This window comes from Gorillibacterium sp. sgz306347, from assembly GCF_059735245.1.
In genome coordinates, this window is the sequence record NZ_JCAPET010000006.1 from 1 (window position 1) to 56,701 (window position 56,701).

Below are 56,701 nucleotides of genomic sequence, written 5' to 3' on the forward strand. Positions count from 1 at the left end.
ACTTTATTTTCATTTTCTGTGGTGCCCGCCAGGGCATGGGTGGCTGACGGGTTTATTGAATATAGCGAAGTCTTCCCTTGCTAACAAGCTCATTTGAATTATACTTAACGATTGGATGAGAAAGTATGGAAGGTGACCTGATATGGAAACCATGGCTTTTTTGGATAAGGCGGTTACCCTTTTTAAAGAAGAGCTTAAGGAAAATTTGCTTGGCATTTACTTGCATGGATCACTGGCAATGGGATGCTTTAATCCCTTAAAAAGCGACATCGATTTGTTACTGGTTGTAAAGGAAAAGCTGACACCCGTTACGAATTCGAGGATTGCAAAAATCGCCTTAACTCTGCATGATGAAATGTCAAATGACCGCGGCATAGAATTCTCCATTATCTTGGAAACTTATCTATCCCCTTTTGTTTACCCAACCCCTTTTGAGTTTCATTATTCCGATTATCACAGGGAGAAATATCGCGCGGACGAGAACTATCTTTGCGGGGGATTTGAAGACGAGGATTTGGCTTCGCAAGTTGTGGTCGCGTATGAAAGAGGAATAGCCCTTTATGGAAAACCGTTAAGGGAGCTTTATGAACCGGTCGATCGCCGGTATTACGTGGCCTCCATTCTGCATGACGTAGAGGGAGGTGCAGAGGAGATCATTAACCATCCTCCCGCGTACCTGACTCCTATGTACCTAACCTTAAATCTCTGCCGGGTTCTTTATTTTCTAAAAGAAGGCAAGGTTGCTTCAAAGCGGGAAGGCGGAGAATGGGGAGTCAACCATTTGCCTCAAGAATTTCAGCCGTTGGTGAAACAATGTCTACAAGAATACACCGAAGAAACCGACCACGGAGAACCGGGTCGTCGGCAGGTGGATGTTCAACATTTTTTAGCATTCATTGAATACATGAGGCAAGAAATAAGGAAAAACCTATAGCTGCCGGGGAACGATGGCGGATTGACAATAGCGGCAGGCTTAGACTTTATTTTCAAGTCTTGGTCTGCCATTCTTTCTTTTTATTTTGAGCTTGCATTTATTTCGTTATATCGTTATATATAGATATATAGTTTTAATAAAAACCAGCAAGCATACTTTCTGTCAGGAGGGGAAGCCGGCATGGACAATCATTTTCAGGCCTATGAGGAAACGGCGGAGCTGCTGAAGGCTCTCGCCCATCCGGTACGGCTGTGCATTGTAAAAGGGCTTTTGCAAAAGGAGTCCTGTAACGTTACGTATATGCAGGATTGCCTGGGGCTGCCGCAATCGACCGTCTCCCAGCACCTTCAAAAGCTGCGGACGGCCGGTATTTTGAAAACCGAGCGCAACGGGCTTGAAGTCAACTACGCGGTCGCGGACGAACGGGTACGCTCGTTGATTGAACTTTTTCTTGGGGGGAACTGAAGAGCATGGGGAAAAAAGTTTTGATTGTCGGCGGAGTCGCCGGAGGAGCTTCGGCTGCCGCCCGGCTGCGCCGTCTGGACGAAGACGCTCATATTGTGCTGTTTGAACGGGATTCGTATATCTCGTTCGCCAACTGTGGCCTCCCTTATTACATCGGAGGCAGCATCAAGGACCGGGAGAAGCTTTTTGTGCAGACGCCGGAGGCGATGAAGGCGCGCTTCAATTTGGACATTCGCACGGAAAGCGAAATAACCGCACTTGATCCGGCGGCCAAGCGCGTAACCGTCCGCAGCAAAGAACGCGGGGAATACACCGAGTCGTACGACGCTCTGATCCTTTCCCCCGGCGCCAAACCTCTCCGTCCCGGACTGGAGGGTATCGACCTGCCCGGCATTTATACCTTGCGGAATATCCCGGATGTGGACCGGATCAAGCAGAAAGCGGCGTCGGGCCAAACCGCGTCGGCCGTTGTCGTCGGGGGCGGGTTCATTGGCGTGGAAATGGCGGAAAACCTGGCGGAGCTTGGCATAAAGGTATCCCTGGTTGAGGGCAGTCCGCAGCTGCTTGCCCCTTTCGATCCCGAGATGACCGCTCCCCTCGCCGCCGAGCTGGAGGATAAGGGCATGGAGCTGCGACTTTCGGCCCGCGTGGCCGGTTTCAGCAAAACGGACAGCGGCATCAAGGTTCAGCTGGAAGACGGAGCATCGGTTACGGGCGAGCTGATCCTTCTTGCGATAGGCGTGGAGCCGGATACCGGCTTTTTGAAAAGCAGCGGACTGGCGCTCGGACCAAAGGGCCATATAGTGGTAAACGACAAAATGGAAACCAATCTGCCTGATGTGTATGCGGTTGGCGACGCTGTTGAAGTCAAGGATTTCGTGAACGGACAAATAACCGCGGTGCCGCTTGCCGGTCCCGCAAACAAGCAGGGCCGTATTGCCGCGGACAACGTCTGCGGTCTTGGCACAACTTATAAGGGAACGCAAGGCACAGCGATTGTCAAGGTGTTCGGCATGACCGGCGCAGCAACCGGCAACAACGAGAAAACGCTGCGGCGGCTGGGAATTCCGTATCACGTCACGTATGTCCATCCTTCTTCCCACGCCTCCTATTACCCGGGCGCGACGCCGCTCAGCATCAAGCTGCTGTTTGGCGAACAAGGGGCCGTCCTTGGCGCACAGGCCGTTGGCAGCGATGGCGTCGACAAGCGCATTGACGATATCGCGACCGTCATCCGGCTGCGCGGCACCGTATCCGATTTGGCCGAGCTGGAGCTGGCTTACGCCCCTCCCTACTCGTCCGCCAAGGACCCGGTCAATATGGCGGGGTATGCCGCCGAAAACATTTTGTCGGGCCGAACCCGCGTCTTTGTTCCCGGCGACCTGGAGAGCCGTCCGGCGGAAGAGACGATACTGGTCGACGTCCGGTCCGGGCTGGAGCATGCCAACGGCCATATTCCCGGCTCGCTGAACATCCCGGTCGACGAGCTTCGGGAGAGGCTGGACGAGCTTGATCCGGCCAAGGAAATCTGGGTTTACTGCCAGGTTGGACTGCGCGGGTACACCGCTTCCCGCATTCTGGCGCAAAAAGGCTATCGGGTCCGGAATCTCGCGGGCGGCTATAAAACCTACCGCATGGCCCACTACCGGCCACGACTCTTGGATGACGCGTCAGGTGCCTCCTCCTCTTCCCGCCCCGGCCCTGCGGGGCCTCGCCGCGAGGATAGCGTTCCGTCTTCTGCGCAGAGGGGAGTTGCAAACGCCAGCCTCCAGCCGGCCGCAGCCTCCCGTTCCCGTGAGAATGAGGTGCTGTTGGACGCCTGCGGACTCTCCTGCCCGGGACCGCTGATCCAGTTGAAACGGAGCATGGATGAGCTGGAGGTCGGGCAAACGCTGCGCATCACGGCTTCCGATCCGGGGTTTTACGAGGATGTCCAGGCTTGGGCGGTTATGGCGAACGTACGGCTTCTGGAGCGCAGCAAGAAAACCGGCGGCCTTATTGAAGCCGTACTGCGCAAGGAAGCCGCGGCGGCGGCAGAGGAAACCGCAGCCGCTTCCGAGGCGCCGGTTTTCCGGCCGAACGCAGCGGCTTCGCCCGAAGGCAGCACGATGGTCGTTTTCAGCGGGGACCTGGACAAAGCCATCGCCTCCTTCATCATCGCCAATGGAGCGGCAGCAAGCGGCAAGAAAGTGACAATGTTCTTCACCTTCTGGGGACTCAGCGTGATTCGCAAGCCTGAAAAAACGAAGGTGCAAAAAAACTTTATGGGCCGCATGTTCGACCGGATGCTGCCCCGGGGAAGCGGAGGGCTTGGCTTGTCCAAGCTGAACATGGCCGGCATGGGTCCCAAGATGATCCGCGGCCTGATGAAAGCCAACAACGTCCCATCTCTGGAAGAGCTGATCCGGACGGCCGCCGATCAGGGCGTGGAGCTGGTCGCCTGCCAGATGTCCATGGATCTGATGGGCATTGCCAAGGAAGAGCTGATGGACGGCATCCGCATCGGCGGTGTCGGCTATTACCTGGGCAAGGCCGACCGGTCGGGCATCAACCTGTTCATCTGACCGGGACCGCTCCCGCGAGAGCGGCATAAAACTGCGCCGCTTGCGCAAACTCTTTGTTTTGCATCCGGTTCAGAACGTCCAGCTTTCGGCGGTCGTCCTTCAGAATTTCACTGAAGGTGCGGCCGCCGATTTCGTTAAAGCCGTACAGCCGCGAGTTGGACGTCATGATGTTGCTGGCATCGGCCTTGAAATACTGCAAATTGCGAGCCAGCAGCTTCTCGTAGGTGGTCCGGTTTTTGATCAGCTCGATGCCGTACTTTTCCGGGAAGCGGCCGATCAGGCTGTTCGGGATGACGAAAAACTCGTTTATCCAGAAGTAGTTGACGGCGTCCCGGTTTTCGGCCAGAAAGCGGCAGGTTTCGGCGAAATCCTCTTCGTATTCGTGCGGCAGCCCGACGATCACCTCGAGATCGGCCCAGATGCCGAGCTCCCGGCACCAGCCGAGCACACGTCTCGCATGCTCCAGGTCGATCTTTTTGTCAATCAGCTCAATGATCTTTCCGCTCCCGCTTTCAAACCCGAAGGTCAGCTTGACGCAGCCCGCCCGTTTCATCAAGGCCAGCCGCTCATAGGTCAGGTTATTGAACCGGCCGCAATCGGACCAATAAATTTCGATGCCGCGCTCGATCACCAGACGGCAGAACTCGTCCGCAAACCGTCCCGAGAAATTAAACGCATTGTTCAGAAAGTAGAAATAATTCGTCTCGTACGTTTCCATCAGTTCGCATAAATCCCGAATGACGGCTTCGGGGTCGCCGCCGATCACCTTGCCCCGGTCGTAGTCGCTTTGCGTGCAGAACGCACAGCTGTACGGACAATTGTAATTAAAGATGTACGGCAAAATCAGCTTCGGCTCAATGTCCGTTCCCCTTTCCCGATGAAAGCGGCTGATCATTTGGCCGGGGCTGCCGGGATACGTATCGGGCCATTTGTAAAAAAAGACGAGGTTGTCCGCCGGCCGGTCCTTTTTCATGTACCGCCGGTAATGCCGCAGGTCCAGCCCGTTCCAGTCGGGTTTGATTACCTGCGGCTTGTTTTCGGGATTGGCGGCGGGTTTGCCGTTTTCCAGCCGCATCAGGCCGTTCGTGCGGAGGAGCTCTTCCAACGGACGGCCGCTTTCCATTCCCTCGATGATCCGGTAGATCGTGTCCTCTCCCGCTCCTTTGATAATCAGCCCAAACTGGCCCAACACCGTCTGCCAAAGCTTTTCGAACACATCGGCAAAGATATGCATAAAGGAAATGTTGTTGCCGCCGATGAACACCGGCTTGCCGTACTTTGTCTTCAGGTACTTGGCGAGCAAAAACCCGAACTGGATTTGCAGAAACGAGAAATCCGCTCCGATGGAGACGCCGAAGTAGGAATAACGCTCATACGGACAGGCGGGCAGTACATCGGCGATGAGCTTTTCCAGCTCGGGATCTTGCCCGGTTTCCAGGTAATCCTCAAACCTTGCGAAATCGTAAATCAGCGCGAGACGTTCGCGCGCTTCCCCGCCAAACGATTCGGCAAGGTTGACGTTCAGGTCGTGCATCACCGTCCGGACGCCTTTCTTTTGCAGGTAGCCGCCGATAACGCCGAGCCCGAGGTTGAGCGGCAGCCGGGTGACCGATTGGGGATACTGGAGGCTGCTTTCCGACGGGGACATGAACAGGCATATTCCGTCTGTCATGCTTCACCTGCTTTCATCGGGAGTGCCGGCTGCCGGCTTTCCAGCCGCTTGCGTAAAATATCGCCCGGCCGGTCCAGGGTGTCCAGCAGCATCCGATACTTTTCCGCCGCCTCACGGGCCCGGAGCCGGACGTCCGGCCCCTGCAACCTCTCCGTTATGCGTTCGCGAACCGTTTCTTCGTCGAAGATTTCCACTTCGGGAACCAGCTCCAGGTAAGGATTCCGATGGAGTGCCGGAGCCAAAAAGCCGTGCCACCCGACCGGATACATCCGGTACGGATAGCAATGGTCGGTCTGTTCCAGAATCGACCGGACGGGACCGGTAAACCGGCCTTCGGGAACCTCGCCTCCGCGAAACCCGAAGGAGTTGATAAGGGCCAGCGAGGGAACGCCGGATAAGGCGAGCCTCGCCAGCGAGGTGGAGGTAATGTTGCGGGTCAGGAACAGATCGCACGCTGCCGCATACCGGTCGAATACGTCCGGCGGAACGCGCTCCAGCCTGCGGACATTCGGCATGCTACCGATTTCCGAATCCGATCCGCCGCCGACGGACACGAGCAAGCCGTTTTGCGCCGCATACGCCAAATGGCGCCGGAACACCTGGTCGGTCCGCTCCACAAATTGCTTCACATGCGGGTACAGCTTATGCGTTTCCTGCCACATGGCCGAGGCAACCAGAATGACCGGACGGTCGGCAGGCAATTCGAGCTCCTCGCGCAGCGCCCTTCTTTTCTCCTCGCCGGTGTCCAAATAGGAAGCCGTCAACGGGTACGGATGCCCGCCTTCCTCCCGCTCGCGGCCCGGATCGACAATCGGACAAGGCAGCAGCCGAAAGCCGTACGGGGAGGCGTCCACGCCGGCCACATTGGCGGCCCGAAAGCCATAGGTATCCATGTCTCTTTTCCGGCAGGTCCAATCAAAATTGTCAAAGGTTCCAATCCGGCCGCTGAACACCGCAAGATCCTCGTAGGTCAAGCCATAATGCCGTTCGCAAAAATGGAAGTTCAAAAAGTCGGACAGCAGCACAAACGCCGGCCGGTGCTTCGCTTCGCAGTCCTGAAGCAATACCCGGTTCAGCCTGCCGGCGCCCGGAATCAGCACCGAATGGGGAATGTTCTCCCGGGCAGCGATTTTCGCATGAGCGGCGGGAAGGAAGAAATAAGGCTCTATCCCCTGCGTACGGGCTTGTTTGGCGAATTCGACGGCAATCAGAAGCTCGCCGTAGGACCAGTAGCTGGTTACGATGTAAACGGCATGCGTCATGAAGCGCCCCTTGTACTGCCGGCCAGGGCGTTGAATTCCTCCGCTCCGTACATTTGCAAATACTCTTTGTAAATGCCGCCGCATTTTTCGGCCATCGCGCATTGGCGGCAGCTGTCCGTCTGCTTGCGTTCCTGCGTCCGCATAAACCGGTCGTAGTTTTCCAGCACCGTCGTCCGGAACAGCAGCTTGAACTGGTTTTGCTCCCAATCGATCGTAAACCGGTCGTACTCGTCCAGAACGCAGTACGGAAAGCCTTCCAGCGTGCAGACTACGTTCTGCCGGACCGCCTCGTCTACCGCGCGTTTTACATCGTCCATGATCTCGCTGTAACGCGGAGTAACGGAATGAAAATTGCGGAATGCCTTGCCGGTCGGGTGCAGGCCGGACAGGTTCACGTGACTTGCGCCCAAACGGATGGCCAGCTGCACGATAGACGTAAGATCATGCCGGTTCTGCTTGGTGATGACGGTGTTGGTCCGTACTTTTTTTCCTGCGGCGACGACATTTTGTATGCCCGCCACGGCTTCGGTGAAGCTCCCCTCGACCTCCGTGAAGAAGTCGTGCTGTGCCGCTTCTTTGCCGTGCAGCGAGATGACAAACAAATCGGCGCCTTTTTCCGCCAGCCGGCCGGTAAACGCCGCATCCTTCAGCAGGCGGGCATTTGTTTGAATCGATACGGTCGGATAATCAAATTCCCGGATGTTCTCCAGAATTTCCTCCAGCTCCGGCACGACAGTCGGTTCCCCGCCGTGCAGGTTGACCGACTCGTATCCTTTTCCCGCATTCTCCCGCAAAAAGTTGTAAATGACCCGCCGGTTTACCCGTTCCTTTGATTCCCGGCTGGAGTTGACCACGCAAAACAGACAGGAATTGTTGCAGCGGTCCGTTAAGTGAATGCTCAGGCTTTTCATTTTGCATTACGCTCCTTGTACCGGTAAATGGTCAATCGCAAACCAGCAGCTCCCGCTCCGTCTGCCCGCGTTCGATAGCCGCTTTGTGCGGCATGAATTTTTCAATGTCGCCCAGATCGCGGCAGCCGCCCTCCGGGAAATAACGGGCGAAGACGCCCATTCCCCGCTCAACCGCCAGATTGAAGACGTCGCTCAGGATCGCTTCCCGTTTGGGATCGGGCAAAAGGCTGTACTGGGCGACATAGTCATGCAAAAGCTCGGTAAACGCCGGCCCCCAGATGATGATGTTCCAGGTGTTGAACAGCTCCGGATTTTTCGGCTTGTCGTACACGCGGATGACCCGGCCGGTGGCTTCGTCGAAGCGAACCGGCGCGAGGCTGCCGGGGGAATCGCAGGGAAAGACGCCGAGCGACAGGTCCGCTTCCCGGTCCCGGTGCTGGCGCAGAAGTTGGGCAAAGCAGTCTTCCGGCTCCACAATGGTATCCGGCATGCCGAGGAGCACCGTCGACCGGCGAATCCAGGCGTACGCCTGATCGATGGCAACCGGCATGCCGTACAGCGGCTTGTCGGTCTGCTGGCAGATGTACGCCATGCTGGCGCCGTATTGGCTTCCGTCGCCGTAAAACTTCATCAGTTCGTTTTTGTGCTCGTTTGTGATCAGGATGAGCTTCTCCGCGCCCGCCCGTCTCATGTTGCCGATCACGTATTCGCCCAGCACTTTTGGAATGGTGACGGGCTTCCCGTTTTTGCTGCCTGTGCGGCAGCCGACGACGGTTAGCTCCTTTTCTCCCCGGAACGGCTTCATCCGGGTGCCGTTGCCCGCCGACGGGATGAGGCCGACCAGCTGGTCATCGTCTTGGCCGAGGTCCATGCGTTTCCTCCTTTTGTGGTTGAACTCCGCGTATGCTGGCGCTCAACACTGCGTATCCGCTAACGCTCTGCTTGCGGCTTCGCCGACGGATAGCTGAGCGCTTGCGCTGCGCCGGGCCTGCGGCGAATGCGGGCTTCCGGCCGCTGTTGGTTTCTGATTTCTTCATTCCAACCCGCTTTTCGNCAACCCGCTTTTCGCGGTTGAAATCCGAAACCAAAGGCGAACGCTGACGCTCCTTCAACCCGCATCCCCTCCGGCCCGGCTCCGCTAACGCTCAACACTGCGTATCCGCTACGCTCTGCTTTGCGGCTTTGCGGTTGGGCCGCGTTAGCCGGCCCGGCTCCACTACGCATTGCTTTCGGCTTCGCCGCGTTCGCCGGCCCGGCTCCGCTCCAACTCAAGCCTGCGGCGCCGCTGAAACGGGCTCGCTGTCCAGCGTAATGCTGCGCTTGATCCGGATGGAGCGCTCATCCTGCACGGCGAGGTAGTCTTCCTCCATCGTTCCCGACACGATGGACCAGTTGCGGATGTCGATGATCAGCGAGCCGGAGTAATAGGAGCTGCCCTCGCGTTCCGCCTGGAGCCACTCGTCCGCCATGCGTACCTTCGACCCGTCGCAGCGGTAATGAAACAGGGCGCAGGAACGCCCTTCATAAAGCGTGTATCCCATGAAGCGGACAAAAAAGGAGCCGTTTCGAAACACAGACGATTCGGAGTAAAACCCCATTCCCAGGCTGCATTCCGAGCCGGAAAGCTTGTCGAGCGGCACCTGCTTGCCGATGGCTTCCGGAGACAGCTCCAGGCCCGTTAAAGAGGAGGAGAAAATCTCGAATGACATGATGTCGAATACCTGCATCAGGAACAGATATACGCTCGGCAGCTTGGGCAGACCGGTGAACAGCTGTTGAAAATCGTCCATCTGCAGCTTGACCTTTTGCCAAAATTCATGCCGGTCGGCCACCTCTTCGTCCCGGTAGTTGTAGCTGGTCAAATAAAAAGGCAGCTTGATCCGCTCGGCAAACGTCCAATGAAGCGGCGTCCGCTTCGCGCTGGAGGAAAACAGCACCGATTCAAAGCCGAATTCGTTGAGCGCATAGGCGCCGGGCTGCGCTTCCGTCGTCTCCCGGGCATAGACCGTCTCCAGCTTCTGCCACTTGGCCACGCGCCCTTTTCCGTTCAAGTATTTGTTGGCCATCACAATCCGGTACCGGCTGCGCTCGCCCGGCAGCAGATTGAGGCAAGGCTTCGCTTCCTCCCCGTACAATTCCTTGATCCGGTTAACCAGAGCCATTTCATCCCCCCGTTTGACGGTTTATCTCATCCATAATTTGTTCGGGCGCGGGCAGCGCTTCGAGCTTGCGGACGTATTCCTTTTGACGGCTGCGCAGCGCTTCGATTGCATCCGTGTCGTACAGGCAGGCGTGCAGCGTGCCGACGGCTTCCTTCAGCTTGAAGAGCGGCGCTTCCGCGTACGTGCCCGTATATTCGTTATCCTGCAAAACCGTTTTGAGCAGGTTGTGCCAGCCGAAGTAGCCGGCCCGAAACGGGAATGCCTCCTTGACCTCGGCGGCCATCTCGGCGTACCAGTCCGGCAGCTCGGCCAGCCGGTCCTTCAGCTTGCGAAAGTCGATGTGCTTCGGATTCTGAAAAAGCAGGCTGGGTACTCCGCCGAAAACGGCCTTGGACAAGGTGACGGAAACCGCGTTGATGGTGAGAAACAAATCGGCCGAAAGCAGCAGACGATCGAATTCGGAGGGCGGCAAATTTCCGAAATGCTTGTACCGCCAAGGCGTTTCCCCTTCCATCGGCTCCCAGGGCTCAGGACCGACATGCACAAAAAGAATGCCGGTGTGCAATTCGCGCATGTAGCGCTGCAAAAGCCTTGGAACCCACTTCATCAGCATGGGAAGAAACGGCGAGTTATGAAAATTGACCGTTTCCCACGAGGAAGAGGCGAAGAAAATTAGCTTTTCCCCTTCCTGCATCTCCAGCCGTCGGCGGACGCCGGCTTTGGAGGCTGCATCCGGCCCGGGCTCTTCCCGATAAAGGCTGAAGCGGAATACCCGTCCCGACGGATGCTCGTCCGGCAGGTTGATCGGGCAGTTGCGAAGAACATAATCGCATTCCTCCAGCAGGGGCGGAAGCTGCTCGAATTGGCCCCCGTAATAATCCGGCGTATACCCGGCGGTCAGATAATCGTATTCGTCCACGCCGATGACGGGGATGCGATATCCTTTGATCGTTTTCATGCCGATCCCGGACCAGGTGCGGGAGTATTCGGTTGTGAACACATCCGACAGCAGAAAATAATCCGGGCGGAACTGTTCCATATAAGCACGGAACCGGGCGAGGTTCACCAGCGGCCCGTCCGCCACATCCAGCAGGAAATAGCGCTCGTTCCGGTCGTCCAGATAGACGGCGAACCGCCGGGGAACGAGAAACCGGACGTCGTACCGGTCTTTCGGCAGCCGGCGTCCGAATTCATAGCCGATCGTCAGTTCGCCGGATGAAATTTCGCTCAGTACCACAATGAGGACACGGATCATAGGCTCGACCTACTTTTTTGCTAGACTGTATGCTGCAACCAACCAGGGACAAAGCCGGGCTGCAAAGCGTTAGCGCTCCGGCAGCAAAACGGCTTGAAGCGCCCGAAGCTCCGAAGCGGTCTCCGCTTCGTGCAGCGCAACGAGCTTGGCGGCCAGGCTGAGAAAAACCGGCTTGAGCACGATGGACAGCCCGTCCGCCTTTCCTTTTTCCAGCTTCCCCGCCTCTGCGACGGTTTCCCTCGCCCGCTCCAGCTCGCCGGAGGCCAGAAACGCCTCCGCCAGCAGCAAATACGGCGCCGCAAAATAGGGCTCGAACGGGCTGCTCTTCTGCGTTTCGATCATTTCGCAAAGCGTTTCCCGGATGCCCGCCGAAGCGCCGCATTGGCCGGGGAGCATAAGCTGGATTCGGCTCAGGCACAGCTTGGACAGCCAATGGTCCGGCCGGACGGCCAGGATGTCCTCAAACGCCCGCATGGCGGCTTCCATATTCGTTTTGCTTTCCAGCACATCGCCTGACGCGGCAGGCGTAAACTGATACAACGCATAAGCCAGCGCGGCTTCGAGATGCTCCGGTTCCTTCTCATACGCCTCGGTCAGAAGCTGGCGAAAACGGCCGTTTTTCATCTTGGCGAACAAAGTGACCGTCCGCAGCAGCTCCATTTCCTCTGGCTTTACCGGACTATATACCACTTCCGTCATCCGCGTGCTCAAAGGTCGTCGTCTCCCGCTTCTTCCATTTCCAGCGTTTCATCCAAATCGGGCGTATACACGGCCGAATCCGCCGAAAAGTACTCCTCCAGGTTTTCCGGCGTCAGCTTTTCGAGATCCTCGGGACGCAAGGACTTGATCAGCAGCTTTTGCACATCCGTAAACGAATACCCTTCCATCGCTTTGTCCGGTTCGGACATCAGCAGCTCCCGAAAGCTTTCATCCTCGACCGCTCTTGCGAAAATATCCTTGATGTTCGACGTTTCCTGGTTTTCCTGTTGGCTCATTTGGGCTTCCTCCTAGAATAGGTATGGGATAAGGCAATCCTCAGGACAGCTGCTCTTTCGTGATGGCTCTTGTCCGGAGTACCGTCAGCAGCAGCGCAGCCAGACCGATCCCGGCAAGAACCGAAAGTGCGGCCCCCGGGCTGAAGTCCGTCGTGCCGTCAAAAGCGTAGCCGAGAAAGGATTGGTTGGCGTGCGTGGCCGGCAAAAGCCTCCCGATCCACTGCAAAGGCTCCGGCAGCATGGATATCGGGAACATAATGCCGCTGATCAGCACGGAAGGCAGAAAAACAAGCTGCGAAAGCATGACGGAAAAGGCATGGTTTTTGGCGGACGTTCCGATCAACAGCCCCAGCATGGTATTGGCAAACAAAAACAGGACGGCAACCGCGGCAAACGAACCGTTATGTACGGGCGCAGCGGAATCGAATAGGAAAGGCGCTGTGAAAAAGATAACAAGGGAAACCACGACGATATGCAAAAAGGCGCTGGTCCCGTGAACCGCCATCACCATGCCGTTGCCAATGCGGTTTACGGACAACGCGCGAAGCATTCCTTTCTCTCTCATCTTGACGATGGAAGCCGGCATTCCGAGAACGGCCCCCATGGTGACGGCGAAAATGATCATGGTGGCGGCGAGCGTCTGCCCCGTTCCGTTGTCGATTCGGCTGAAGACCGAGCCCAGCATAAAGTAGAACACCAGCGGCACGACGTAATAATTCAGCAGCGTTCCTTTTTCCCGCAAGTCGAGCTTTAATTGAAGAATCAGATAGCTTCCAAACAGCCTCACGAAGCTTGCCCCCCTTCCACCATTGCCAGAAAGCTTTCCTCCAGCGAAGGCCGTTCCACGCGCAGGTCCAGCACTTTGTCTCCGGTTTCCTTGATCCGCTCCAGAAGACGGCTTAAAATCTCCGTCGAATCGTCTCCGATCCAGACGCAGTAATCTTCCTTGCCGGTTTGGGCAAGCGCCCCCTCGACCTGATACCCGGCCAGCAGATTCTTGGCGGTGCGGACGGCGATGCGGGTATCGCTGGCGCTGGCTGCGGTCACCTCCTGGGGCGTGCCCGTCACCGCCACCTTTCCCCGGACGACAATGCTGACTCGGTCGCACAGCTTTTCAGCCTCCGCCATGTCATGCGTCGCGAGCAGAATCGTCGTGTTGCGGCTCTTCAGCTTCCGCATTTGATCGTGAAGCTGCGCCCGTCCCTCCACATCCAACCCGGCCGTCGGTTCGTCGAGAATGACCACCCGCGGGTCGCAGACGAGCGCCATCGCCAAATGAAGCCGGCGCTTTTGTCCGGTCGACAGCTGCTGGTACTGCTTTGCCGCCAGGGAGTCCAGACCGAACTCGCCGAGAAGATCATTCCGGACCGGAACGCCGTGGCCCGCACAGACGAGCTTGATTGCCTCCCCTACCCGAATTTGTTCGGGCAAGGAGGACGATTGAAGCTGAACGCCAAGCCGGGAGCGAAGCGCTTTTCGGTCCCGCATCGGGTCGCAGCCGGCGACCCGTACGGTGCCCGCATCAGGCCGGCGGAGCCCTTCCAGGCATTCCAGCGTCGTTGTTTTTCCTGCTCCGTTTGGACCGAGCAGGCCGTGAATCTCGCCTTTTTCTACCTGCAGGTCGATTCCGTTAACGGCTGTGACCGAACCATAACGCTTGACCAGTCCGCTAACAGCTATTTCTATCTCGCTCATCCGTCACTCTCCCGTCTTCCGAAAATGATCAATGTAACCATTATATACCATTAACGTATAGGCCTAGCAATGGTCTATTTTGTAACATTTGTTTAGGTTCGGTGAAGGAAGATTGTGTTAAATAACTCCTGTGCCCCGCATGAGTGGCTTTACTTTATTTACCTGGACTATCATAGAATTAGCAAGCTATACTTAACGGGGTTAATCATAGACAGGAAATGGGGAATGGAAATGAAGTGTGGTCATTGCGGCTATCCCAATCAGGGAGGGAACTTTTGCATTAAGTGCGGCAGCCGCCTGGCGCAACCGGGGACCGAAGAGAGAACGGAATACATAATCCCGCCCACTACGCCTCCTGCACCGCAGGACGCATCAGCCGTCCCGCAAACCGAAGCCGATCCGGTTCAGCCGGCCGCAGCGGAGCCTGCATCATCCGGGGATGCGCCCTCCGCGCAAAATCGGCAGGAGTCTTCGAACGCGAGTTCCATGGCCGCGGTGCAAGATCAAGGGCAGCCTGCGGAACCCGCTTATCCGCCTGCCGCTCAAAGAGAACCCGCAGCCGCGCAAACGACGTACCTCCCGGCTGCGCAGCCGCCTGCCGCTGCCGGATATCCGGCACATGCTCCGCGTCCGGAAGGCGCTTATGCTTCGTCCGCTCAACGAAACGCGGCAGTGCAAAAAGTCAAAGGCTTTTTCGGACGCTTTTTCGGGTTTTGCCAAAACGCGGCCCGGCAGCCTGCCGCCTTCAGCATGCGGGTGAACGGTTCAGATGTTTTCAGCGCCATTCTAACGTTTGTGCTTTTTTCACTGTTTCTTCCGCTTCAAATCTTTTTTGTCTTGAGGCAATCCGCCTTTCCGTTATATGCCAATGTTACCTTTTGGGAAGTCGTCATCGTACCGGCTATTCTCTACTTCATTTTTGTTGCGGTCACCGTGCTCCTTCTGTATGGGTTATTAAAGGCCGGCAAGGTAGAAACGACCGTAACGACCGTTGCAGCAAAAGTTGGGGCACTGCTCGTCCTGCCCATGCTCTTGCTCGCCGCCGGTGTTTTATTCAGTCTGATTGGCGGCTCCTTCTTTGGCAGCCTCACCTTCTGCTTGTGCATCCTTGGCATCTTCGGCTTGGCTACCGCAATCAGCATGGTGGCAGTCGGCTTTAAGCGGCCGGTTTCCGGCGGGCTCGATGCGTTTCACATTGTTCTCCTGACACTTATTGGAATGGGATTGTTGATCTACCTTATGGGAGATAAAATGATCGGTTCCATGTTCGGGATATTTGGCGAAATCTTTATGTAATCTCAACCGGGAGGCTTATTCATGAGCTTTTGCAATCAATGCGGAACCTCCTTGACGGAGGAAATGCTGTATTGTCCCGAATGCGGGACCAAAAACGCGGCGTTGTCCGAAATCGCCGCTCCAGTGCCGGTCACTTCTTTTCCCGGCGCCCCGGAGCCCAAGAAGGGCTGGAGAACCAGGCTCCGTCAAACCTCCAGACGCACTAAGCTGCTCGTCGGCTCAGGCCTTGCGCTTGTCGTTGTCCTGGCCGGGCTCTATTTTCTCGGCCGCTCGTTCACCGGCAGCGAGCGGATGATCAACGCATTCGACGAAGCGCTGGCCGGCGGCAACGCGCAAAAAGTGGAACGTTACTTGACCTCCGCCGATCCGAAGCTGAAGATTGACAAGGCTGCCGCCGAAAGTCTGGTCGCCTGGGCCAAGGAGCATCCGGATGACCGGACTGCGCTGGTCGAGAGCTTGAAGGACGAAGCGAAGCTCCTCGCGAAAGGCGAGGCCAAATCCGCTTCCTTCCTGGAAAATGTCCTCGGCTTAAATGAAACCAACACCCTCCTTCACCTCAAGAAAGAGGGCAAGAAGTGGCTGGTGTACGATAATTACGTATTGGAGTTGCAGCCCTATTACTTGAACGTTACGGTTTCGCTCGAAGGCAGCAAGCTGGAGGTCGACGGCAAGGAGACAGGGGTCGAATCCGTGAACGGCGGAACGAAGCTTGGGCCTCTCCTTCCCGGCAAGCACAAAGTAAAGGCCGTCTACGAAGGGCCTTACTCTACGCTAACGGCGGAAGATGAAATTGAAATGAACGATCCCTACGAGGACTTTTACGCGACCTACCTGGATTTGCAGAACACCAGCGTGGAAATCGAGCTCGGGGATGACGATGCGAAGCTGTTTGTCAACGGCAAAGACACCGGCCTGACCGGAAAGGATTTGACGGTAATCGAACCGGTTCAGCTCGACGGCTCGGTTGTCGCCCATGCAGAAAAAGAATATCCCTGGGGCGTCGTGAAATCCGAGGAGGTTCCGCTAAAGGACTGGTACGTCGATTTGAGCGTTGATCCGCTGACGGACGAAATGAAAGAAGAGCTGATGCAGACCGTCTACGATTATTACAAAAGCCAGGAGCAGGTGCTTGTGGCGCTGGATATTTCCAAACTGACGCATGCAAACGAAACGGTGAAGAACCACGTCCAGAGCATTTTGGACGATTTTAAAGCGAACAAAGCGAAGTATAAAGGCCAGCTGAAAAAGGTCGACTTCGATCCGGACAGCTTTTACCTGGAGCAGGACAGCGAGGGCATTTATTTCGCTGAAATGGAAACGTCCGCGCTTTTCGAAGAAGCGATTTACGTGGACGGTCAAACCCCTCCCGCTTTGGAGGAGAAAGCCTACGACCGGAGGATGTATGTCGATTACGAAAATGGAACATGGGTCGTCTCCTCCTGGAGCAACAGCTACTTTTCTACCGGCGATCCGCTTACCGTCGAGTAGCGATCCATCAAAAAAAACGCCAGCCGGTTCAAACCGGTCTGGCGTTTTTGGGTTCGGCCCCCTTGTCCAGGCCGGCCAAATAGGCTTCAATGGCGGAGACCGCCTCCTCCGGGCTTTGCACCCGAAGGGTAAGCTTCTCCCCTGCCCCGTATTGATCCGCAGTGTGCTCGTAACGGGGATCGTAATAATGCTCTAGCAGCAGCGCAACGGCATCTTCAAACCGGTCCGCCTGGAGGCCGGCTTCGATCTCGGCCGCAACCGGCACGTGAATCCGTTCCTTGATCCGGCGGAAAGCGGCGATGCAGGCGTCCTTGTTCTCGGCGGGACGGTAATCCTCGACGATCTGGCGCACGCGCGCTTCAAGCGGCATCTCCAGCCAAATCTGTGTTCCGTTTTCCTTTTGCCGGGTCAAAAACGGCGGCAGGACGACCTTGCCGATCCGGGGGCTTTCCGCTTCAAAGAGAACATACGGGGCCACCTCCAATGCGATCAGCTGTTCAAGCAGCAGGCTGTCGAACGTTTTCTGATTGACGGCCCGCAGGCCGATGCCGCCGAAGATCGACCCTCTGTGCCCTGCCAAGCCTTCCAAATCGAGCACCGGCTTTCCTTTTTCCCGCAGCTTATGCAGGACGGCGGTTTTACCCGTGCCGGTTTTGCCGTGGAGCACTATGGAACGCGGCTTGAAATCGTAATGCTCCAGCTGCTCCAGCACCCATTTGCGGTAAGCCTTGAACCCGCCGGTCAGCCGGTAGGCGTGGATGTCCATCAGGGACAGCAGGGTCGCGGTGGTGCGGCTGCGCATGCCGCCCCGCCAGCAAAACACCGCTTTGTCGCCTTCAATTTCCCCGAACGCCCGGATAAAGGCGGGCAGCTTGGCCGATACGAGCTCCAGCCCCTTTTCCTTGGCGGCCTGAATGCTCGTCTGTTTGTAAAGCGTACCGACTTCGGCCCGCTCGCGGTCGTCAAACAAAGGAATGTTCAAGCTGCCCGGCAGAGTCGCGTCTTCGTATTCGGAGGGCGACCGGACGTCGATCACGGTTATTTTCTTCCGGTTTTGGAGCGCCCTGAGTTCTTCCAGCGTGATGTCCTGAAACAAATGACTCTCTCCTTCTGTCGCTCTGGGAGGGATGCGGCCGGCGGCGCGTCAGACACGTCCGCTCAGAACGGTAATTTGCCCGGGATGCGCATCCGTCACTTCGCCGATCAGGGCCGCTTCCACGCCGGCCGCTTTCAGCTCGGCCAGCAGCGCTGCGCTGTCTTCGGGCGAGGCGGCCATCAGCAGCCCGCCAGACGTCACGGCGTCGCAAAGCAGGTACCGGCCGATCTGGTCCATGTCCTCGGGATACCGGACGGAGCCTTCGAGATGGGCGTAATTGTTTTTGGTTCCGCCGGGCACAAAGCCTTCCTCCGCCAGCTCGCGCACGCGCGGCAGGAACGGCACGGCTTCCGCATGGATGACAAGCCCGGCTCCGCTGCCCTTCGCCATTTCCGAAGCGTGGCCGAGCAATCCGAAGCCGGTCACGTCCGTGCAGGAATGGACTTCGTAACGCCCCATGATTTCCGCCGCCGTTTTGTTCAGCGTGGACATGACAGCGGTCAAACGCTGGGTTTCCTCCGCCGTAAGCCGGTCTTTCTTGATGGAGGTCGTGAGAACGCCGACGCCGATCGGCTTGGTCAAAATCAGCTTGTCGCCGGGCCGGGCGGCTGCGTTCGTTTTTACCTGCTCCGGATGGACAAGCCCTGTCACCGCCAATCCGAACTTCGGCTCTTTATCATCTATGGAATGTCCGCCGACCAGTGTAGCTCCGGCTTCCTTGACTTTATCGGCGGCGCCGAGCAGGATGTCGGCGAGGATCGCTTTGTCCAGCGTCGAAATCGGAAACGCCACGATGTTCAGTACGGTCAGCGGCTTTCCGCCCATGGCGTAAATGTCGCTGAGCGCATTAGCGGCGGCGATCTGGCCAAACGAATACGGGTCGTCCACAATGGGGGTAAAAAAATCGACCGTTTGCACCAGCGCAAGGTCGTCCGTCAGGCGGTATACGCCCGCGTCGTCGCTGGTGTCAAGCCCGACGAGCAAATCGGGATTCGGCACCGACGGCGGCATGCTGCGGAGAACCTGCATGAGATCGGCCGGGCCGATCTTGCAGCCGCAGCCTCCTTTCGAAGAAAGCGAGGTCAGCTTTATCGGTTCAGCTTGTGACATAATGGCACAGCTCCTTCTTCCATAAACTGAATAACAAGATTTATCTTACACGAAACCGCCGAATTTGTACAAAATGCACAGCTTCCTTTCCTCTTGTCCATGCTATAATAAGAGCCTTGACATTTTTATTCCATTGGAGGTCCTTGCATTGCCAACCCATCAACATTCCCCTTCGGCTGGGAGCGGCCGCTCCGGCGGCTACAAACCGCTGGTTTTCGCTTTGCTGTTTCTCCTGGTTGCCGTCGGCGGTTTAACGTATGTCAAATGGTGGCCTTATTATTGGAAGGCACTGAAAGCGGCGGCCGAGCATACGATCGGCTCTTCCATCCTGACCGGAGACAACGGCGTCGCGCCGGACCCTTCCTGGCAGGCGGCCTGGGATTACGCGGTCGTGTATTTCAAGTCCGTCTGGAAAGCGGCGCTGCTCGGCATTTTGCTCGGCTCGCTCGTACAGGTGCTGCTCCCGACACGCTGGCTGCTGAAGGTGCTCGGGAACACCAGCTTTAAAAGCACCGTCTACGGCGGCGCCGCCTCCCTCCCGGGCATGATGTGCTCCTGCTGCGCCGCCCCGATCGCCGTCGGCCTGCGGAAGAAAAACGTCTCCGTCGGCGCGAGCCTGGCTTTCTGGCTCGGGAACCCGGCGCTTAATCCGGCGACGCTCATTTTCATGACGTTCGTGCTTTCCTGGAAGTTTACGCTGCTGCGCGTGGCGCTCGGTCTGATCCTGACCTTCGGCGTCAGCCATCTGGCCAATCGGCTCGCCGGAGGCAAAGCCGATCCGGCCTTTGCCGAAGAGGCTGCGGGCGCGGAGGCTGCAGAGCCGAAGGGGCCGCTGCTGGTCCGCTGGCTGAAAAGCATGGGGACGATGCTCTTGACCATCGTGCCGGCTTATCTGCTGACCGTACTGCTTCTCGGCGCGGCACGGGCCTGGCTGTTCCCGTCCCTCGGAGAAGGAGCGTTGAACGGTCTGCTGGCGGTCATCCTTTTCGCCGTGGCGGGAACGCTTTTCGTGATTCCGACGGCGGCGGAAATCCCGATCATCGGCACCTTTCTAGCCTACGGCTTCGGCACCGGCGTGGCGGGCGCGCTGCTCGTAACGCTGCCTTCGATCAGCCTGCCTTCGCTGCTGATGGTGTACCGTTCGTTTCCGCGCCGGGTCGTCTGGTTTGTTTTCCTGTCGGTCGTGGGGCTCGGGCTTGTCGGCGGGGCGCTAGGCGCTATGTTTCTGTAACTGCGGCATGGGCATACGCATACCTTCCATAAAACCAAAGAGCCTCCTGTACCCGCCTTAACGTGCGGATACGGAGGCTTCTTTTTCCATTTAAGCCGAAGGAGTAACGTTTCATTTTGACCTATACATCATTCTAGGAAACGATCGCTTTGCAGCACCGCTTTTCTTGTGGAGCAAGCCGTCCAACGCGGTAGACAAGAGGGACTTCATTTCCCACTTGCTATCAGTTGCATTTGGGAGCAGGAAGTGCAGAAAAGCAACGAAAGCGGCCGTTATCCTTTATTTTGACCGAGTAAATGCAAAACGTTGCTTATTTCTTCCACTTTCTCTTCGTTTCGGTTGTTTCTTATAAAACAAGTGCGTGTACGGCACAATTTAGAGTTAGAGCCGAAATTCGAAGAGAATAGGTTTCGTGCTGCACCTATTCGCATCGACGTTCCCTGGTACTGCCTCTTTACCGGACCCAACCCTCCCTCTCTTCGCCAAGTACCTTTTCAGCCAGTTTTTTTTCGTTCGGCATAATCGTAACATTCGGGCGGCTACAAGAGGCTCGTCCTTTCCATTCCCTTTCGGCTCGTCAAACGGAACACCGATTTTTTACAGCGATGAAAGACTGACCAAACCTGTCAGGCATGGTCCTGTATACTGCGGGAGAAGCAAAAGAATCCCGAACAGAATCCGAACGGAGGAACGGAACATGTATACCCGACTGGAAGATTTCATTGCCGAATGGGAGCAGGAAGCTTTGCTGACGGAGCGGGTGCTGGACGCGCTGACGGACGCCTCGCTTGCGCAGCCTGTTGACGAAAAACGCCGGACGCTTGGCCAAATTGCCTGGCATTTGGTCATCTCGATCCCCTACTTTACTTATCTGGGGCTTACGTTTGAAGGGCCGGACGGCGGCGACCTCGCGCCGTCGTCCGCCGAAATTATCGCACGGGAGTACCGGAAAATCAGCGGCCGGTTTCTAGCCGCCATTCGGACGCAGTGGAACGACGATACGCTGGCCGAAGAGACCCCTATGGGAGATTCTTATTGGAAGAAGAGCGCATCCTTGCACTTTGGCCTCATGCACCAAGCGCATCACCGCGGGCAAATGACCGTCCTGATGCGTCAGGCCGGCTTGCGTCCGCCGGTTGTGTACGGCGAAACCTATGATTCCTGGGTGGACAAAGGTGTAGCGCCTTACGTTTGATTCCGCTAAAATGAGGGCATCATCCAGGTTTTACTCTGCCTGGCGGAAAGGTTGTTGACGATGCCCAGAGCCGACACCATGCTTTCCATCTTATGGCTTCTGCGCACAGGGCGGCGCATGACGGCGCAGCAGCTTGCCGAAGAGCTGGAGATTCATGTACGTACCGTTTACCGATGCATTGATTCGCTGTGCGCGAGCGGCGTGCCCGTCATCGCCGAGCTTGGACCGAACGGCGGCTACCGGCTGCTGGACCGGTTTGTCGATTCCCCGCTTGTTTTTGATGCGGACGAGCAGAAAGCGCTTATGCACGCCTCCTCCTTCGCGGCGGAGGCCGGCTATCCGTTCGCCGATGCGCTGAGCCGGGCGATCGGCAAGCTGAAGCAGTATACAAATGATGAGCAGCGCGAACGGATGGAGCGTCACAGCGGCGGAGTTTCCATGCTGACCCCTCCGGCTGATGAACGGCTGAAACCCGTGCTTCAGGTGCTGGAGGTCGCTGCGGCCGAAGGGCGCACGGTCGCACTGGAGCATACGGGCGGCAAAAGCGGAGCGCTGCTCCGCCGGGAGTTTGACCCTTACGGCATCGTGCATTGGAAGGGCCACTGGTATGCCGTCGGCTTTTGCCGGCTGCGCGGGGCGGAACGCAGCTTCCGCGTCGACCGGATCAGCGGCGTTTCGCACACGGAGAGCCGGTTTAAGCGGCCGTCCGGTTTCTCTCCCAAAGAGTTTTTGATCGGTAGCCTTCTTCCCCGCTCCGTCGAAGATCCGGCCAATGTAACGGTTGTCATCCGCGGTTCCGAAAGGGCGCTCGACGAGCTGTGCCGGCATTGGCTGTTCAGCCATTCGCTGACGGGCCGCAGCAGCGGCGAGGCGTCCTTTTTGCTGGGAGGCGAGTCGCTGTATACGTATGCCCCTTACTTCCTGCTCCCCTACGGAAGGGCGCTGACCATTGTCGAGCCGCAAGCGCTTGTCGCACGGATGGCGGAGGCGAGCGCCGCTGTTGCCGCCCATTATGCCGCGATGCACCGGCCCGAATCCTAGGACGGGGCTGTGCTGGTCTTCGCTGCTTCGCCGGAGGTGATCAGCTTATCGCATCTCGTGTACCCTTTTCGTCCCATATCTCGCCCCGGGAGGGCCGCCGTTTTACCGGCGGTCCTCTCTTTTTTGGACTCTAGCAAGGTTTCTCCGCGAGTTTTAGAGAATATTCCCCCCTTTTCAGATTATTTTCCCCCTGTTCAAAATTGGTAATTAAATGGAAAATAAAAGTACATCCAGCACCGGCATAAGGTTATCGGCGGACGTCTTATGAAGCGGGAGGTGATTGCACACCAGCAGAACCTGTCGGCGGAAGACCAGCAAGGTATCCTGAAAGGAGGCGGATGGAATGAACATGTCCAAAAAAAGCAAACCTTTTGCCGCGGCTTTGGCCGCTGCTCTCCTGCTCACGCTTTTGTCGCCCCTCGTCCCCGCGGGCAAGCAGGCGCAAGCCGCGACCGACTACAAGAAAATCGGTTACTATGCCAGTTGGGCGGCCTATGGCCGGCAGTACAACGTCAGCGACATCGACCCCGCGAAACTGAATGTGATCAATTACGCCTTTGCGGACATTTGCTGGGACGGACGGCACGGCAATCCCGATCCGACCGGCCCCAATCCGGTGACCTGGACCTGTCAAAACGAACAGGGACAAGCCATCAACGTGCCCAACGGAACCATTGTCCTCGGCGATCCCTGGATCGACGCGCAAAAAAGCTTCGGGGACGACCGCTGGGACGACCCGATCAAAGGCAACCTCAAGCAGCTGTGGAAGCTCAAGGAACGCAACCCGAACCTCAAAACGATTATTTCCGTCGGCGGCTGGACCTGGTCGAACCGCTTCTCCGATGTGGCCGCTTCCGCGGCGACCCGGGAAGTCTTCGCAAACTCTGCGGTTGATTTTATCCGCAAGTACAAGCTGGACGGCGTCGACCTCGACTGGGAGTATCCGGTCAGCGGCGGACTCGCCGGGAACAGCGTCCGGCCCGAGGACAAGCAAAATTATGTGCTCCTGCTGCAAAAGGTGCGGGAGAAGCTGAACGCGGCGGGCTCGGCGGACGGCAAAACCTATCTGCTCACCATCGCATCCGGCGCCAGTCCTACGTACGTCCAGAACAACAATCTGGCCGGGATCGCATCCACGGTCGATTGGATCAACATCATGACCTACGATTTCAACGGCAGCTGGAACCCGGTGACCGGCCACAACGCCCCGCTTTATTACGATCCCGCCGCGGCCGGAAGCGGACTTTCCGATCCCGCTTCGTTTAACGTGGACAAAGCCGTAACAACCTATCTGCAAAACGGCGTTCCCGCAAACAAACTCGTGCTGGGCCTTCCCTTCTATGGTCGCGGCTACGGCGGAGCGCCGTCCGCCGGCAACGGGCAGTATAAGGTATCCGCCGGCCTGTCCTCGACCGGAACCTGGGAGAGAGGCGTCTACGATTTTTATGACCTGGAAGCGAACTACATCAACAAGAACGGTTATACCCGCTACTGGAATGACGCCGCCAAAGTGCCTTATCTCTACAATCCCTCCAACCAAACGTTTATTACCTACGACGATGCGCAATCCATCGGACACAAAGTCAGCTACCTGAAAGCTAAGGGACTTGCCGGCGCCATGTTCTGGGAAACCAGCGGCGACCGCAACCATACGCTGCTCAACAAATTGAACGCCGAGCTTGGCGGCAATCAGCCCACACCGACGCCGACGGCAACCCCTACCGCGACACCGACAGCGACGCCAACGCCGACGGCAACTCCTACTGCAACACCAACGGCGACACCGACGCCGACGGCAACTCCTACCGCCACGCCGACAGCGACACCGACGCCAACCGTCACGCCGGGCGCTCCCGCCTGGTCGGCTTACACGGCTTACTCGGTAGGCAGCAAAGTCACCTACGGCGGCCGCATTTACGTCTGCAGGCAAGCCCATACCGCCCTGCCCGACTGGACCCCGGACGTAGTTCCGGCCCTGTGGCTGCTGCAGTAGCCTGACCTCTCGCTTCCTCGAAAAGATTCGCCGTCTGCCTCACCGGCAGTCCGGCGAATCTTTTTTACGGCGCGCTTGCCATGGAGTAAACTCCAGCCTGTATGCTGGTTATAGCCGCGACTCGCCAGCCGGTTATGGTCGCTGAACGAAGATTGGACAGGCATCCGGTTCGTATAACCGACTGAAAAACGGGACGAAAAACAGGCCGGTTTCGCCAAGGCGAACCGGCCGGTCTTTTTTCCGAAAGCTAGAGAGACATCGAGATATATTTCACTTCCAAAAACTCTTCCAGGCCCCAGCGGCCGCCTTCCCGGCCAAGCCCGCTTTCCTTCATCCCGCCAAAAGGCGCTTGAGCCGTCGCCGGGAGCCCGTCGTTCAGGCCGACAATGCCGTACTCCAGCCCTTCGGATAAGGCAAACGCTTCTTTCAGATCCTGCGTAAACACATACGCAGCAAGACCGTAGCGCGACCGGTTGGCGCGCTCCAGCACTTCTTCGGTCGTCCGGTAAACGGCGACCGGGACGACCGGGCCGAAGGTTTCCTCCTGCATGCAGAGCATGTCGTCGCTTACGTCCGCCAGCACGGCGGGCGAAACAAAGTAGCCCGTTCCATCGGCGGCAGCCCGGGGCGTCTCCAGCGTCGCCCCTTTGGCGACCGCGTCGTCCAGGTGGGCGTTTACCTTGTCAACCGCCTGCTGGTTGATCAGCGGACCAACCGTCACGCCTTCCTCCAGCCCGTTCCCGACCTTGAGCCGCCGAACCTCCTCCGTCAACCGGGCCAGAAAATCATCCCGGATCGATTCATGGACATACACCCGATTCGGACAAACGCAGGTTTGGCCGGAATTTCGGAATTTGGGAATGACCAGATTCCGCATGGCCAGATCCAGATCGGCGTTTGGCGTTACGATAAACGGAGCGTGGCCGCCAAGCTCCAGCGAAACGTTTTTGACCGTATCGGCGGCCTGGCGCATAAGAAGCTTGCCGACGCGGGTCGAGCCGGTGAAGGAGATTTTGCGCACCCGCTCATCCGCCATCCAGGCTTCCCCAATCTCTTGGTCGTTCCCTGTTACAATGTTGAGCACGCCGGCGGGAAGGCCCGCCTCCTGTGCAAGCTCCGCCAGCTTGTAGGCGGTCAGCGGCGTCAGCTCCGACGGTTTCACCACGACTGTACAGCCGGCGGCAATAGCCGGCCCCACCTTGCGCGTAATCATCGCGGCCGGAAAATTCCAGGGTGTAATGGCCGCGACCACGCCGACCGGCTGATTGAGCACCAAGATGCGTTTGTCCGGAGCGGACGCCGGAACGGTTTGCCCGTACACCCGCTTGCCCTCTTCCGCAAACCAGGCAAGAAAGCTGTTGGCGTACTGGACTTCTCCCAATGCTTCGGCAAGCGGTTTTCCCTGCTCGAGCGTCATGATCCGGGCAATCGCTTCCTTGTCCCGTTCTATCAGCTGATGCCAACGCAGGATGAGACCGGCCCGTTCGTTGGCCGTTTTGCTTCTCCACGCGGGAAGCGCCGCTTCCGCCGCCGCGACCGCGCGCAGCGCTTCCGCTTTTCCGGCGTAAGCCACCGTGCCCGCTGCCTCCCGCGTAGCCGGGTTTTCGACCTCAAGCCGCCGCTCCGTTTCGACCCACTCGCCATTGATGTACAAATGGTAATTGATCATCTTCGAACCTCCTCAGGCTGTAACCGAGATGTCGAGAAAATAAGGCCCGTCTGCCTGCAACCCCCTGCGGAGGGCAGCCGGCAGCGCTTCAAGCTGCGTAATCCGCTCGGAAGGCACCCCGAACGCTTCCGCCATCGGAGCCAAGTCGAGCGGACCGTCCAGATTGAGGCAATCCAGCCGTTTGGGTTCGCCAAGCGGGGCGCCCATTGCCTGCATTCCGGTTTTTAACACGTGATAGGCTTTGTTATTGACAACAAGAAACAGCACGCGGGCATTTGTTTTCACCGCGCTGTAAAGGATTTGCGGGTAATACAGAAAGGTGCCGTCCCCGAGCAGGCTGACGACCGTCCGTCCCGGGTCGGCAATCGCGGCCCCGACGGCTTGGGCGGACCCGTGGCCGAGCCCGCCGCCTTTGCCTGCCGTATACTGCTTCGGTTCCCAAAGCGGCAGATGATCGATAAACGGCATGGCGTTGGAAACCGCTTCGTTTACGATCGTAAAAGCGCCGTCCGCCGGCAGCAGAGCCGCCAGCTCTCCGGCGACAAGGCGGGCGGTAAGCACGCCCTTTTCACGATCATCCTGCAGCTGGGCGTCCAGGCGCTCCCGTCTCTCCTTTGCTTTGCTTGCCGCTTCCAGCGCACGCCGCCCTATCGGACCGTCGTCGGTTTTGCTTTTTGTTTGCGCAATCGCGAGCAAGGCGCGAAGGCTCGTTTTCAGCTCGCCCCACGCGCCGATTCCGCCGCCCTTGTTTTTGCCGATTTCCCACGGATCGTCCGATAAATAAACCACCTTCGCGCCGGGCGGCACCAGGCTTCCTCCGTTGTCATACAGCGCAACCGGCGCTTGCGCGCCGACGCCGATGTAAAACAGCAGATCGTGCTCCCCGAACGTTTGCCGGATTTGCCGGGCGTTCATCGGCAGCGTTCCGTGAAAATAGGCGTGGCGGTTGTCGGCATTTTGCCGGGTCGGCATCCCCTCTGCGACGATTCCGATGCCAAGCGCTTCGGCAAGCTGCTGCACCTCCAGATGGGCTTGGCTGTCCCCCACACCGTCTCCCGCGACGATTAGCGGCCGCTTCGCCCGCATAAGCTCCTCCGCGATCGTTTCCAAAATCGCCGGTTCCGCGCAAAATCCCGTTCCGATCCGGGTGCGCGGCTCCATCCGATCCACCGCAGCCGGTGCCAGGGCGATGTCATAAGGCACAGACAGCATGACAGGCCCGTGCGGAGGGGTCATCGCCGTCTGGAAAGCCCGGTGCAGCGCGAGCGGAAGTTCATCCGCGTGCCGGACCTCATGCGCCCATTTGGTCATGCTGCGCACCTGTCCGACGTGATCGCCCATCAGGATCGGCTCCTCCAGCAGCATCCGGGTGTGATGCTGCCCCGCGATCACCACAAGCGGAATTCCCGCCCGGTAAGCATTGTAGAGATTGCCCATCCCGTTCGCAAGTCCGGGCGCGACATGCAGAATGACCACGCCCGGCTTCCCCGATTGACGGGCATAGCCCATCGCCATGCCGACCGCGTTCGCCTCGTGCAGCGCCGTCACGTATTCGATTCCTTCGTGCTCCGGGAACCCGTCGATAAACGGCAGCTCGCTTGTGCCGGGGTTGCCGAACACATGCTTTACCTCATACTGGTCCAGCACCTGAAACAACAAGTCTCTTCCCAACGTTTGGGCCATTTGACCGGCTCCTTCCTCGCTCGTTCTTCCGCTTTTTGCTTCCTCCGTCCAGACGGTCCGTTATTCCAGCACAAACCCCTGCTCCTTCAGAAAAGGAACCAGCTCCCGGCGGAAATCGTTGCCGCGCGCCATGCGCCGGGCGGTATGCTCGATCCAGCCGTAATGCCCCGTATCGGCATCCGGATCCGGCGTAACGCCGGGAATCCGCACCCGCCGTCCCCGGTAAATATCGGTTTGCGCCATCCGCTTGTCATAGGCGTCCAGCCCTTCCTCCAAAGCGGCCGTCGAATAGCTTTCCTCATGCACGACAACCGATTGCGGAAGCCGCGGCTTGACGTGATTGGGCCGTGCCGCGTACCCCACGGCCAGCCCTATGGTCGCAAATACGCCGCCGGGAAGCTGGAGCAGCTCGGCAACCTCGCGCGCCCGGTTGCGGATGGCCCCGACCATGCAGCAGCCGAGCCCGATGCTTTCCGCGGCAAGCGCGGCATTTTGCGCCGCCAGGGCGCTGTCGATGACGGAAACAAGCAGCAGCTCCAGATAATCGGAGCCGAACCGGTAGCCCTGCCGGGCCGTCACGTGCCGGTGCCGGTAGGTGTCCGCGCAAAAAACAAGAAACAAAGGAGCCTCTCCGATGAACCCTTGATTGTCGCAAAGCTCCTGAAGGCGGCTTTTCCGCTCGGCGTCGCGAACCACAATCACGCTCCACGATTGAAAATTGGAGGAGGTCGGGGCACTTTGCGCCGAGGCGGCCAGCATCTCAACCGTTCCCTCGGGCAACGGACGGGCGGTATCAAAGCCGCGGATCGACGAGTGGCGGACCATCTGGTCGATGACCGGGTTGCGCAGCGTTTCGTATACCGGGGCTTGATCAACGGTAAACCGGTCCATCAGTGTCCTCCTTGTACGGCCATATCGGGAATGAGGATTTTTTTCATAAAAATAGTGATGTGTCCTCTGCCGAGATCCTTCGAGCCTTGGATTTCATACTGACGCCTTTTATACATGTCGATCAGCCAGGGATGCTTGTCCGCCGTTCCCAAAGAGACGGCCGGCGACTTGAGCGTATCCCGGATCATTGTTTCCTCGCACCAGGTAATCATTTCGCGGCCGACGCCTTTGCGCCCCGCCTCCGGGTCGCTGGCAAACCACCAAAGATGAGGTACGCCGAACGGGCCAGGCGTCGGTCCCCACGGCATACGGGCCGAAATGGTGGACACGATCTTACCCTGTTCTTCCATCACGAAGCACAGGTTGTTGCGGATGTTCTTCTCCACCAGGGCCAAGTCCGCCGTTGCGGCTGCAAAGTTGATGCCGAGCTTGCGGATCGGCTCATAAGCGCGAAGGGACAAATCCAGCAGGGCCGGGGCGTCCGTTAAAGCTGCCAAGCGAAAGTCAGCCATGCCGCTTCTCCTCCTTTTGCCATTCGATCCCGACAAAGGCAACCCGGTCTCCCGTATCAACAGGCGGATTTTTACGGGAGGCGATGATGTACGAATCCTGTTCGGCGCGAACCTCCTGGACGGTGCCCAGCATATCGACTATCCGGCAGATCAGCTCTCCTTTGCGCACGATGGAGCCGCTTGGTGCGCTGTCCGTTACCAGGCCGCCTTGGTCGGCATACAAAAACCGGCGTTTGGTAAGCGTCGGCGGGGCGGACGTCAACTCCGGCCGAAGTTCCTCCCGGTCTGCCGCCGGTTCCGCCAGCAGGCCGAGCTCATGCAGCACGGCAAGGATGCCCCGTTCGCCGAAGGCAACCATATCAGGCTGAATCTGGCCGCCCGAGCCGAGCTCGGTCATAAAAGCGGGGATGCCGTGCAGGAGGCACTGCACATCCAGGAAGCCGGACACGTTGCCGGGCAGCTCGCTCAGGTTGCCGCCAAAGTCAACCCGGCAATGGACCGTGCCGCCGAAGGTCCGGGCCATTTGCTCCGCTTGGTCGCAGTGTCCGGGATCGGCTGATGGCAGCCGTTTGAAAACCGTGTACGGAAGCGCGTCGTAAGCGGTCCCGAGCGTGTGAAAGTCGATCAGGTGGGTCGCGTACCGTTTGATTTGCTCAAACAGCTGAAAAGCCAGCCGCTGGGAGAGGGTTCCGTTCGCATCTCCCGGAAACAGCATGTCCATGTCCAGTCCGTCCTGCGGGGTGTTTTTTTGTCTCGCATGGAAGGCGAGCGGATTCGAAATCGGCGTGGCGATCACCGCTCCATGGAGCTTTTGCGGGTCCAGCGCAGGCAGAAGATTGCGGATGGCCATCGGCCCGTTCAGTTCGTCGCCGTGAACGGCTCCGTTCAGCCACAGGCAGGGCCCCGGATGAGCCCCGTTCAGGATAAGAACGGGCATGTGCACGGGACCGCGGTGCGACAGCTCCGCCACTTTTACCATTCCGGTTTTGTATTCGCCCGGAGCGGCGATAATTTCGCCCCATTCAATGGAAGGATTCCGGTTCATCGGGCCTCCTCCTCTCCCAGCCAGCCGGACGCTTCGGCGGCAGCCAGCACGCGGTCCACCGTTTGCGGCGCGGAGCCCAAATAGGTGGACGGATCGAGCAGCTCGGCCAGCTCTTGCTCGGAAACCGCCCGGCGGACGCGCGCGTCGGCCATCAGCATATCGCGGAAAGGCGTGCCTTCCTCTACGCTTTTCATACACAGCTCATAGACAACCTCATGCGCGGTCTGCTTCCCCATCGGCTTGGCGAGCACAAACATAACCCGCTCCGAAAGCAGCAGCCCGCCCAGCAGGTTCAGATTGCGCAGCATATTTTCAGGCTTGACGATAAGTCCTGCCAATACCGCTTTCGCGCTGGCCAGCTGGGCGGCGAGATAAATGCAGCTTTCCGGAAGTGCGATCCATTCCCCGCGCCAGGACATCGCGTCGCGCTCATGCTCGACGATCATCGAGTCTTGCACCATCGCCGTGTTGTAGCGGATCGGCTTCGTCAGACTGGCGATCCCCTCCAGCATCGCCGGATTCCGCTTGTGCGGCATTGTCGTCGAGCCGATTTTGCCGGAGGTGAACGGCTCCTCCACCTCGTCCAGCTCGGTGCGCATCAAATTGTAAAACTCGTTGCCCATCTTACCGAGCGTGGCGCTGATCATCCCCAGGAGACCGGCGTATTCCGCCGAGCGGTCGCGGGAGGAATGCCAGCAGATATTCGGTGTTTGCAGGCCGAGGCGCTGCATGGTCAGCCGTTCGACCTCCGGCCCCTTCGGGCCAAACGAAGCGTAAGTGCCGACGCCGCCGGCCAAAACGCCGGCAAAGACACGGCCTTCCGCCTCGCGCAGCCGGTCCAGATGACGGACCGTTTCATCAAGAAGAACGGCGATTTTAAAGCCGAAGGTGGTCGGAAGCCCCTGCATTCCGTGGGAACGTCCGGCGATGGGCGTTTCCCGGTGCTCGCGCGCGAGACGGGCCAATTCGCGGGCGACCGCCCGCAAGTCGCGGACGATAATCCGGTTCGCTTCCTGCAGCTGCAGCATCATTCCGGTGTCCACGATGTCCTGCGTCGTCGCGCCGTAATGCACCCATTCCCCATGCTCCGGGCCGCAAAGCTTTTGCAGCGCCTTCAGCGTCGGCATCAGGGAATGCTTGACCTTGAGCACCTCTTGGGCGATTCCCTGGATATCCATGTGCTCAACCTTCGCCTGGGCGGCGATAACGGAAGCCGCCTCCGCCGGAATCAGCTCCAGCTCCGCTTCCGATAAGGCAAGGGCCGCTTCCACGTCCAGGTGCTTTTGCAGCCGGTTTTCGTCCGACCAGACCTGGCGCATTTCGGCGGTCCCGAAATTGTTTTGCAGCATAATCATATCGATGACATGTGACGGCATGATGAGTTCCTCCTAGAAGTCGGGTAAAAACAAAGACAAATCGGCTTGCTCCTGCAGCCGTTCGATTTTGACGGGCAAAGCCATCCACTCATCGGATAAGCCTTGCGCCGCATCGCGAAATTTGGCCAGCTTTTCTTCCGGGGATAAGGGACGGTCGGGCGCGCCGCGCGGGCAGTCCACCCTTTCCGCGCGCTCCGAGCCGTCCGCGTAACTAACGCGCACAATGGCGAACCGCCCCTTCGGCATCGCGTTCGGGGCGGGAACGATGCCCGCATCGTAATGGCGCTGAACTTTAGCGGCAAGCGCCTTTAACTCCGATGAGACGGGCTTATCGGAAAACGTCTCCAGCCCGAGGCCCGCTCCGGCCAGAGCCGCCGCCACCGCGTATTCGGCGCTGAACCGGCCCTCAACTCCCGTCCGGGGCTCGCGAATGACCAGCGCGGCGTCTCCGCCGGGCGGAAACGTGACGGTGACCCGCTCGATTTCCTCCGCTCGCGGCCCGTCCGAAGCCCGGATCGCAAGCGCAGCTTCCGCCGCATGATAGGCGGCGGAGCAGCACGGGTAAGGCTTGAACCAAAGGCCGGGCTCGACAATTTGCCAAGGCTCTCCCCAGCCGGCCGTAATTTTGTCCGGCTGCGTCCCTTCTCCTCCGAAAACGGCAAGAAACCCGTTCGGGCCGACCAGCGGCTCGGCGGCACCGGTCATTCCCGCTTCCGCAAGCCGCGCCGCCAGCAGGCCGCTGCGGGCGGCGAGCCCGGCGTGCAGCGGCTTGACGTCGCTGCCGAACTGCACCCGCAGGCCGCCCGCTTGGGTGCAGGCGAGCCCGAGCGCTTGCGCCGTTGCGGCCGCATCCAGCCCGGCGAGGCGGGCGCAGGCTGCCGCCGCTCCCACGGCCCCCAGCGTGGCGGTGCTGTGCCAGCCCGCTTCGTAGTGGGCCGGGCCAAGCGCCAGCCCCAGGCGGCACATCGTCTCGACGCCGACGACATAGGCGGCGAGCAGATCCTCGCCGGACGCCCCGCGTTCTTCCGCTTCCGCAAGGAGCGCGGGAAAGATGGCGGCGCTGGTATGGCCGCGGGCGCTTGCGTGCACGTCGTCGTAGTCCAGCGCATGGCTCAGGTAGCCGTTGACGGCCGCCGCTTCCAGCGCCGAGTAGCGGCCGCGCTTCCCGATGATCGTGGAGCGGCCGCCGCCGGCCGCCGGACGAGAGCCAAGCGCCGTCAGAATCCGGCCGGCGCCCGCGTCGCTGCGCGCGGCGAGCGCCGACGCCAGCCAATCCAGCAGCGCGGCGCGGGCGGCTTCCGCTGCTTGCCCACAGGCAAGCGGACGGCTTCCCGCGATCCGCTCCGCCAGCTGCCGGGTCACCCCGCCGCCGCTCATGCGAACGCCTTCAGGGCGCGAATGGCTGCCTCGGCGAACAACGCCGCACTCCGCGCAAGCGCGTCCTCGTTCAGCGTGAAGCGCGGGTGATGCCACTGCTCCTTGCCCCCGGTTCCCATCCAGACAAAGCAGCCCGGAATCAGCTCCTGATAGAGGGCGAAATCCTCGCCGCCCATCGTCGGGACCGCTTCCGTCACTTCCAGCCCTTGGGCGGCGCTCGCCTCGCGCATAAGCTCCGCCAGCTTGGACTCGTTGGTTACGGCGGGAAGCAAGCCGGTCCAGCTGACCGCAGCCTCCGCCCCGTAACCGGCGGCAACGCCTTCCGCGATCCGCTTCATTTGCTCCGGAATGGCGGCTCTCGCCTCGGGCTGGAACGTACGCACGGTGCCCTCCAGATAGGCGGTGTCCGGGATGACGTTCCAGGTTGATCCGGCCTGCAGCTTGCATACGCTGACCACAGCGGAATGATGCGGACTGGCGTTTCGGCTGACAAGCGACTGGAGCGCGTTCACAATGGCGCTGGCCGCCACAATCGGATCGACGGCGGCTTCCGGAACGCCCGCGTGGCCGCCTTTGCCTTTGACTTCGATGGCAAACCGGTCGACGGATGCCATTAACGGACCGGTCCGGATGCCGACCGTACCGACCGGCAGCTCCGGCTTGTTGTGCATACCCAGAATGGCGGAAACGCCTGCCAAGGCTCCGGCGTCAATGACGGCGCGCGCGCCGACAGCCAGCTCCTCGGCCGGCTGAAACAGAATTCGCACCGTGCCCGCCAGCTCCTTGGCATGCCGCTGCAGCAAGGCAGCCGCTCCAAGCATGGACACCGTATGAAAATCATGGCCGCACGCATGCATTTTCCCCGGTACGGAGGAAGCAAATGGCAAGCCTGTCTCTTCTTTGACAGGCAGCGCGTCAATATCGGCGCGAAGCATGATCACCGGTCCCGGCAGGGCTCCTTTTACTTCCGCAAGGACGCCTGTCGGCAGGCCCAATTCAAGCTGCCGGACGCCGGCTTCCGCAAGCCATGTCTTGATTCGGGCAGTCGTTTCATACTCTTCGTTCGAAAGCTCCGGAAACTGGTGCAGTTCTCTCCGCATCGCGACAAGCCTGGCTTGGAGCGATGCCGCCTGCTCTTTCAGGTTGGCGGATAAGGTTGTCATTTGCATGCTCCTTCGATTGATGATCTTAGGTGTCGGCCGGCCAATAGTCCTTCGTTGTTTTCATGGCCGGTTCAAGCATAAGCGGTCCGTCCGGAACAAGCTGCCGGCAGGACAGGCTGTTCTTGCCGTTCACTTTGACCAGACAGCTGCCGCAAAACCCGCGTTTGCAGGCATGGTCGTAAAATGCAAAGCTTCCGTCCAGCTCGTCGGCAATGTAACGCATCGCATCGAGCACGGTCATGCCCGCCCGATGCGGCACCAGGTAGTCAACGAAGAAGGGAGCGCTGTCCGCCGACGCCTTGCGCGCCACCCGGCAGCGAATTTGCTTTTCCTCCGTCATGGCTCTCCCCCTTCCCCGCGCGGCAGCTTGCGGAAATGCGGCGTACCGTCCGAAAAGCGGACGGCAAGGCTGCATGTCCAGGCATCGTCGCTTTCCGGCGCGTCAAGCCGTACATGGGCGCCCCGGCTTTCGGTCCGTTCCAGAGCGGCGGCGGCCACAGACAAGCCGGTGTCGATCAGGTTGCGCAGCTCCAACGCCTTGCCCGCATCGCGGTTGTAGGCCAGCGCGGCTTCCCTCAGGCCAAACCGCTCCGGCAGCTCTTTCCGCAGCTCCTTCAACCGTTCGCCGGCTTGCCTCAGTCCGTCGGCGCTCCGGGCCGGACCGGCGTGACGCTGCATCAGCGCCTGCACCTCCTGCCAGCCCGCCTGCGGTTTGTCCGCTCCGGTTGGCGCCAAGCGGCCAAAGAGCCGCCGGACCGGCTCCAGCGTTTGGAGCCCCAGCTGCCGGTCCATCGCATCCGCTGCCAATGGGTTCCGGCGGGCATACGACGCGGCGCTCCGCCCGGCGATCGCCCCGAACACCTGGTTTTCCGACAAGGCGTTTCCGGCCAGCCGGTTGGCGCCATGTATGCCGCCCGCGCATTCGCCGGCGGCAAACACGCCGGGCAAATCCGTCGACGCGTCCGGCTCGATGCGGAGGCCGCCCATAAAATAATGCGCGCCGGGCGCAACCTCCAGCCCGGAGGCATTGCCCTCTACCCCAAGATCCTCCAGCAGCCGCTGCTGAAGCTGCGGAAACTCGCCGGGGTCCATGCCTTTGGTGCTTATGTACAAGCCGCCGGCCGCGGTCCCGTTTCCGTCGGCAATCTCCCGGGACATGACCCGGGACATGACATCGCGGGTGGCCTCCTTCAGCGGTCCCGCGCCGTGCCGGTCCCAAAAATCTTCCCCGTGCCGGTTCAGCAGACGGGCTCCTTTCGGAATCAGGATGCCGGAATTGAACATCAGCCCTCTGGCTCCGCGCGGGGAGACGAGGACGGTCGGGTAATGCTGGACAAATTCCATATCCAGCAGTTCGATGCCCGCGCGCAGCGCCAGCCCGTACCCGTCGCCTGTCGCTTCATACGGATTGGTGTTCAGCTCGTACACCTGGCTTCCGCCGCCGGTTGCAACGATCGCCGCCGGCGCTTCATACAGCCGGAATTCTCCGCTCGGCGAGTGGTAAGCTGCGACGCCCCGGAGCACGCCGTCCTTGACGGCCAAATCCGTCGCGTGCGTAAACGAATGGACGGGAATCCCCGCCCGCTTGACGGCCTTGAGCAGCGCCCGCACCATTTCGCGGCCGACGGCGTTGCCGACATGGACCGCCCGGGCATATGCGTGGCCGGCCAGCCATCCCAAATGCGGCACGCTGCCGCCCGGCTCCTCGGGATCAAAAACCACCCCGAGCCGCTGTGCGAAAGCAACCGCTTCTCCCGATTGCCGGGCCAGCGCATCGACCAGCCGGGCGTCCGATATCCCTTCCCCGGAGCGGATAATGTCGGCTGCGAACTGCTCGGCGCTGTCGCCGGGTTTTGCGGTTGGCAAAACCGCGCAAAAGGAATAGTGCGCCGACAGCGTCCCGCCCGACCGCTGCGGCTCCCCTTTGGTCAGCACGACGGGACGCGCCCCTTGCTCGGCTGCGGACAAGGCGGCGCGCAAGCCCGCGCCGCCGCTTCCGATAATCACGACATCATAACGTTCCGTTACGATTTCCATCGAAGCTTCCTCCTTTTCCGCAAGGTCAAGCTTTTGGCTGTGACGGCCGGACCGCCCAGAACGCACGGCGCAGCAACGGCCAGAGGGTCACGAGAAGCCCGACGACCAGCAGCGTCCCGGAGATCGGACGGGTGAACAATTTCAAGATGTCCCCTTGGAAGATCAAGGCGGACTGGGCGAAGGAGTTTTCCAGCGTCGGCCCGAGCAGCACCCCGAGCACGAGCGGAGAAGGCTCCATTTTGGCTTTCCGCAGCAAATAACCGACAACGGCGAAGATCATCAGCACGATGACGTCAAACATGCTGCTTCGGACGGAATAAGCGCCGATGATGCAGAAAATCATGACGATCGGCATCAGCACCCGAGGCGACAAGTGGGCGACTTTCGCAAACACGCCGACCAGCGGCAGATTCAGGACAAGGAGCATCACATTGCCGATGTACATGCTGGCGATGAGCGCCCAGAACAGCGTGGAATGATCCTTCATCATCAGCGGCCCCGGCGTAATCCCTTGAATCATAAACGCGCTCAAAAGGATCGCCGGAAGCGGAGAAAAGGGAACGCCAAGCGACAAAAGCGGCACCAGGGCGCCTGTGCTGGCCCCGTTGTTGGCCGATTCCGGTCCCGCCACCCCTTCGATCGCTCCTTTGCCAAACTCCTCCGGATGCTTGGACAGCTTTTTTTCCAAACCGTAGGAAGCGTATGTGCTCAGGATGCTGGATGGCCCCGGCAGGAGTCCCATCAGAAACCCGAGCAGCCCGCCGCGCACTATCGGCCCGGCGCTGCGCCGCATTTCCGTTTTGCTGGGCAGCAGCTTCCGCAGGGACAAATCGGCTTTGGCCGGCTTGACATAGGCCTGCTCCATCGAGCCGAGCACCTCGGACATGCCGTACAAGCCCATGATGATCGGAACAAAATCAAGTCCGTCAATGAGGTAAGGGGAGCCGAAAACGAGCCGGAGCGAGCCGCTCATCTGGTCGATCCCGATCAGGGAAAGCACGACGCCGAGCGCAATCAGCATGTAGCTTCTCACCAGAGAAGTGTCCGTCAGCCGCGACAGCACCAGCAGGCCTACGAGAACGATCGCAAAGTATTCGGGGGGCCCGAACTTCAGGGCCATCTGCGCGATCGGCGGCGCCAAAAGCGACAGCAGCACCATACCGATTGTACCGGCGACAAACGAGCCGATGGCGGAGATGGCCAGTGCGGCCCCCGCCCGGCCTTTTTTTGTCATCTGATAGCCATCCAGCGTAGTGACGACCGACGCCGCCTCCCCCGGAACATTAACGAGAATGGACGTGGTCGAGCCTCCGTACATCCCGCCAAAGTAAATGCCCGCCACAAGAATTAACGCCGCCGTCGGCTCCATGGAAAAGGTAAGCGGCAAAAGCAGGGAAATCGCTCCGACCGGACCGAGTCCGGGCAGCACCCCGACCAGCGTGCCTAACGCAACCCCGATCAAGCAGACAAACAAGTTGGTTAACGAAAAAGCGGACGCGACGCCCGCGAGAATATCTTCCATTCCAGTCATTTGAAGCTCCTCCCAACATCACCCGTTAGTTGTCCAGCCAGATGCCGGGCGGTAACGCGATACCCAACCAGTAATCGAAAATAAGCCAGACGGCGGCCGTTACCGCTGCGGTCAGCAAAGCAAGGCGCCAGCCCTTCAAGCCCAGCAAATAGGCGGCGGCTCCCGTAATGACCAGAATCCCGGCCAGAAAGCCAACCCAATGGGCAACCGCCAAAAAGAGAAGGAACAGGCCGGCGAAGGCCAGCGCCCCCAGAAGCTTGGTAGGCTCCTGCTCTTCCTCTCCCGCCGGTTCCTTGATCTGCTTTCGTGCAAGCAAAAGTCCCGCCAGCATGATCAGGCTCAAGCCAGTCAGCAGAATGCCGAAAACGACGGGGAAAAATCCGGGCCCGATGCTTCGCAGCGATCCGAACGGCAATCGGGATGACTGCGACAGCGTTATGATTCCAACGGTCATAAAGAGGAGCGCGGTGGTGATCCGCGCTCGGAAAACGATGGTGTTCATCACTTAACCAATCCAAGCTTTTTGTAGATTTCGCCGGTCACTTCATACCATTCGTCAACTTCTTTAAGCGCGTCCGCGCTGTTTTTGTAGCCCAGCTGATAACCCGCCTGGTCCATCAGCTCCTTGAACTTGTCGGACGAATACACTTCCTGGGTCAGTTCGTCGATCCGTTGAACAACCTCTTCCGGAACGTTGTTCGGAATGATGATGAAGTGCCCTGCTCCGCCCGACAAGCCTTCGATGCCCTGCTCCGCCGCCGTCGGAACGTCAGGCAGCTTGTCAACGCGGTTCTCGCTGAGGACGGCCAGGGCGCGAAGCTCGCCCGCGTCGATTTGTCCCTGCACTTCCGGGACGTTCATGAACCCGACCTGAACGTGTCCGCCGAGTACCGCCGGCAGAAGCGTGCCGCTGCCCTGGAACGGTACATGCTGAAGCTCAATGCTTTCCTGTACTTCAAGCATGTTGGCCAGCATCGCGACAACCGTGCCTTCGCCGGGGTTTCCGACCGTCAGTTTTCCGGGGTTCTCTTTCGCGTAATCAACCAGGTCCGTCAAGGTTTGGAACGGGGAATCCTTCGGAACGACAACGGTAACGACCATGTCTCCGACTTTGTTGACAATCGTGAAATCTTCCCGCTTATATTGAGCCGGGGTAATGTGCAGGGATGAGGAGATGTGGCCGGTTGATGCCCACAGCCACGTATAGCCGTCGGGTTTTGCTTTGACCAGCTCATAGTTGCCGACCGTTCCCGAACCGCCGCCGACGTTTTTGATCGTCACCGGCTTGTCGATGATACCGGTCGCGGCTTCGGCAAAGGCCCGCGCCAGTATATCGGAGACACCGCCCGCGTTGAACGGTACGATCAGTTCAATGTTCTTCTCCGGCCAAGCGAGAGCTTCGGAGTCGGACGAGCCGGACGAGGGAGCCGCGCTTGCGGCCGAGGATTGTTCGGGACTGCCCGAAGGCTGATTCGTTGCGGAGCCGCCGCTGCTCGAGCAGGCGGACAGAAAGACCATAAATGCGAGCAAAAGAAAGAATTGGACTTGGACCCTACCTTTTTGAGTTCTCATAGCTGCCTCCTAATGTTTCCATCCTGTTGACCAAAATTTAAAACCGACCTGCGAATGAACAAGTTCCGCACATCCTCCTCCTGAAAAATGCAGCCTATTGCAAATGCACTTATCCATAATCCTCATCGGATAAGTATGAATTGTGCTAGATTTTATCCCAGTATGTTTAGCTTGTCAATGCATCGTCGCACTAAAGCACGTCCTTCCGATTTCCCCGTTTTCCTTATATGTAAATAACAGCTAATACTTTTTCTCATTTTGTTATTATGTTGAAAGGGAATCTGAAAAGATTAAGCATAAAAGTGACAAACTTTCCTTCGATCGGCTCATAATATGTCGATTTATGCAGAAAGTGGCCTTATGACGGCGAAAGGAAATTTTTATTCCGCACAAAAAAACTCTTCCGAAGAAGAGTTGGTTTTGTTTAAGCTAAGCATTTTCTGCGCCGAGTTCAAACCGGTAATTTGCTGCGGCCTCCGTTTGCACAAAGCCTTCCTGAAGATAAAGCGCTTTGGCCCGTTCATTTTCGGCGTTCACGCAAAGCATTGTACGGCCGTAACCCTTCCCGAGGGCAAAATGAAGCATCGCTCTCAGCAGTATTCTTCCGAGGCCTTTTCCCTGATACTCCGGGATCAACGCCAATGGGCCAATATTCAGGATCGGCGCGCCTTCATACTCATCCTCGGCACCCCTGACAATTCCAATGGGGCGGTCCCGATGATAAAAAATCAGCATTCCCCCGTCGATAGAATCATTATTCGCCGCCGTCTTGGCCACCATCTCCGCCGTGATCGGCGTTTGACTGCCTTTTAATTCGGCAAAACCGGCGTTTCGCACGTCGGCCCAGACCTGCTCGTCAACCCCCGGCGAGAATGGAACAAGACGGTAGCCTTCGGGCAGGATGTACGGGGCGGGCGCTTCCCCTTCTCTGACAAGAATGAAGGAATACCGCTCGATTTTAAAATGAAGCTCTTCCACGATTTCTATCAGGTTTTTTTGAACGACAGGCACGAAAATAAAAAAGTGCTTTAGTCCTTCTCCATGCTTCGATAACTTCTCCAACAGACGTTTATAAATCCCCGAATCTTCGAGCTCGGAGTGAAAGATGCGGAAGCGCGCCTCTTTCCCCCGCAGATAGTGAGCATTCTTCATGAGCGAAGCCGCAGCAATAATATCGCCATGCCGGTTTAGGGCAACACAAGTAGGGTTTTCTTCGCCGATTTTAAAATCCCTAAAATCCTCCTCATACAAAAATGAATCGTCTACTTCCGTTCTGTGTTTCCTGCAGTAAGCGAAAAAAGGCTGCAAAAGGTCTTCACGAAGCGCCTGTATGTTCATCTATCCCTTACACCTCTATTCAGATATTATGTAAAGTTGTTCAGCACAGCTATTCAGGATCGTCTATTCCACAATGTCGCTCGCCCTGCTTGGACGTTGGATAACGAACCAGCATGAAAATAATGGCCAGGAGCAGATAGAAGACCGCATATAATTTTATAGAATGCAACACATTGTAGGGTAACAGGTCAAGAAAGAAATTAAAAAGCTGATGCATCAAAATGGGAACAAGCAGGTTGCGGCTCGCGTGATAAAAACGGGAGATCATGACCGACAGAGAGAAAATACAAATCAAAAAGGAAGCGGCGTATTGAAGAAGCTCTATCCCGGAGTATCCGGAAACGAGCCATAATGGCAAATGCCAAAAGCCCCAAACGGCGGAAAGCACGAGTGTTGCTTTCAAGGGACGATAAGTCTCCTGCAAAGCATTTAACAAGTATCCTCTCCACCCCAGCTCTTCTCCAAGCGGCCCTTGAATGAGATGAAAGAAAAACAAGGAGACCAATAGCGGCGGCGACAGCTTGGAGTCTAAAACAGGCTGGTCGGTGGTGAGCCCGGTTACAAGCATAACCCCTGCAAAAATCAACCCTTGAACGGCAACAATGCCAACAATAGCGGATATGGAGATTTTCCCAATAAATTGGCGTTTTAAGTAATGAGAAAACCGGACATTCGGGTACAGCCTGCGATACAAAAAAAGAAACACGAGACTCGGCGTCCAGGACGCAATAATCTGCATGACAGCGGCTGTCTCTTGCGACTTCAGGAGCAGCATCACAGCCCCGATTAGCAGGATAAAGCACCAAAACACAACATAGGTCAGCACGATGTACGTTTTCAAATGACGATTCAATCGGGGAGCCTCCTCGTTTCTTTTTGCCTGACGCATCCAAAAAGAAATCTAAACTATGGGGCAGCCCCCGGGTCAACCGCCACCGGGAAAAAACGCAACCGGTTTTACAGGACTGGAATAAAAATTTCGATAAATACCCTCTCCTTGTTGTCGTGATAGACGATAAGGCGGGTATTGGCAAATGCGGTGCCCGCCAATTTCAGACCCTGTTCTTCCGCCCAGGCCAGGCAGGTTTTGAACAGATTTTCCTTGATTTGATCATTCTCATTTTGATACCGGCCGTCTTCTACAATCGTGTACATACATGTGGAATACTCCAAGTAGCTTCGGTCCGGCTGTTTTTGGTCCGCTTCTATTTTTTTCGCCATGAACATCTTGGTATCAAGGATGCCGGTTTCGTCAAATGTCACCTGCCTCATCATTTTCGTAAGCATATCTTCCTCGGAAAGATTTAGGTTCCCAAGAACAGCCTGATACTCCTCGAAAGCGGCGAAGTCCGAAAACTCATCGTCGACTTCGTAAAGCGGAAAGCTTCGCAACGAATACTGGTTCAAATGCCGGTCCAATTCGAAGCAAAACGTTTTCGTTTCCTTGATTTTTTGCAGCATCCGCTGCTGAAGCCGAATCTGTTCCTCTAGACCGGTCTCTTTTTCTTTCAATAAGCTGATCAAGCCGCCGACTTCGCTTCCCGCCTGGAGCTGCTTGATCTCATGGAGCGACAACCCTCTCTTTTTGTAAAAGTCGGTCGTCAGCAGGGCATAAATGTCCCATTTGTCATATTCCCGGTAGCGGTTGTATTCATTCTGTTCCGGGGCGATAATCCCGATCGTTTCGTAATGCCGAAGCGTGTCACGGGACATCCCCAGCATTTCGGTTACTTGTCCTGTCTTGTAAGTACAAGGTTTCTCCAAAGCGGCCGCCTCTGCTTTCATGGTCCTTGAGGATCTTATTGTTTCGGGTACAAAAAAAACTCTTCCAAGGAAGAGTTGGTTTGTAAGGTTGGTGCGGTCAAGAGGACTTGAACCTCCACGTCATTGCTGACACTAGAACCTGAATCTAGCGCGTCTGCCAATTCCGCCATGACCGCAAGCTCCCGGCTTGCCGTTTAACCCGGCTGCCGAACAACCGAAGATTACTATATCATGGCCGGCAATCCTTTGGCAAGGTGGCGACTGAAAGTTGGAATAGCCCGACAATTCAGGCGATTCTCCCTTCCTTCTGCTCCAGGATTCCTCCCCTTACGACTTGATGGGAATCATCCATGAAGCCTTTGCCCGCATCGGCGGCCGCTATGCGAAATGGCACCAGGCCGGGAAAATCCAGCGGATGCTGTAAACGGACTTGCCAGTAAAGGCAGCCTGCGAAAAAAAGTCCGCTGTTGCCTGAGCAACAGCGGACTTTTCTTTAAATCGCAAGTGCGGTCAAGAGGACTTGAACCTCCACGTCATTGCTGACACTAGAACCTGAATCTAGCGCGTCTGCCAATTCCGCCATGACCGCGTTTCGGGCGCTTTTGAAAACCTTCGTTTTCGCAGCGACAAGATATAGAATATCACACGCCGCAAACGAAGTCAACTATTATTTTAGAAACGTCCAGCCGGCGTTCCCGTCAGCACCGAAACAATGCTTCGCCGCAGGGAGTCGGCATTCGCAGCCTGATACGGATCCGCGTCGAACACAATCGCATCGGCTGTATAGCCTTCCGCTATGCGCCCCAATTCATGCCCGCTTCCCAGTACCGCTGCGGCTGTTTCCGTAGCGGCCCGCCATGCTTCCGCCCGCGTCAACCCGCAATCGCCCAGCGCATCCAGCTCCTGCAGGTTATGGCCGTGAAGCGCCGGAGTGGCGTAATCCGTGCCCAGGCCTATGCGAACCCCCGCGCTTTTGGCGTAACGGATCGCCTTCGGGTGCGCCTCCGCGGCGCGCGCAGCCCGTTCATTTAGTACAGGCGGCAGCGCCAGGACGCTTTTCGGGTCCGCCGCAATGCGGTAAATCGAGACGGTCGGCACAAAGGCGACACCGGCCTCCGCCAATCCGTCCGCCTGTTCCCGGGTCAGATACATCCCGTGCTCGACCGACTCCACCTTGGCCCGGATGCACCAGTCCACCGTCAATCCGCCCCATGTATGAACCATGACCTTTTTCCGGTGCTCGTGCGCGTGCCGGACGATAAATGCAAACTCTTCCTCTGAAAAAACGGGGTCCAGCACACGCTCGGAGGGCGCGCCAAGGCCGCCGGTCGCCATGATTTTGATCCAGCCCGCTCCCGATGCAAAGATGCCGCGCATTCTCCGCTCCAGATGGGCAACGCCGCGCGCGTCTGCGGCCCCGAGCATCTCGCTGCTCGTTTCTACTCGCAGCGGATGCCCATAATGCCGCACAAGATGCTGCGCCGTGTCCGGCGGAAGCCCGCCAGCGTCGCGCGCCGTTGTGACGCCTGTCCGCAGTGTGGCTCCAAAGGCCTGCGCCTGCATGGCCTCGATTTCGCGGCTGTCCCGTTTTAATTGGTCGGCATGGTCGAAATCCGTCCAGGCGAGATGGGTATGCAAATCGATCACGCCGGGGGTCAGCCATAACGCTTTGTCCGGTTGGCCGGACGGATTCTTGCATGGAACCGACTCCCTGACGGAAGCAATGCGGCCTTCGCGAATCACCACATCGAAACGCTTGCCGGCGATGCCTGCCAGGAAAACGCCATGGAGTGCTGTTGGCTCCTGAGGTCCGTTAAGCGTCATACCGGTTCTCCCATATCAAGCCGACGGCTTCCAGAGCGCGGCCGGCGTCCTGCTTCCGCAAACGGGCGAGGGTCGAAATGGCCTCCTCCACGCTTCTTCGTGAAGCGTTCGCACCAAAATGATTGATCCGCAGCAGCTGCCCGTTTAATTCGCCGTCTCCCGGCGCTACGATCCCGATGGGCCGGGCGATGCGCAGGTCGGTCTCCTGCTGCGGGATGCGGACCGTCGTTGTCAGCGTGGAATAACGGGCGGGGTCCTTCTGCCAAGGCGTCAGCCCGAGTGCCTGGAGTCCGGAGACGGCGGAAGCCGCAGCCAGCTCATGACGCCGGATTACTTGATCCAGCCCTTCTTCCTCCACGCGCGTCAACGCCGCAGCAAGGGCTCTCGCCTCCAAAACCGGAATGTTGGGAGGAACCCGCACCGGAGATGCGCTGCCGATCGGGGACGGCTTCAAGTCCAGCAAGGATAAAATGGACTCGCGAGGCGCCTTTTCGTTCGATTCCAGGAACGCCCAGCCGCGCGGCGAAATGCTGACGGCGCTCACGCCGTTCGGGCCTCCGAGCGCTTTCTGGGCGCCGATGGCGGCAAAATCAACGCCCCACTCGTCTACCGGCAGCGCCTCTCCCCCGACCGCCGAAACGGAGTCCATCACGGTGATCAGGTTGAACCGGCGGGCCAGCTCCAGTATTTCTTTGGCCGGATTGGAGCCGCCGGTGACGACCTCCGCCTGGACGAAGGAGATGGCGTCCGGTTGATGCCGCTCCACCGCCTCGGCTACCCTTTCCACTGTCGCCACTTCGTCAAAAGGCACGCGGATCTCCGCTACCGTCGCCCCGCCCCGCTCCAGCCACCTGCCAAACAAGCTCCCGTACGGGCCGGTGACTACATTGACAAAGGTCCGGCCTGGCTTCGAAATGCCCGCCGCCATTGCCTCAATTCCCAGAATCGCCTCCCCCGGAATAATCACCGGCGGATGCTCCGTCTTCAGCAGACCGGACAACAAACGGATCAGCGTTTCGTATTCGGATGATGCAAGCGGCACAAAACCGCGGTCAAATTCGATCATGATGAACCTCCTCCCGGCGGTCGGACACCGGCATCTTGGGTACGGCGGCGAGCAGCTCCCGGCTGTATGCCGCCGATGGCCGGGCAAAAAACCGCTCCTTGCCGCTGACCTCGACCAGTTTGCCCTGCCGCATGACCGCCACCGAATCGCTTACGGCGTGAATAACACCCAGATCGTGTGAAATGAACAGCACGGTCAGAGCAAGCTCTTCCCGCAGCGCTTCAAACAGCTCAAGCACGCTCCGTTGAACCGATACGTCGAGGGCGCTGGTCGGCTCGTCGGCGATCAGCAAACGCGGCTCCACGCTCAAAGCGCGCGCGATGGCGATGCGCTGGCGCTGTCCGCCGGAGAACTCATGCGGGTACCGGTTTAGCGCGCTACCGGGCAAGTGCACGCGCTCCAGCAGCTCGGTGCATCGCTGCTCGACCTTCGAGCGTTCCGCCATTTTATGAAACAATAACGCTTCGGCAAGAATCCGCCGGACGGAATGCCTCGGATTCAGCGAGGCGTCCGGATTTTGAAAGATCATCTGGACGGCCTTCCGCTGCTCCCTGGTCCTCTTCTTCTTCAGCTCTTCCATTCCCAGCACAATATGCCCTTCATCGGGAACGATTAACCCGGCGATTACCCGGGCCAAGGTGGACTTGCCCGAGCCGGATTCCCCGACCAGGCCGAGAACGGTATGCGGCTCCAGCTCAAGCGTCACGTCGTCCAGCGCGGTAAAGCCGCCGTAACGCACCGTCACGTTCTGGACCTTCAGGGCTGCATCCATGTCGGTTCGCCTCCTTCCGGTTCCGGCAAAGGCAGCACGGCATCCATCAAGAGCCGCGTGTAGGGAGTTTGCGGATTTTGCAGAAGGCGCAGGGTTTCGCCCTGCTCCACGATCCGCCCGTCCTTCATGACGCAAAGCGAAGAGCAGAGGTTGGCCGCCAGAGCCAGATTATGCGTGACAAACACCATGGCAAACCCCAGCTCCCGCTGCAGCCGGCCGATCGTATCGATGATTTGCCGCTGCACGGTAACGTCGAGCGCCGTTGTCGGCTCGTCGCAGAGAAGTATGCCCGGCTTGCATGCCAAGGCCATCGCGATGACGACCCGCTGGCATTGGCCGCCCGACAGCTGACCCGGATAGCGGTCCGATTGCCTTAAGGAACCCGGCAGGCCGAGCAGCTCAAGCAGCTCCAGCGCAATCGTCCGGGCAGCCTTCCGTCCGACCTTTTGCCGGTAGAAGACAACTTCGGCAAGCTGCTTCACCACCGGGCAGAGCGGGTCCAGCGAGCCCCTCGGGTCCTGAAAGACCATCGCGCTGCTTGCCCCGCTCTCGATAGTCCCGCCCGTCTGCGCGACCCCGCGGGGAAGCAGGCCGAGAATCGAACGGAGCGTCAGCGATTTGCCGGAGCCCGATTCGCCTACAAGGCCCAGGGTTTCCCCTTTACCCAGCGAAAAACGGACGCCGTCGACCAGTCGTTTCTTTGATTTTGTTTCCAGCGTAAGAGATGCTACGGTCAGAATCGGATTTGCTTCCGTCATTTTCTCCTCCATAAATCCGCCAGTCCGTCGCCCACGAGAGACAGCGCAATGCCCGTGTATACCACCGCAAAGCCCGGAACGGCCGACAGCCACCAGGCCGTCGTGATAAAGGGCTGCCCGTCCGAAATCATCGTTCCCCAATCCGGAGTCGGCGGGGCGATGCCGATGCCGAGGTAGCCGAGCGTCACGATGGCCACCAGCAGCGCGACCATATCCGTCATGAGAACCACCACCGCCTGGGGCAGCACATTCGGCAGAATATGACGCATAAGAATCCGGATGCCCGGCAGGCCGAGCGTCTGGGCCGAAGCCACCCATTCCTGCTTGCGCAGCGAAGCGGTCAGCCCCCGCGTCACGCGGGCGAAAACAATCCAGCCCACCAGCATGAAGGTGATGTAAATCCCCCGTTGACCGGCGCCGCTCGCAAAGGCCACGATAATGACGATCAGGTAAAAAGGAAAAGCGATCAGCGTATCCGTAACGAGCGAAATCACTTTGTCGAGCCACCCGCCGTAATACCCCGCCAGCATGCCAAGCAGGACGCCGGTGCAAAAAGGGACGATTTCGGCCAGCACCATGATCGTCAGATCGGTCCGCGCGGCATAGATCAATCGCGTAAACAAATCACGCCCCAATTGATCCGTTCCCAGCCAATGCTCGGCGGACGGGGGCTGCAGAAACGCGCTCAGATTTTGCCCGGTCGGCGAGTACGGGCTGAGGAACGGGATGAACACCGCCAGGACAATCAGCACGGCAAACATCAGACCGCCCGCCGCCAACGACGGGGTGCTCCAAATCCGGCGTCCAAGGCCCGTCCTCGTATCTTCTCCCTGCGATTGAAAGTCAAGCTCCGTTTGGTTCATGGTTTCCCTTTCGTTCTGGGGTCCAGCCGCCAGGATACGATCTCGATCAAAAGGCTGATGAGGACGACCGCCACCGCGCAATAAAGCGCGATCCCCTGAATCACCGGAAAATCCCGGTTTGAGATGGATGTAAACAGCAAGCTGCCGATTCCTTTGATGCCAAAAACCTGTTCGACGACAAGCGTGCCCCCGACCATATAAGACAGATTGACGCCAAACAGCATGAAAGCGGGAAGTGCCGCGTTGCGGAGCACATGCTTGAACATAATGACCCGGCCCGGTATACCGGCCGCCTTCAGCGTGACGACAAAATCGGATTCCAGCACCTCCAGCATCTGCGCTCTTAACGAACGAACCAGGGCCGGAATCTGCGAACAAGCGACGGCAACCGCCGGGAGCGTCAGGCTGTACAGCATGCCGGTCCAGCCTTCACCCACGCCGCCCACGGGAAACCAGTGAAGCCGCACGCCAAACAACAGAATGAAAAGCAGGCCGATCCAGAAGAGCGGCATGCCTTGGCTGATGGTGGGAATGATGCGAATGATGTGATCGGCCAGCTTGTCCTTGCGCGAAGCCGCAAGCCCGGCCAACAGCATGGCGGCGGCGACAGCCAGAACGCTTGACATCCCGATCAGAAGCAGGGTGACCGGCGCCCGTTCCGCAATTAGCTCCCTGGCGGAAGCTCCCGATACGATCGAATTGCCCGTGTCCCCTTGAGTGAAAAGCGTTTTAACAAACCGGAGAAACTGCTCCCCGACCGGTAGGTCCAGACCGAGCGTATGATGCATCTTCTCGACGGCCTCCGGCGTGCTGTATTCGCCCAAAATCATTTTGGCGGGATCGCCGGGCACGATCCGGATCATAAAAAACACGGCGGTCATCACGCAAACGATCACCAGCGCCGCCCGCCCGAGAGCGGGAGCCATCCATGCCAATGCGGATGTCCCGCCCCTCTCTCTTTTCAACCTTGGCCTGGGCTTTATCATTTCTTCTGAACGTCTTCAAACCGGATGCTGCCGTTCGGCAATACCGTAAGTCCGTCGACGTTGGCACGAACGCCTTTCAGAATTTCCGGGTAATAAAGCGGAACATACGGCACTTCGTCGGCAAGGGTTTGCAGCAGCTTCGCGTAAATGGCCCCGCGCGCCTCGCCATCCGGCGTTTTTTGGCCTTCGCGCAGAAGCTTTGTCACTTCCTCGTTGGTGTAATGCGTCCAATAGGATTTGCTGAAGCCGTCCGGGTCGGTTTGGAAAGCGATGATCGAGTTCGCTTCGGGAGCGTCTGCTTGCCCGCTGTTCAGCATCGCCGAGTAATCGTAGGCGAAAAAGCGTTCCCGGAAGGCGGCCAGCTCGATCGATTCGATTTCAATGTTGATCCCGAGCTCTTTGCCTGCCGCTTGAATAATTTGCGCTTCCTGGGCCCTCGTGCTGTTCCCCGAAGCGATCAGCAGCTTGGTCGAAAAGCCGTTCGGAAAGGCGGATTTCGCCAGCTCCGCTTTGGCCGCGCCGAGATCAAAGTTCAGCGGTTTGACCGTGTCGTTGGAATGATAGGGAATTGCGGTCGGCAGCAGGGAGTTTGCGGTCTGCGCGTAGCCGAAGGTAAGGGCCTTGGTCAAGCCTTCGCGGTCAATCGCCAGCGCCAACGCGCGGCGCACATGAACATCGGAAAAATGCTTATCCAGCGTATTGAAGAACAGCTGCTCGGTTACCCAGCTGCCGTTCGTCGCCACGGTGGTGTCGGGGCCCTGCTTGATTTCGTTGGCGTTTTGCAGTGCCAGGGATTCAACCCCGTCCACTTCTCCGGCCTTGAGCTGATTAATGGCCTGGCTGTCGTCCTGAATCAGCTTGTAGACCAGCTTGTCGAGATAAGGCTTCCCTTCCTGCCAGTAATGCGGATTTTTGGCGAAGGTCAAATCGCCTGCCGGGTCCCAGCTTTCCACGGTAAAAGGCCCGGTGCCAACCGGATTTTTAAAGAATTCCTCTTCGGTTGCGCCGCCGAAGTTATTCGGAAGGATGCCGTTGGAGAAGTTGGACAGCTCGGCAATAAACGGCGTGTAAGGCTCTTCCAGCGTAATGACGAGCGTTTTGGCGTCCTGTGCCTTGACCTCCTTGACCTTGGCTGCAATGGCCAGCGGCCCCCCGACCTCCAGATGGCGCTTCAGCGAGAAAACGGCGTCCTCCGCGGTGACATCCGTTCCGTTGGAAAACTTCAAGCCGTCGCGGAGCACAAACGTGTAGGTCAATCCATCTTCACTGATGCTGTGCGAGTCCGCCAGCCAGTCGACAATTTCGCCCTTGCTGTCGAACGCCACAATCGGTTCGAATACCTTGTCGATGGCAAAGGCATTATTGGCCGTAATCTGGTTATGTAAATCTAATGAGGTGACGGAAGCGGGCCGTCCGTAAACAAATGTGCCTCCGGTTGCCGGCTTTTCCGGCACCGCACTCTGATTTGTGTCCGAATTCGCGGTTGCCTGCGGGCTCTTGGCGGTTCCGGCTTCATTTCCGGCTCCCGAGCATGCGGCCAAAAACGCCGTCAGGAACACGGCCATTGCGCTGATCCAAACCAACCTTTTTCTTGTAGCAACGGACTTTCCCATCCCTGCTCCCCCTTGTCGGATAAATCCGATGATTTTAGTATGAAAAGTATTATGGAGAAGCTTCTTCTTTTTGTCAAACAAAAAATCTTTTGCTCGAAAAAGCCGGAAACTTATTCAACCAGAGCAGGAAATAATATCGCTTCATGTCCTCTCATAAGGAAATGCCCGCAATCCGCCGAAGCTCGGCGTGCGGGCTTGCCAATCAAAAGCCTTATCTTTCCCTGTTTATTCGAATAACGAACGGTATTCCCCGTAGCCTTCCTCTTCCAGCTTTTCTTTCGGAATGAAGCGGAGCGCCGCCGAATTGATGCAGTAGCGAAGCCCGCCTTTGTCCCGCGGCCCGTCGTCAAACACATGGCCGAGGTGAGAATCGGCTTTCGTGCTGCGAACCTCCGTACGGACCATGAAATGGCTGTAATCGCCCTTCTCCTTTACGCTCGCCTTTTGGATCGGCTTGGTGAAGCTGGGCCAGCCGCAGCCGGAATCGTATTTGTCCGTCGAGCTGAAGAGCGGCTCCCCCGATACGATATCCACGTAGATGCCTTCCCCATGGAAATCATGGAATTCATTGTGGAACGCCGGCTCCGTCGCATTGTTTTGCGTGACTTCGTATTGGAGCGGCGTGAGGCGCGCTTTTAGCTCCTCCGGGTTCTTTTCGAAGCTCCAGTGTTCCTCCAAGAACTTGTCCCGCCCTGAGCCTTTGCGGTACTGCTTGTAGTGGGCCGGGTTTTTCTTGTGGAAGTCCTGGTGATACTCCTCCGCCGGATAAAAAGTCGCCGCCGGCACAATCGGCGTCACAACCTCCTGGTCGAAGCGGTTGCTCTCGTTCAGGCGGCGTTTGGATTCCTCCGCAATTTTGCGCTGTTCCTCGCTGTGATAAAAGATGGCGGTCCGGTACGAATCCCCCCGGTCGCAGAATTGCCCGTCCAGATCGGTCGGGTCGATCTGTTGCCAGAACACTTCCACCAGCTTGTCATAAGGAAACACAGCCGGATCGAACGTAATTTGAACCGCTTCCGTATGCCCCGTCGTACCGGAGCATACTTCCTTGTAGGTCGGATTTTCCGTGCGGCCGCCGGTATAGCCGGAAACGACCGAAACAATGCCCGGCTGCTCCTCGAAGGGGCTGACCATACACCAGAAGCAGCCGCCTGCAAAGGTCGCTTTTTCATATTGAGTGCCGTTGTCCGGCGTAAGCTGTTCGTTCATTTGAAAACCTCCGATGTGCAATGATGGATTCAAGCAGAGTATACCATTCGCCGGGCGTGTGCTCAAATCGTCGAAGGCTTGCCGCCCTTTAAAATAGGTCTGTGCTTTCTTCCGACAAAGTGCTAGAATCGAACGGAACGTATGTTTGCTTAAGGAGAGAGTATCCCTTATGACAATGGATCTTAATGCGGTTCGTGCCTTTTTGGCGGAAGCGAAACGGAATACCTATGCGGCACAAGGCGACGAAGCCAGCGTGACGCCGCTGGTGCCGGAATCCAGGCAGCTGGAGTTCCGCGACGGTGTGTTTTTGTACCGGGACATCTACTTTGGCATAGTCTTCTTCGCCGGACAGGAAACGGTTTTGTTCGAAGAACGGCCGGTCTGGTCGATGGTTTATGCCGGCGGCGTGGCGGAGGAGGTCCAGGAATCGGAAGCCGTTAAAGCGGTCTATGCGTTCCTGCGTCAGGCCCTCCGGAAAGCGGATACCCGGCATCTGTACCGGGGACCGGACACTTTTGAATCAGGCGGGTATCTGTACCGGAATGAACCGTCGGGTTCCTGGGAACGTTTTTTCGGACAGGAAACCATCTATGCGGGGACACGGAAAGTGTACGAGCTTACGTACAGCGGCGGACTGCTTTTGTAACGTGTTAGCCCCACGTTTACAGGGAACAGCAAAAAACGCCAGGCCGCATACGCGGTTCTGGCGTTTTTTTTACTTTGTATATGTTCTTCGTTAAAAAGCTTCCAGTACCGCAGACAAGACCTTTGACGTCTCGGCCAAAGGGCGTTGCAGCCGAATGCCCGCATCCGGAGGCCTTCCGATCGCAGGGCCGTTAAGGAGATGCAAAAAAGCAACTAATTTTATTGTAATCGCTATAATTCACTCGAATAGATGCCTGGAAGCAACTATTTCTTCCGTTTACTCCGAATATCGCTTCTTTCACGGGAAATAAGTGCGTAGAGGATACTATTTCGCAATAGAACCAAAAGTCACTGGAAATAAGGATCGTATTGCACCTATTAGCGTCGTCCGTCTCCGGTTATGCGTCGGCTCGATCTTCTCAGCCGCCGTTTTCTCAGCCTGGAAAACAATTGCAGGACGAATTTTGAGTCAAACCGCGCCGGAATGTCCAAAAGAGAATAACCGTCGTGGATGAGGTCTTCATCCGTTCATTAAGTTCGGGCCGGAACGAAGCGCGTCAGCCCGTAAATTCTTGCACCCAAACGCCGTTGTAGTAGGCAACGCCGATTTTGGTATAGTTGGCGCTCAAAATGTTCTTTTTGTGGCCGGCGCTGTTCATCCAGGCCGTCATAACCTCTTGCGGCGTCCGTTGGCCTTTGGCGATGTTTTCGCCGGCATAGGAATACGAAATGCTGTAACGGTTCATCATATCAAACGGAGACCCGTAAGTCGGGGACGTATGATCAAAGTAGTTGTTGGCATACATATCTTTTGCTTTGTCCAGCGCCATATTCGACAGCGCCTTGTCCAGAACCAGCGGCTTCAGGCCGGCTGCGGCGCGCTCTTTGTTTACGATGTTAAATACCTGCTCGGCATATTCGGATACACTGGCCGCCGGAGTTGAAGCTGCCGGTGTTTTCGGCGCCGTCGCTGCCGGAGCGGCAGGCTTTTTCGCCGGTGCAGCTACCGTTTTGGCGGGAAGCTGGATTTTCATCCCCTGCCAAATCAGGTTCGGATTCGTGAGGCTAGGGTTCGCTTTGATTAAAGCTTGCAGCGTCACGTTGTTCTTAACCGAGATTTTCCAAAGGGTATCGTTCTGCTGAACGGTGTAAGAGGCGGCATCCGCGGTTCCGGTTCCAAGCAGAGGTGCGGCAAGCAGGGAGCCGGCCAAAACCGCTTTGAACCAACCGTTTTTAAACATGGTGCGTTTCATGAAGACACTCTCCTTAGGCGGCCTGCGAGGTTAGCTGACGGGTTCGGAAAGAGGAGTCCTCCCGACCGGAATGATCCGGTTTCACCCCAATAATGGTTTCCCCACGCCCTGGTCAAGGGCTTCGGCCAAGATAGGTGGTCCGACCGCCTATCATTCTAGCATATGTTTTGCCGATAGATAACTAGAAAAATGTAGAAAAAATAAAAAAACGGCGGTTTTCCGCCGTTTTTTTATTTGAAATCGTCCAAAAGGCCGAACCACTTTCCTCCGCAGCCCGAGCTTTGCGCCGAATGATGACGGTAATCGTTCCTCCGCTCGTCGTACCGGTAATCGGCAGCCCAAAGCGGGCCGCGCAGCGCCACCTCGCGAACCGCGTGGACGATTCGCGCCACCTCGCCGTCCGTCATAATCGGATGCAGGGACAGGCGCACCCAGCCCGGCTTCTCGGAGAGACGTCCGCTTTCCACCCGTTCCCGGATCCGGTCGGACGTTTTTTTGTCCAGGCCGAACAGGAAATGCCCGTATGTACCTGCGCAGGAACAGCCTCCGCGCGATTGAATGCCGAACCGGTCGTTCAATAACCGCACAAATAACGGGAAATGAACGGTTTCGCTAAAAAAGCTGACAATCGGCAGCCGATCCCGCAGCCCGCCGTCCAAAACATGGACCCCCGGAATGGGCCGGAGCCCCTCCAGCAGCAGCCGGGTCAGCGTCTGTTCCCGGGCCGCTATGGCGGCTTCCCCCATCCGTTCCTTCAGCTTGACGGCGTACGCCGCTTTGGCGGCTTGAAGAAATCCGGGCGTGCCTCCGTCCTCGCGTTCCTCCAGCTCTTTGACGTAGGTGCAGCCTCCCCACCGGTCCGTCCATAACACGGTGCCTCCGCCAGGCGCATCCGGCGCGCTGCCTGCGGCAAGCCGCCCGTCAAATACCAGCACCCCGCTTGACCCGGGGCCGCCGAGAAATTTATGCGGAGAAAAATATACGGCGTCAAGCCGCTCCTCTTCGTCGGCGGGATGCATATCAAGCGTGGTGTACGGCGCGGATGCCGTCCAATCGGCAAAGGCCAGCCCGCCATGGCGGTGCATAAGCTTTGCCAGTTCGGCAAGCGGCGGCATGACCCCCGTCACGTTGGAGCAGGCCGTAAACGCGCCGATTTTCACCTTGCGGCTGCGGTGGCGCCAAAGCTCCTCCTCCAGCTTTTCCGGTTGCACCCGGCCCTGCTCATCCGGCGGCAGGATACAGACATCGCTGATCGTTTCCTGCCAGGAGAGCTGGTTGGAATGATGCTCCATATGGGTCAGGAAAACAATCGGCCGGTCCTCCTCCGGCAAGGACCCGGACGGCTTCCATCCGGAAGGCAGCCGCAGCCCCATCAGCCGCTGCAGCTTGTTCACGGCAGCGGTCATCCCGTTTCCGCAAAACAGGAGAATATCATCCGGGCCGGCGTTCACATGCTGTTTGATGACCTCTTTCACCTCCCGGTAAACATCCGTTACGGCCGCTCCCGTTACCGTCGCTTCCGAATGAGTATTGGCTGTGTATGGGCCGATGCAGCGGAGAAGAAGCTCTTCGATGGGACCGTAGAGCCTTCCGCTTGCGGCCCAGTCCGCATATAAAATACTTTTCCAGCCGTACGGGGAGCGAAACAGACGGCCCGCTCCGATGACGCCCTGCCGCAAAGACGCCAAGCCGCTCTCCTGCTTTTCCTCCGCCCAGCCTGCTTGTTCCTCCGCTATCCATCCGCTCACGGAGTGCCCCCCTCTCGCCCATTTCATCCCAATGTATGCAATATGGGCGCGCCCGGTCCGTTTGAAAACCGCACTCCGCCACGATAAAATAAAGCGGACAAACCACGATTATGCGGGAGGAATGCGGTTATGGCAGGCACAAACCAAAAGATCAGCGGCGGCGGCGGGTTTCACCACGTGGCGATCAAGGTTGGAAATTTTGACGACACACTGGCCTTTTACACCGGGCTGCTGGGCTTTGTACCGAGATTGACCTGGGGCGAAGGAGACGGCCGCGGCGCGCTCCTGGACACCGGCGACGGCAATTACCTGGAGGTGTTCGCAGGCGGACCGGAAGGCAAGCAAGCGGCGGGCGCCTTCTTCCACATCGCGCTGCGGACGGACGACGTGGACGGCATTGTCGAGCGTGTCCGCAGCGCGGGAGCGGAAATCACCACGGAACCGAAGGACGCCGTTATTCCGGGGGAACCGCCGACACCGATCCGCATCGCTTTCTTTAACGGCCCGAGCGGAGAAAGCATTGAGGTGTTTCAGAGCACGGGGGACAACCAGCTGTAAGCGCAAGCATGCCAAAAAGCCGGTCTCAGGCGGATGTCCGCCTGGGATCGGCTTGCTTTATGCGCGTATAACCAACCGCCCGCGTCAAATGAACAGCTGCATATCCGCCTCCAGCGCATCCCGCAGATAGGTCTGAGCGTCGACAATTTCGAGTTCGGGAATGAACTCCTGTTCCTGAAAGCCCATGATTTCCACCGACAGCCGGCAAGCGTAGAACTTGATGTTTTTCTTGCGTGCCCCCTTCAAGAAAGCGGATAACGGCGGGGCATCGTCGTCGTCCATCATTTCCAAGAGCATTTTTTTGCCGAGGCCCGCATAGTTCATCCGGGAAAGAGGCAGCTGGTCGGGTCCTTTGGGCGTGGTGCGTCCGAGCATTTTCTCGTAAAAGCTTTTGTCTTCGTCCGTCCATTTCTCCGGGTCCCGGACCAGAAACAGCCCCCAAAAGGCAAAAAACATAGTCACGTCCACTTCGATGTCCCGGGCTGCATTGGCCAGAATAAGCGCGGCCATGGCTTTGTCATATTCGCCGCTAAAAACAAGCAGATTTAACCGTTTGTCCATCAGGCTCTCCCTTCCGCGTTCCAGGGCGTGGATGGGATGGCCGCACCCTGCCGCGCAAACGTTTCCGGGTTAGTGTTTGCAGCTTGGGACGCGCTATGCATAGGAAGATCAACGTTTCCCGGTGTGATAAAAATCAAAAATCCCCCGATCTGTTCAGAAAACAGACGGAGGATTGTTGGCTTGCGGTCTTGCCGGGTCACGCAGCTTATTCATAATGGTTATTGATCAACCGGGAAATGTCGGTGCTCATCGTTTCTTCTTCGTCGACGGGAATTCCTTGATCCGCCCAACAATGTCTGCAAACTTCTTCGCTGGTGCAAAGCGCGGCGTCATCGCAGGTGTAGCAGAACTGAAGCAGGTTTTTCGATACGGTATCGGTATTCGTCTCTTTCATTTCGATCACTCCCATCGTTGTTTACGAGTTAACTATATCACATCTTGAGCGTTAAAAGTGTGAATTATTTCACAATAATGATGCTAAAATAAATTTCTTTTTTATTGCCGGTGCCTGCTGCCTGTGCT

The 56,701-nt window shown here is 58.1% G+C and carries 51 protein-coding genes, 2 tRNA genes and 1 riboswitch; of the genes, 11 read left to right on the forward strand and 42 right to left on the reverse strand.

The genetic code is table 11. From position 1 onward, the window contains the following. Positions 1-142 precede the first annotated feature (142 nt). The 3 genes from AC6I6H_RS05020 (at position 143) to AC6I6H_RS05030 (ending at position 3,963) form a co-directional block, all read left to right on the forward strand. Entirely contained in the window at positions 143-934 is a 792-nt protein-coding gene (locus AC6I6H_RS05020) for an aminoglycoside adenylyltransferase domain-containing protein (protein WP_497952267.1), read from the forward strand. Between the two features lie 180 nt (positions 935-1,114). Then, positions 1,115-1,399 (forward strand): ArsR/SmtB family transcription factor, encoded by a 285-nt coding sequence (locus AC6I6H_RS05025; protein WP_497952269.1) that lies wholly within the window; start codon positions 1,115-1,117, stop codon positions 1,397-1,399. 5 nt (positions 1,400-1,404) lie between these two features. Further along, a complete protein-coding gene (locus AC6I6H_RS05030; protein WP_497952271.1) occupies positions 1,405-3,963 on the forward strand; it encodes a DsrE/DsrF/DrsH-like family protein in 2,559 nt (852 codons plus the stop codon). Here the strand turns inward: AC6I6H_RS05030 and AC6I6H_RS05035 are convergent. The 10 genes from AC6I6H_RS05035 to AC6I6H_RS05080 all read right to left on the reverse strand — a co-directional run bounded on the left by AC6I6H_RS05035 (position 3,956) and on the right by AC6I6H_RS05080 (position 13,915). Continuing rightward, positions 3,956-5,635 carry a B12-binding domain-containing radical SAM protein gene (locus AC6I6H_RS05035; protein WP_497952274.1) on the reverse strand — a complete coding sequence of 560 codons (1,680 nt, stop codon included), beginning with the start codon at positions 5,633-5,635 and terminating at the stop codon, positions 3,956-3,958. The two genes, AC6I6H_RS05030 and AC6I6H_RS05035, sit on opposite strands and share 8 nt — an antisense overlap. After that, complete coding sequence (locus tag AC6I6H_RS05040) at positions 5,632-6,897, reverse strand: DUF6365 family protein (RefSeq protein ID WP_497952276.1); 1,266 nt, start codon at positions 6,895-6,897, stop codon at positions 5,632-5,634. The genes AC6I6H_RS05035 and AC6I6H_RS05040 overlap by 4 nt, the downstream gene beginning before the upstream one ends. Beyond that, complete coding sequence (locus AC6I6H_RS05045) at positions 6,894-7,808, reverse strand: radical SAM protein (protein ID WP_497952278.1); 915 nt, start codon at positions 7,806-7,808, stop codon at positions 6,894-6,896. Before AC6I6H_RS05045 ends, AC6I6H_RS05040 begins: the two co-directional genes overlap by 4 nt. A gap of 31 nt (positions 7,809-7,839) precedes the next feature. Continuing rightward, complete coding sequence (locus AC6I6H_RS05050; protein ID WP_497952280.1) at positions 7,840-8,679, reverse strand: sugar phosphate nucleotidyltransferase; 840 nt, start codon at positions 8,677-8,679, stop codon at positions 7,840-7,842. A 397-nt stretch (positions 8,680-9,076) separates the two neighbouring features. Beyond that, positions 9,077-9,970 (reverse strand): hypothetical protein, encoded by an 894-nt coding sequence (locus tag AC6I6H_RS05055; protein ID WP_497952282.1) that lies wholly within the window; start codon positions 9,968-9,970, stop codon positions 9,077-9,079. Between the two features lies 1 nt (position 9,971). After that, on the reverse strand, positions 9,972-11,225 hold the full coding sequence (locus tag AC6I6H_RS05060) for a DUF6365 family protein (RefSeq protein ID WP_497952284.1): 1,254 nt from the start codon (positions 11,223-11,225) through the stop codon (positions 9,972-9,974). 69 nt (positions 11,226-11,294) lie between these two features. Beyond that, positions 11,295-11,936 carry a hypothetical protein gene (locus AC6I6H_RS05065; protein WP_497952286.1) on the reverse strand — a complete coding sequence of 214 codons (642 nt, stop codon included), beginning with the start codon at positions 11,934-11,936 and terminating at the stop codon, positions 11,295-11,297. Beyond that, on the reverse strand, positions 11,933-12,220 hold the full coding sequence (locus AC6I6H_RS05070; RefSeq protein WP_497952288.1) for a hypothetical protein: 288 nt from the start codon (positions 12,218-12,220) through the stop codon (positions 11,933-11,935). The genes AC6I6H_RS05065 and AC6I6H_RS05070 overlap by 4 nt, the downstream gene beginning before the upstream one ends. Positions 12,221-12,260: 40 nt before the next feature. Beyond that, positions 12,261-13,007 carry an ABC transporter permease gene (locus AC6I6H_RS05075; RefSeq protein WP_497952290.1) on the reverse strand — a complete coding sequence of 249 codons (747 nt, stop codon included), beginning with the start codon at positions 13,005-13,007 and terminating at the stop codon, positions 12,261-12,263. Further along, a complete protein-coding gene (locus tag AC6I6H_RS05080) occupies positions 13,004-13,915 on the reverse strand; it encodes an ABC transporter ATP-binding protein (RefSeq protein ID WP_497952292.1) in 912 nt (303 codons plus the stop codon). The genes AC6I6H_RS05075 and AC6I6H_RS05080 overlap by 4 nt, the downstream gene beginning before the upstream one ends. A gap of 114 nt (positions 13,916-14,029) precedes the next feature. On the opposite strand from AC6I6H_RS05080, the gene AC6I6H_RS05085 reads away from it, so the two are divergent. Both AC6I6H_RS05085 and AC6I6H_RS05090 read left to right on the forward strand, forming a co-directional pair. Further along, positions 14,030-15,211 (forward strand): hypothetical protein, encoded by a 1,182-nt coding sequence (locus AC6I6H_RS05085; RefSeq protein ID WP_497952295.1) that lies wholly within the window; start codon positions 14,030-14,032, stop codon positions 15,209-15,211. Positions 15,212-15,232: 21 nt separating this feature from the next. Beyond that, on the forward strand, positions 15,233-16,699 hold the full coding sequence (locus AC6I6H_RS05090; RefSeq protein WP_497952297.1) for a zinc ribbon domain-containing protein: 1,467 nt from the start codon (positions 15,233-15,235) through the stop codon (positions 16,697-16,699). Positions 16,700-16,727: 28 nt separating this feature from the next. On the opposite strand, the gene mnmH is transcribed toward AC6I6H_RS05090, so the two are convergent. Continuing rightward, positions 16,728-17,795, reverse strand: a complete 1,068-nt coding sequence (mnmH, locus tag AC6I6H_RS05095; protein WP_497952299.1) for a tRNA 2-selenouridine(34) synthase MnmH — start codon at positions 17,793-17,795, stop codon at positions 16,728-16,730. 48 nt (positions 17,796-17,843) lie between these two features. Beyond that, a complete protein-coding gene (gene selD / locus AC6I6H_RS05100; protein WP_497952301.1) occupies positions 17,844-18,905 on the reverse strand; it encodes a selenide, water dikinase SelD in 1,062 nt (353 codons plus the stop codon). Between the two features lie 148 nt (positions 18,906-19,053). Here selD and AC6I6H_RS05105 point away from each other — a divergent pair, with 148 nt between their 5' ends. The 4 genes from AC6I6H_RS05105 to AC6I6H_RS05120 all read left to right on the forward strand — a co-directional run bounded on the left by AC6I6H_RS05105 (position 19,054) and on the right by AC6I6H_RS05120 (position 24,365). Further along, positions 19,054-20,136: a permease gene (locus tag AC6I6H_RS05105; RefSeq protein ID WP_497952303.1), complete on the forward strand. Its 1,083-nt coding sequence runs from the start codon at positions 19,054-19,056 to the stop codon at positions 20,134-20,136. A gap of 697 nt (positions 20,137-20,833) precedes the next feature. Next, a complete protein-coding gene (locus tag AC6I6H_RS05110; RefSeq protein WP_497952305.1) occupies positions 20,834-21,331 on the forward strand; it encodes a DinB family protein in 498 nt (165 codons plus the stop codon). Positions 21,332-21,391: 60 nt separating this feature from the next. Then, a complete protein-coding gene (locus AC6I6H_RS05115) occupies positions 21,392-22,372 on the forward strand; it encodes a helix-turn-helix transcriptional regulator (protein WP_497952614.1) in 981 nt (326 codons plus the stop codon). 343 nt (positions 22,373-22,715) lie between these two features. Beyond that, on the forward strand, positions 22,716-24,365 hold the full coding sequence (locus tag AC6I6H_RS05120; protein WP_497952307.1) for a glycosyl hydrolase family 18 protein: 1,650 nt from the start codon (positions 22,716-22,718) through the stop codon (positions 24,363-24,365). Between the two features lie 247 nt (positions 24,366-24,612). On the opposite strand, the gene AC6I6H_RS05125 is transcribed toward AC6I6H_RS05120, so the two are convergent. The 26 genes from AC6I6H_RS05125 to msrA form a co-directional block, all read right to left on the reverse strand. Then, the gene (locus AC6I6H_RS05125; RefSeq protein ID WP_497952309.1) at positions 24,613-26,034 is read right to left on the reverse strand and encodes an NAD-dependent succinate-semialdehyde dehydrogenase; all 1,422 of its coding nucleotides are present in this window, start codon (positions 26,032-26,034) and stop codon (positions 24,613-24,615) included. Between the two features lie 12 nt (positions 26,035-26,046). After that, entirely contained in the window at positions 26,047-27,717 is a 1,671-nt protein-coding gene (locus AC6I6H_RS05130) for a thiamine pyrophosphate-binding protein (protein ID WP_497952311.1), read from the reverse strand. Between the two features lie 60 nt (positions 27,718-27,777). Continuing rightward, positions 27,778-28,608 carry a nitroreductase family protein gene (locus AC6I6H_RS05135; RefSeq protein WP_497952313.1) on the reverse strand — a complete coding sequence of 277 codons (831 nt, stop codon included), beginning with the start codon at positions 28,606-28,608 and terminating at the stop codon, positions 27,778-27,780. Continuing rightward, a complete protein-coding gene (locus AC6I6H_RS05140) occupies positions 28,608-29,120 on the reverse strand; it encodes a GNAT family N-acetyltransferase (RefSeq protein WP_497952315.1) in 513 nt (170 codons plus the stop codon). Before AC6I6H_RS05140 ends, AC6I6H_RS05135 begins: the two co-directional genes overlap by 1 nt. After that, positions 29,113-30,165: a M14 family metallopeptidase gene (locus AC6I6H_RS05145; RefSeq protein ID WP_497952317.1), complete on the reverse strand. Its 1,053-nt coding sequence runs from the start codon at positions 30,163-30,165 to the stop codon at positions 29,113-29,115. Before AC6I6H_RS05145 ends, AC6I6H_RS05140 begins: the two co-directional genes overlap by 8 nt. Continuing rightward, positions 30,162-31,541 (reverse strand): adenylosuccinate lyase, encoded by a 1,380-nt coding sequence (gene purB / locus AC6I6H_RS05150; RefSeq protein ID WP_497952319.1) that lies wholly within the window; start codon positions 31,539-31,541, stop codon positions 30,162-30,164. Before purB ends, AC6I6H_RS05145 begins: the two co-directional genes overlap by 4 nt. 12 nt (positions 31,542-31,553) lie before the next feature. After that, entirely contained in the window at positions 31,554-32,918 is a 1,365-nt protein-coding gene (locus AC6I6H_RS05155) for an MmgE/PrpD family protein (protein ID WP_497952321.1), read from the reverse strand. After that, entirely contained in the window at positions 32,915-34,081 is a 1,167-nt protein-coding gene (locus AC6I6H_RS05160; RefSeq protein ID WP_497952323.1) for an amidohydrolase, read from the reverse strand. Before AC6I6H_RS05160 ends, AC6I6H_RS05155 begins: the two co-directional genes overlap by 4 nt. Before the next feature lie 25 nt (positions 34,082-34,106). After that, positions 34,107-34,421 (reverse strand): 2Fe-2S iron-sulfur cluster-binding protein, encoded by a 315-nt coding sequence (locus AC6I6H_RS05165; protein WP_497952325.1) that lies wholly within the window; start codon positions 34,419-34,421, stop codon positions 34,107-34,109. After that, positions 34,418-36,118, reverse strand: a complete 1,701-nt coding sequence (locus AC6I6H_RS05170; protein WP_497952329.1) for an L-aspartate oxidase — start codon at positions 36,116-36,118, stop codon at positions 34,418-34,420. Before AC6I6H_RS05170 ends, AC6I6H_RS05165 begins: the two co-directional genes overlap by 4 nt. Before the next feature lie 25 nt (positions 36,119-36,143). Further along, positions 36,144-37,649, reverse strand: coding sequence for a tripartite tricarboxylate transporter permease (locus AC6I6H_RS05175; protein ID WP_497952331.1), 1,506 nt, complete (start codon positions 37,647-37,649; stop codon positions 36,144-36,146). Positions 37,650-37,674: 25 nt separating this feature from the next. Further along, positions 37,675-38,151, reverse strand: a complete 477-nt coding sequence (locus AC6I6H_RS05180; protein WP_497952333.1) for a tripartite tricarboxylate transporter TctB family protein — start codon at positions 38,149-38,151, stop codon at positions 37,675-37,677. Then, complete coding sequence (locus AC6I6H_RS05185; RefSeq protein ID WP_497952335.1) at positions 38,151-39,221, reverse strand: tripartite tricarboxylate transporter substrate binding protein; 1,071 nt, start codon at positions 39,219-39,221, stop codon at positions 38,151-38,153. The genes AC6I6H_RS05180 and AC6I6H_RS05185 overlap by 1 nt, the downstream gene beginning before the upstream one ends. A 429-nt stretch (positions 39,222-39,650) precedes the next feature. Beyond that, positions 39,651-40,559, reverse strand: a complete 909-nt coding sequence (locus tag AC6I6H_RS05190; RefSeq protein WP_497952337.1) for a GNAT family N-acetyltransferase — start codon at positions 40,557-40,559, stop codon at positions 39,651-39,653. A 49-nt stretch (positions 40,560-40,608) separates the two neighbouring features. Further along, entirely contained in the window at positions 40,609-41,412 is an 804-nt protein-coding gene (locus AC6I6H_RS05195; RefSeq protein ID WP_497952339.1) for a CPBP family intramembrane glutamic endopeptidase, read from the reverse strand. A 104-nt stretch (positions 41,413-41,516) separates the two neighbouring features. Next, positions 41,517-42,323 carry a MerR family transcriptional regulator gene (locus AC6I6H_RS05200; RefSeq protein ID WP_497952342.1) on the reverse strand — a complete coding sequence of 269 codons (807 nt, stop codon included), beginning with the start codon at positions 42,321-42,323 and terminating at the stop codon, positions 41,517-41,519. Between the two features lie 89 nt (positions 42,324-42,412). Next, positions 42,413-42,499 (reverse strand) — tRNA-Leu (locus AC6I6H_RS05205). A gap of 329 nt (positions 42,500-42,828) precedes the next feature. Then, positions 42,829-42,912: transfer RNA gene (locus AC6I6H_RS05210), tRNA-Leu, on the reverse strand. Positions 42,913-42,995: 83 nt separating this feature from the next. Then, entirely contained in the window at positions 42,996-44,147 is a 1,152-nt protein-coding gene (locus AC6I6H_RS05215) for an amidohydrolase family protein (protein WP_497952346.1), read from the reverse strand. Continuing rightward, entirely contained in the window at positions 44,137-45,213 is a 1,077-nt protein-coding gene (locus AC6I6H_RS05220) for an aminotransferase class V-fold PLP-dependent enzyme (protein ID WP_497952350.1), read from the reverse strand. The genes AC6I6H_RS05215 and AC6I6H_RS05220 overlap by 11 nt, the downstream gene beginning before the upstream one ends. Further along, entirely contained in the window at positions 45,200-45,985 is a 786-nt protein-coding gene (locus AC6I6H_RS05225; RefSeq protein ID WP_497952354.1) for an ABC transporter ATP-binding protein, read from the reverse strand. Before AC6I6H_RS05225 ends, AC6I6H_RS05220 begins: the two co-directional genes overlap by 14 nt. After that, positions 45,970-46,743: an ABC transporter ATP-binding protein gene (locus AC6I6H_RS05230; RefSeq protein WP_497952356.1), complete on the reverse strand. Its 774-nt coding sequence runs from the start codon at positions 46,741-46,743 to the stop codon at positions 45,970-45,972. Before AC6I6H_RS05230 ends, AC6I6H_RS05225 begins: the two co-directional genes overlap by 16 nt. Next, positions 46,740-47,606: an ABC transporter permease gene (locus tag AC6I6H_RS05235; protein WP_497952359.1), complete on the reverse strand. Its 867-nt coding sequence runs from the start codon at positions 47,604-47,606 to the stop codon at positions 46,740-46,742. Before AC6I6H_RS05235 ends, AC6I6H_RS05230 begins: the two co-directional genes overlap by 4 nt. Next, complete coding sequence (locus AC6I6H_RS05240) at positions 47,603-48,532, reverse strand: ABC transporter permease (protein WP_497952616.1); 930 nt, start codon at positions 48,530-48,532, stop codon at positions 47,603-47,605. The genes AC6I6H_RS05235 and AC6I6H_RS05240 overlap by 4 nt, the downstream gene beginning before the upstream one ends. A 56-nt stretch (positions 48,533-48,588) precedes the next feature. Next, positions 48,589-50,205, reverse strand: coding sequence for an ABC transporter substrate-binding protein (locus AC6I6H_RS05245; RefSeq protein WP_497952363.1), 1,617 nt, complete (start codon positions 50,203-50,205; stop codon positions 48,589-48,591). Positions 50,206-50,430: 225 nt separating this feature from the next. Continuing rightward, positions 50,431-51,414 carry a peptide-methionine (S)-S-oxide reductase MsrA gene (gene msrA, locus AC6I6H_RS05250; protein ID WP_497952368.1) on the reverse strand — a complete coding sequence of 328 codons (984 nt, stop codon included), beginning with the start codon at positions 51,412-51,414 and terminating at the stop codon, positions 50,431-50,433. A 169-nt stretch (positions 51,415-51,583) separates the two neighbouring features. Between msrA and AC6I6H_RS05255 the strand changes: the two genes are divergently transcribed. Next, positions 51,584-52,060 carry a DUF5680 domain-containing protein gene (locus tag AC6I6H_RS05255; protein WP_497952370.1) on the forward strand — a complete coding sequence of 159 codons (477 nt, stop codon included), beginning with the start codon at positions 51,584-51,586 and terminating at the stop codon, positions 52,058-52,060. A gap of 556 nt (positions 52,061-52,616) precedes the next feature. Here AC6I6H_RS05255 and AC6I6H_RS05260 read toward each other — a convergent pair. After that, the gene (locus tag AC6I6H_RS05260) at positions 52,617-53,312 is read right to left on the reverse strand and encodes a CAP domain-containing protein (RefSeq protein WP_497952374.1); all 696 of its coding nucleotides are present in this window, start codon (positions 53,310-53,312) and stop codon (positions 52,617-52,619) included. A 4-nt stretch (positions 53,313-53,316) separates the two neighbouring features. Beyond that, positions 53,317-53,449, reverse strand: a riboswitch (cyclic di-AMP (ydaO/yuaA leader). 93 nt (positions 53,450-53,542) lie between these two features. Next, positions 53,543-55,060 (reverse strand): aminotransferase class V-fold PLP-dependent enzyme, encoded by a 1,518-nt coding sequence (locus AC6I6H_RS05265; RefSeq protein ID WP_497952381.1) that lies wholly within the window; start codon positions 55,058-55,060, stop codon positions 53,543-53,545. A gap of 129 nt (positions 55,061-55,189) precedes the next feature. Between AC6I6H_RS05265 and AC6I6H_RS05270 the strand changes: the two genes are divergently transcribed. Continuing rightward, a complete protein-coding gene (locus AC6I6H_RS05270) occupies positions 55,190-55,618 on the forward strand; it encodes a VOC family protein (RefSeq protein ID WP_497952385.1) in 429 nt (142 codons plus the stop codon). An 84-nt stretch (positions 55,619-55,702) separates the two neighbouring features. Here the strand turns inward: AC6I6H_RS05270 and AC6I6H_RS05275 are convergent, their stop codons facing one another. Further along, positions 55,703-56,179, reverse strand: a complete 477-nt coding sequence (locus AC6I6H_RS05275) for a DsrE/DsrF/DrsH-like family protein (protein WP_497952390.1) — start codon at positions 56,177-56,179, stop codon at positions 55,703-55,705. 205 nt (positions 56,180-56,384) lie between these two features. After that, positions 56,385-56,573 carry a hypothetical protein gene (locus tag AC6I6H_RS05280; protein ID WP_497952394.1) on the reverse strand — a complete coding sequence of 63 codons (189 nt, stop codon included), beginning with the start codon at positions 56,571-56,573 and terminating at the stop codon, positions 56,385-56,387. Positions 56,574-56,701: the final 128 nt, after the last annotated feature.

Excerpts from the sequence above, each read along its gene's own strand:
- AC6I6H_RS05020 (WP_497952267.1), top strand. The coding sequence starts at position 143 with ATGGAAACCATGGCTTTTTTGGATAAGGCGGTTACCCTTTTTAAAGAA.
- AC6I6H_RS05025 (WP_497952269.1), top strand. The coding sequence starts at position 1,115 with ATGGACAATCATTTTCAGGCCTATGAGGAAACGGCGGAGCTGCTGAAG.
- AC6I6H_RS05030 (WP_497952271.1), top strand. The coding sequence starts at position 1,405 with ATGGGGAAAAAAGTTTTGATTGTCGGCGGAGTCGCCGGAGGAGCTTCG.
- AC6I6H_RS05035 (WP_497952274.1), bottom strand. The coding sequence starts at position 5,635 with ATGACAGACGGAATATGCCTGTTCATGTCCCCGTCGGAAAGCAGCCTC.
- AC6I6H_RS05040 (WP_497952276.1), bottom strand. The coding sequence starts at position 6,897 with ATGACGCATGCCGTTTACATCGTAACCAGCTACTGGTCCTACGGCGAG.
- AC6I6H_RS05045 (WP_497952278.1), bottom strand. The coding sequence starts at position 7,808 with ATGAAAAGCCTGAGCATTCACTTAACGGACCGCTGCAACAATTCCTGT.
- AC6I6H_RS05050 (WP_497952280.1), bottom strand. The coding sequence starts at position 8,679 with ATGGACCTCGGCCAAGACGATGACCAGCTGGTCGGCCTCATCCCGTCG.
- AC6I6H_RS05055 (WP_497952282.1), bottom strand. The coding sequence starts at position 9,970 with ATGGCTCTGGTTAACCGGATCAAGGAATTGTACGGGGAGGAAGCGAAG.
- AC6I6H_RS05060 (WP_497952284.1), bottom strand. The coding sequence starts at position 11,225 with ATGATCCGTGTCCTCATTGTGGTACTGAGCGAAATTTCATCCGGCGAA.
- AC6I6H_RS05070 (WP_497952288.1), bottom strand. The coding sequence starts at position 12,220 with ATGAGCCAACAGGAAAACCAGGAAACGTCGAACATCAAGGATATTTTC.
- AC6I6H_RS05080 (WP_497952292.1), bottom strand. The coding sequence starts at position 13,915 with ATGAGCGAGATAGAAATAGCTGTTAGCGGACTGGTCAAGCGTTATGGT.
- AC6I6H_RS05090 (WP_497952297.1), top strand. The coding sequence starts at position 15,233 with ATGAGCTTTTGCAATCAATGCGGAACCTCCTTGACGGAGGAAATGCTG.
- selD (WP_497952301.1), bottom strand. The coding sequence starts at position 18,905 with ATGTCACAAGCTGAACCGATAAAGCTGACCTCGCTTTCTTCGAAAGGA.
- AC6I6H_RS05110 (WP_497952305.1), top strand. The coding sequence starts at position 20,834 with ATGTATACCCGACTGGAAGATTTCATTGCCGAATGGGAGCAGGAAGCT.
- AC6I6H_RS05115 (WP_497952614.1), top strand. The coding sequence starts at position 21,392 with ATGCCCAGAGCCGACACCATGCTTTCCATCTTATGGCTTCTGCGCACA.
- AC6I6H_RS05120 (WP_497952307.1), top strand. The coding sequence starts at position 22,716 with ATGAACATGTCCAAAAAAAGCAAACCTTTTGCCGCGGCTTTGGCCGCT.
- AC6I6H_RS05125 (WP_497952309.1), bottom strand. The coding sequence starts at position 26,034 with ATGATCAATTACCATTTGTACATCAATGGCGAGTGGGTCGAAACGGAG.
- AC6I6H_RS05130 (WP_497952311.1), bottom strand. The coding sequence starts at position 27,717 with ATGGCCCAAACGTTGGGAAGAGACTTGTTGTTTCAGGTGCTGGACCAG.
- AC6I6H_RS05135 (WP_497952313.1), bottom strand. The coding sequence starts at position 28,608 with ATGGACCGGTTTACCGTTGATCAAGCCCCGGTATACGAAACGCTGCGC.
- AC6I6H_RS05140 (WP_497952315.1), bottom strand. The coding sequence starts at position 29,120 with ATGGCTGACTTTCGCTTGGCAGCTTTAACGGACGCCCCGGCCCTGCTG.
- AC6I6H_RS05145 (WP_497952317.1), bottom strand. The coding sequence starts at position 30,165 with ATGAACCGGAATCCTTCCATTGAATGGGGCGAAATTATCGCCGCTCCG.
- purB (WP_497952319.1), bottom strand. The coding sequence starts at position 31,541 with ATGCCGTCACATGTCATCGATATGATTATGCTGCAAAACAATTTCGGG.
- AC6I6H_RS05155 (WP_497952321.1), bottom strand. The coding sequence starts at position 32,918 with ATGAGCGGCGGCGGGGTGACCCGGCAGCTGGCGGAGCGGATCGCGGGA.
- AC6I6H_RS05160 (WP_497952323.1), bottom strand. The coding sequence starts at position 34,081 with ATGACAACCTTATCCGCCAACCTGAAAGAGCAGGCGGCATCGCTCCAA.
- AC6I6H_RS05165 (WP_497952325.1), bottom strand. The coding sequence starts at position 34,421 with ATGACGGAGGAAAAGCAAATTCGCTGCCGGGTGGCGCGCAAGGCGTCG.
- AC6I6H_RS05170 (WP_497952329.1), bottom strand. The coding sequence starts at position 36,118 with ATGGAAATCGTAACGGAACGTTATGATGTCGTGATTATCGGAAGCGGC.
- AC6I6H_RS05175 (WP_497952331.1), bottom strand. The coding sequence starts at position 37,649 with ATGACTGGAATGGAAGATATTCTCGCGGGCGTCGCGTCCGCTTTTTCG.
- AC6I6H_RS05180 (WP_497952333.1), bottom strand. The coding sequence starts at position 38,151 with ATGAACACCATCGTTTTCCGAGCGCGGATCACCACCGCGCTCCTCTTT.
- AC6I6H_RS05185 (WP_497952335.1), bottom strand. The coding sequence starts at position 39,221 with ATGAGAACTCAAAAAGGTAGGGTCCAAGTCCAATTCTTTCTTTTGCTC.
- AC6I6H_RS05190 (WP_497952337.1), bottom strand. The coding sequence starts at position 40,559 with ATGAACATACAGGCGCTTCGTGAAGACCTTTTGCAGCCTTTTTTCGCT.
- AC6I6H_RS05215 (WP_497952346.1), bottom strand. The coding sequence starts at position 44,147 with ATGACGCTTAACGGACCTCAGGAGCCAACAGCACTCCATGGCGTTTTC.
- AC6I6H_RS05220 (WP_497952350.1), bottom strand. The coding sequence starts at position 45,213 with ATGATCGAATTTGACCGCGGTTTTGTGCCGCTTGCATCATCCGAATAC.
- AC6I6H_RS05225 (WP_497952354.1), bottom strand. The coding sequence starts at position 45,985 with ATGGATGCAGCCCTGAAGGTCCAGAACGTGACGGTGCGTTACGGCGGC.
- AC6I6H_RS05230 (WP_497952356.1), bottom strand. The coding sequence starts at position 46,743 with ATGACGGAAGCAAATCCGATTCTGACCGTAGCATCTCTTACGCTGGAA.
- AC6I6H_RS05235 (WP_497952359.1), bottom strand. The coding sequence starts at position 47,606 with ATGAACCAAACGGAGCTTGACTTTCAATCGCAGGGAGAAGATACGAGG.
- AC6I6H_RS05240 (WP_497952616.1), bottom strand. The coding sequence starts at position 48,532 with ATGGCTCCCGCTCTCGGGCGGGCGGCGCTGGTGATCGTTTGCGTGATG.
- AC6I6H_RS05245 (WP_497952363.1), bottom strand. The coding sequence starts at position 50,205 with ATGGGAAAGTCCGTTGCTACAAGAAAAAGGTTGGTTTGGATCAGCGCA.
- msrA (WP_497952368.1), bottom strand. The coding sequence starts at position 51,414 with ATGAACGAACAGCTTACGCCGGACAACGGCACTCAATATGAAAAAGCG.
- AC6I6H_RS05255 (WP_497952370.1), top strand. The coding sequence starts at position 51,584 with ATGACAATGGATCTTAATGCGGTTCGTGCCTTTTTGGCGGAAGCGAAA.
- AC6I6H_RS05260 (WP_497952374.1), bottom strand. The coding sequence starts at position 53,312 with ATGAAACGCACCATGTTTAAAAACGGTTGGTTCAAAGCGGTTTTGGCC.
- AC6I6H_RS05270 (WP_497952385.1), top strand. The coding sequence starts at position 55,190 with ATGGCAGGCACAAACCAAAAGATCAGCGGCGGCGGCGGGTTTCACCAC.
- AC6I6H_RS05275 (WP_497952390.1), bottom strand. The coding sequence starts at position 56,179 with ATGGACAAACGGTTAAATCTGCTTGTTTTTAGCGGCGAATATGACAAA.
- AC6I6H_RS05280 (WP_497952394.1), bottom strand. The coding sequence starts at position 56,573 with ATGAAAGAGACGAATACCGATACCGTATCGAAAAACCTGCTTCAGTTC.